Origin of the sequence: Paenibacillus planticolens, assembly GCF_013141725.1 — a bacterium.
Taxonomy (GTDB): Bacteria; Bacillota; Bacilli; order Paenibacillales; family NBRC-103111; genus Paenibacillus_E; species Paenibacillus_E planticolens.
Genome location: NZ_WHNZ01000076.1, coordinates 1 through 56,432, shown reverse-complemented (window position 1 = coordinate 56,432; position 56,432 = coordinate 1). Strand labels below are relative to the sequence as shown.

Sequence of the window (56,432 nt, the reverse complement as noted above, 5' to 3'; positions counted from 1 at the left end):
TAGTGAGAGACTTTGATCTACGATCAAAGATCCCTATATTACCCCATAAAGTGAAGCGAAAGCTCCGAAGAGAATTCCGATTACTTTCCGGGGGCCCCTAAGGGTTGCTGATTTGTGCTCAATTGACTTGCTAGCGAGATTTTACAATCTCATTTATAGTCGATTACTCGACTGTGCTTACTCACTCGTTGTTCAGTTTTCAAAGATCAATTTCTTTCATTCACTGCCGCGTTCCCGAAGCAGCGAGAAGTAATATACCATGTACAAAAATCAATTGCAAGTGTTTTTTTTATCTTTTTTAAAACTTTCAACAACGATCATCTTAACTGCTCGATGTTGTTTATTTAAGATGTCCATCCAAGGAATGCATTCGCGTTAAATGGTGGATTTGCAATATACCATGGATTTAAAAGTATTACAACCTTTCATCAGAAACAATATTAGCCGCATCTACTTCCAGTCTCCAGTCGTTACATTGCATGAAGTTTCCTGGAGGGTACTCAAATTCGCAATTACTCATCAATTGAAAGCCGAGCTTTTGACATACTGCGTTGGACGCCGGGTTGTTAATGGACGGGAATGCGTGAATATACTTATGCTTTCTCTCAACTTTTGCATCTGCAATAGCTTCTGCGACGGCTGCGGTCGCAATTCCCCTGCCTTGAAATGACGGTAAGACACTCCAGCCAATCTCGTACACGCTCTCGCCTTTCCACATGCTATCCCAGTAACCAACACTGCCGACGGTTTCGTTTCCAGGCAGCAGCACAATGCTAAACATGCGGCCGCTCCCTTTTCCGTCGATCTCAAGATACCGTTTGTGCCGATTTACAATTTGCTCTTCCGTTTCCGGACCTCCGAGATGTTCCATCATTTCAGGAGCATTGATCAAACGAAGTAAATCAAGGTTATCATCCGACCAAATCTTTAGCTTTACATGAGGTGCTTTCATTTGTTCCAACATTCCCCTCATCTCAGAATGGCTTCCATGCTGCAAATACTTCTAATCTTTTTAAAATGTTACCAGAACATTTGTTCCCAGTCAAGATTCACCTGACCTGTCAGCAGTCAAATCCGCTCTAGAAGGCGGGTTTTGTTCCAACGATGACGGTAGCATCCAGCTCGTCGAATCTGGCAACCGACGGGATTAGCCCGCTGCGAGCAAAAATCTCGACAGCCTGCGGCGCCTGCCGTTCGCTGACCTCCACCAGCAGGTGGCCTCCCGGCGCCAGCCAGAGTGGTGCGGCCAGCGCCACCCTTCGCTGCACATCAAGCCCATCCGTCCCCCCGTCAAGCGCAATCCGAGCTTCATGAACACGGGCTTCAGCGGAGAGAAGCTCGATAGACTCGGTTGGTACGTAGGGGACGTTTGCGAGCAAGATGTCGATACTGTTAAGCAATGTCGCAGGCAGCGCCTCGAAAAGATCGCCTTCGTACACACGACCGCCGGCGGCTGCAAGATTGCGGCGTGCACACCGAACTGCCACCGGGTCAATGTCCGCTGCATACAGCTCAATCCGTTCCAATGTTGCAGCCAGCGCAGCGCCCAACGCGCCCGAACCGCAGCATAGGTCAACGACGACGGCTCCTGACTTGGCAATTTCAGCAGCCTGACGAACGAGAAACTCCGTACGGTGGCGAGGGATAAAAACTCCCGGGTCCACCGTTATCCGCAGACCGCAGAATTCCGCCCATCCTATGACGTGCTCAAGCGGAAAGCCCTGTGCACGCCGACCAACCATTGCGTCAAGCTCATCCGGCGTTCCGGCTGCTGAAATAAGCATCCGGGCCTCATCTTCGGCAAAAACACACCCGGCAGCCCGAAGTCTGGTGACAATATGATCAAAATTGATATCCTTCATGAATAAGTCCCCACAATCTTATTGTATATCAATCATTTTATCCTCAGTTCAGACGGCCGGACAGTTACTAATTGATTATAAGAAACTATACTACCGAGCGGATGGCGGGGGTGCAGGTGGGGGGCTTGCTGGGCGCCTTTGTGGGTGGCTCGATTGGTGCCTTGGTGGTGGGCAGTGGTATGATGGTTTGAAGATCCTTCTAATCCCATCATGAATTTGTCCTACAATCTAATCAACGTCTACTTTCATTAAACCTCACTAAAGCCTCCACGCCCAAGGCAAGCGCTCCGCACAAGCCGGCATTATTCCCTAAACCTGGAGCTACGATATAGCTGTTAATATCCTCCAGCAAAGCCGTAGTGTTGATGTAACCGTTCAAATTCCTTTGGACATAGGAACGAATCATTGGAAATAATTGCTTTTGGTGCATGACACCACCACCCAAAATGACGATTTTCGGCGACAGCATTAATATCGTCGAACTTATGGATTGCGCAATATAATAAGCTTCTAAATCCCATGCAGGATGATCTGCCGGCAGCTCGTTTCCTTTCAAATGCCACCGCTTCTCAATAGCCGGACCCGCAGCCAGCCCCTCAAAGCAATCACCATGATACGTGCATATTCCCTCGAAAGGGTCTTCCTTATGACGTCTGACCAACACATGACCGCCTTCGGGATGCACGAGTCCATGAACCAAGCGCCCCTCCATATACACGCCTACTCCGATTCCGGTTCCAATCGTGTAATATACGCAGCTGTCAAGCCCTTGGGCAGCTCCCCATTTCGCTTCTCCAAACGCCGCAGCATTGACATCCGTGTCCCATCCGAAGGGTACATCGAAAACTTGCTTCAATGTACCTAGAAAATCATAATTAGCCCATCCCGGTTTAGGCGTCGTAGTAACATAGCCATAGGTAGGGCTGTTAGGGTCGACATTAATAGGTCCAAACGATCCTATTCCAATTGCCGCCACATTTTTATCCGTAAAATAGTTGATCACTTTTTCTAAAGTCTGCTCCGGACGTTCCGTTGGAAAACTAATTTGATCCTCAATAACGCCGGAGTCATTCCCAATCCCGCAAACGAACTTAGTCCCTCCAGCTTCAATGGCTCCAATACGCAGCATCTCAATATACCTCCTTCTTGTTCAAATGAATATTCCTGCGATATTCGTCGGGAGTCACTCCGAATCGACTCTTAAACACTCTATAGAAGTACTTTTCATCCTTAAAACCGACTCTGGGTGCAATTTCGTAAACTTTCAGGGTGCTGTTTTGAAGCAATTCAATCCCTTTCTTAATCCGCATGTCGGTCAAATATTTACTGAATGTCATCCCCAAATGGTTTTTGAATATCAGGCTCAAATAATTCGGGCTAAAAAACAAATGATTCGCTACCCGATCCAGGGACAAGTCCTCCATATAGTGCATCTCCAGATAATGAACGCACGTTTCAATAACGGATTCGTGTTTTTTGGAACGGCTCTTCAGGAGGATGTCCATAAACAGCATGAGCGTTTCCTGAAATCGGCTTTTACAACTTACATAATCACTGCTGGCAGACAGCTGAGTTTCGGCTTTAACCAGAATATCTGTATAATCCTGGTCCGTCACAAAGTCTTTAATGACAGAAGCTGTGCTGGATACCATACGAATGACAGCTTTATTCCATTGATCGGGATAAGGGAATCCATTCTTCAGGATACGCTCAAACCATTCATCGACATGTTTAACGATCTGCTCGCTCTTCGTTTTACGGATAGATTCCTTGAACAGTTCTTCCTCTTTCAAATAATCATAATGCATGGGGCGAATAAGGCCGCTAATATCCGAAAACCGAATCACATCTTGTGCAGGCAAAAAGTAGCGAAAAGAAGCCGCTGTCAGCGCTTCTTTGCAGGAATGTCTCGCTTCCTGGAACAGATGGCTTCGTTCCTCTCCAATCCCGATCGTCAAAGTGATCCCGAATTGCTCGAACGTTTGTGCCGCGAACTCTTTCAACAGCTTCGTCAACGTCTCGCTTTCTTCGGCATACGGCCGATCCATGGTCAGCACCGTGATCAACAGACCCTTGTCCTCACCGGAGAAGAACGAGACGGAAGGACCGATACTGCTGCTCCGGTCTTCCATCCCGCTTAACATAACGCTTTTCATGCGATCCACACTATAGAGCGGTTCCATCAGCAGACTTTCATCGTTCAGTTTAGCGGCAATGACGATCCCCCTGTTTTCCAGGGAAAATTGTTGACGAATCTCTGTGCATTTGGACTCGGCTATCCCTCCCGTTACCCAGTCAGTGAGAAGACGTTCATAATAAACGGATAAGGTCCTGTTCAACTGCTGCTTGATTTCTTCGTTTTCGAGCAGATTCGTTTGTTCTTTTCGAATGCTGCTCTCCACTTTCTCCAAGGTTTGGGCTATGCTTTCCTCTTTCACGGGCTTCACCAAATAGTCAAAGGCCCCTAGTTGAATCGCCTTTTGCGCATATTCAAAATATCGGTATCCGCTGAGTATAATCACCTTGATATCATGCGATGAAGCATTCATCTTCTCAATCAGCTCTAAACCGTCCAGTATAGGCATCTTAATATCCGTGAACACAATATCGATGTCATCACGGTGGATGATCTCTAAGGCTTCTTGACCGTTTTTGGCTTCCAACACTTGACAGTTAGGTCTGGCTTCCCTGATCATTTTGGCGAGTACTCTTCGCTGTATGGCCTCATCATCCACTACCAGAATGTTTTGCATGCAAGCCTCCTAAAAATGTGAGACCTTGATCTCCGATCAAAGATCCCTAGTCCAGTTACTTTGCGGGGACCCCGGTATATGTCCAAATGCTCTTCAGCGGAGATATGTTTAGCGAGATCAATCTAACAGTTCCTTGAAGCGAATAGATCTCCAGACTTTTCTCTTCTTTCCCAGGAAATATTAAATCGGTAATAACGGCTTCCCCTTCGCCTGCAAACACTTCGATCGATGACGTATCCACCCAAATGTGCAGCTTGAGGCGCCGCTCCTGCGCTTCCGCCTTGACCACATGTCTGCCTGAGAAATCCGCATGGAAGGCATCTTCGCCGGAACGAGAACGGTCGACGAAAACCTCTTGCTTTTCTACTTCATAGCCTACCATAGTTTCAGATAAACCGGATGTCCGGACTTTGAATCCAAATTCCGCGGCAGTCTGCAGCTCAAACTCGGCCTCTATCACAAAGCACGAAAGATCAAATACGGGCAGCGCGCTTTGACCGGGCTCCACAATCGTATCCTCCCAGTTAGAAGTGTCTAATTTCAACTGGTTTAGTTCATGGACAGGCTGCTGCACAAAAATGATTTGATCCTTGCGGCTTTTTAAGCCTAGCGTTCTTGGGAGTGTCATTGCGCTGCGCCAGCTTGTCGTTGGCGTCACTTGCGCGTATTTCCAGTTGCTCATCCATCCGATATAGATGCGGCGGCCATCCTTAGCCGGAATATCCGACCAACTGACTCCCGCGTAATTATCTCTCCCGCCATCGAGCCATGCTACCGTTTCGGGAGAGGCATCGTTCTTAAACACCGTACCGTCGAAATCTCCGATAAAGTACTGTGTTCTGGAGCCTTCGGGATATTCCGGGGAATTGCCGATGGAGACCAGCATGACCCATTTCGTTCGCGCAGGATCGCCGTCTATCGCCAGCTCGAATAAATCGGGACATTCCCAGACACCGATATGCGCCCCTTCTCCCTCTCCAAATTGACTGGCAAAGGACCACTCCTTCAAATTCGCCGAATGATAAATGCTTACCGTTTGGCCGGAGGCCAGTATCATGATCCATTGATTTGTTTGTGTATGCCAGAACACCTTAGGGTCGCGGAAATCCGGAAACCTCGCATCGGTCAGCACTGGGTTGCCGCTGTATTTGGTCCAGGTTCTGCCGGAATCCCGGCTGTAAGCCAAGCTTTGGCGTTCCCTTGGAACACCGCTGTCCGGTTCTTGATCATGATGCGTAAAAATAGCGACCAATCCGGCTTCTCCGTCAAAAAAACCGCTCGTATCCTGCCAATCCACAACAGCGCTGCCGGAAAAAATTTGCCCGTGCTCATCGGGTTCCAAAGCAATCGGAGCATGCTCCCAGTGCACAAGGTCCCTGCTGATCGCATGGCCCCAATGCATCGGTCCCCATGTCGTTCCATGAGGATGATATTGATAAAACAAATGATATTCGCCATCAAAATAGACGAGTCCGTTCGGATCGTTCATCCAATTAAGCTGAGGAGAAAAGTGAAATTGCGGCCTGTACAATTCGTTCGTCAAGTCGTTCGTCATACAACTACCTCTATTCCCATAAAATGTTGCCCGGCCCGATTAGCCGAGTCGAATTACCCTTTGATACCGGTGCTGGTGATGCCCTGTACATAGTACTTTTGCAGAAGCAGAAAAATCGCGACGATCGGCAAAGTGGTGAACGTAAGCGTCGCCATGATTTGTCCGTAGAAAATAGGAGGAAGTGTAAAGAACGTTTGAATACCGAGCTGTATATTCCTCAAAGATTCTCCCGTAGTGACCAGAATAGGCCACATGAAATCCCCCCAATGGGAGATAAAATCCAGAATGAAAACCGTCGTAAATACGGGTCCTGAAAGGGGAACGACAATTTTCAGAAATGTTTTCAGAGGAGACGAGCCGTCTATTGCCGCCGATTCCAGAAGTTCGTTCGGAATGTCCATAAAAAACTGGCGGAACATGAAAATGCTGAAGCAGTTCGCAATGAACGGCACGATAAGCGCCAGCCACGTGTTCACCCAGCTCAAGCCGTTGACGACGAAATAGAGCGGCATCACGATACTTTCAAACGGTACGATCATCAGCGCAATAATGGCGGTAAGAATTACGCCTTTCCCTTTAAAATTAAGCTTGGCCAGCGCATACCCGCAGATCGAGTTAACCCCTAAGCCGCTTATGCCGATAATCGAAACATAGAACAAACTGTTAAATAAATATTTCATCATGGGAATCCGGTTGAAAGCTTTTATATAATTATCAAATGTTATAGTCGTAGGAAGTAAAGACTTGATCGAGCCTAGATCTGCGAAAATTTGATTTTCCGGTTTCAGTGATGAAACGACCATCCATACCAGCGGGATCATAAAGAGCACCGACATGATAATATTAGACGCATAGATGAATATTTTAATCTTACGATCAGCCATGAGCACATCTCCTTCCTATTATTATCTGTCTTTAAAAAATTTCTTCATAGAAAACGAGATCGCGACTACGATGAGGAAGAAAATAACGGATACGGCGGAAGCATAACCTGCATTCCTGAATTGGAACCCTTGCTGGTAAATGAGCAGCGCGAGCGTTCTTGTGGAATTCTCCGGCCCGCCGCCCGTCATCACATAAGGTTGAGTGAACAGCTTCACCGCTTGAATCGTAGTAATCGTCAGAACGAATACGATAACATTGTACAAACTTGGAATCGTAATAAATTTGAGCTGTTGGAACTTATTCGCGCCGTCCATCGCCGAGGCTTCGTACAAATCTTTTGGAATGCTTTGAAGGCCCGCCAAAAAAATCATCATTTGATATCCTGCCGCTTGCCATACGGACATGAAGATGATGGAGTTCATCGCCTGATCCGCGCTTCGCAAAAAGGGCTGCTTCGGTATGCCAAACAGATGCAAGGCGGAATTGATCAATCCCTCATTCGGGTTATACAGGGAAATCCACAAAATAGCGATAACCGTCATCGATGTAATAACCGGGCTAAAGTAAGCAATCCGGAATACATTTCTGATTTTAAGCTGATTATTGACTAACAAGGCCAGCAGCAATGCTACCGCCGATTGGACGGGAACAACGATGACTGTGAAATACATTGTGTTATACAAAGATTTATAAAAGAGCTTATCCTTAAACAGGAGCATGTAGTTATCCAAGCCAGTAAATTTAATCTGATCCGGCCGCAATAAATTGAATTTGGTGAAACCGAACACCACCGCCAGCAAAAATGGCAGCAGCAGGAATACAAAGAGCAGGAGCACAGCTGGCAGTATGAATGAATATCCCGTGATGGACTCTCTTCGCTTCTGAAATCCGATTGATGTCACTTTAGACTTCGTGTTTGTATGAACTTGTGTCGTAACGTTCTGCATGGATCGATCATCACTCCCCTCTTCAAAAATCCAAGATCCTCACTTCGGAATGACCGCGGGGAGCGGCATCCGGCTGAAATCGAGCCTGTCTTAATGCCGCTTCTGCGTAATCATTGAAAGTTCTAGTTGCTAAAGTTTCGCTTATATTCTTCATCATAAGAAGCAGCTACGTTATCCAAAGATTTCTTCACGTCGGCTCCCATCATGATGTCCGTTAACGCTTCGGCGAACTTTTGCGTCAGCACCGGATAGGCCGGTGTTACAGGTCTTGCATGCGATACCGTCGTCACCTGTTCCTTAATAACCCGCAATGGAAGATCGTTGTATTCCGGCAGACTGTCATAGGCCGATTTCCTGCTGGCCGGCATGCTGATGGCTTTGGCAAGCTGAGCAGAGCTATCCTTGTTCGTCATCCACTTCACCACTTCCGCCGCTTCCTTCGGATGCTTGCTGTCCGTAGTTACGCCGATAGCCCAACTGCCCGATGGCGAGGTTGAGATGCCGTCAGCTTTCCTAGGGAAATAGGTGATGCCCCATTCCAAATCCGGATAGTTCTTAAAGCCCGGAATGTTCCACGGCCCGCCCAGCTTTGTCGCCGCTTTGCCTTCTTCGAACTCGGTCGGCTTCGGATCAATGTTAAACAATTTTTCCTTGGCCAGCTTTTGCAGAAAGTTGGCAGCCGCAAGTCCCTTGTCGCTGTTCACCCAACCTTTCGCCGATGTGCCTTCTTTATTGACAATGTCCGTTCCCGCCGAAATCCACATTTGCTCGAAAGCGTACGTCATCCACTCGCCTTTGTCATTGATCATGTTCGTACCGAATACGTCGTTCTGCGCTGTCTTCTTCATCACGTCATACCACTGATCCCAAGTCCAGGCGTCCTTCATATTCGTCGGAGGCTCAATGCCGTACTGCTTCATAATCTTCTTGTTGTAGAACAAGACAACAGAGGACTCGGCCAGCCCGGCGGCATAAAATTTATCTTTATAAGTCCCCTGCTGGATAATGGATGGAACGAAGTCGTTCAAATCGTCCTTGGTATAATACTCATCCAGCGGGATGATGATTTTGGATGCTGCATAGTTCGCCACATTCGGACCGTCCATGGAAAGCACGTCTGGGAGCGTATGGGAGGCTACGGCCGCGTTAATTTTATCTTCATAGGCAAAGGAGTTTCCTCTTGTAATGGGCTCCATTTTCAACTTGATTTTCCCTTGGTAAGCCTTATTGAACTCATCCACTCTTCTTACGTAGAAGTCGTCCTCCGGACCGCTTGCTTGCGGTCTCCAGTAGGAGATTTCCACTTCCTTTTGGGCAGCTTGGCTATTGTTTCCGGCAGTGTCGCCTGAGTTCGTTTGTCCGCCTGTGGAACATCCGGCAAGCAGGGATACCGTGAGTAGACTAGTGACCGCGAGCAGCCCTTTCTTTCCTTCTTTCATTTTAACCCCTCCATGTACGTTATCTTGTTTACGCTTTCATCATATCGTGGATGATTCGGCCAATCCTACTCTAAAAAACGTGAAAAGGTGGACTTTTGTACCGAAAACCCTTACATTTTTGATTTTCATAATGAAAAAGAAGCGGTCCCCAGTCATTTCTATGACTTAAGGGACAGCCCTTTGTGCAGGTATGCTTCTATGGTCAGCTTTCTCCGCCTTCTTCGTATAGCTTGGAATTGGAGTCAGGCGGTAGCGGTAAAGTAATTGTTATCTTAGTACCTTTATTCCCTTGGGATTGGATTTCTACACCGTACTGAGAACCATAAATGAGTTTCACGCGCTTATTCACATTGGCGATACCGATCGATTTGCTCATGCTGACAGGATCGTCTATGGTCGCTAGCACGCGCATAAGTGTATCCGGGTCCATGCCTTTCCCGTTGTCTTCAATCGTAAATATCCTTGTTGTACCCGCAATCCTCCCGCTCACCCGAATCCACCCGCCTGTTTCCCTGTCTTCCAAAGCATGAATCAGCGCATTCTCCATGAAAGGCTGCAAGAAAAACTTGGGCACCGTATAGCGGTATAAGGCCGGATCGATTTGATATTCGATTTGAAATTTATCTTCAAACCGCTGCCTCATAATATAATCGTAATTTTGTAGATATTTCACATCTTCGCTGAAAGCCACTTCGCCGGATTTTTTAGCTGTATATTCCAGCATTTCCGAAAGCTCCACAAGCATGTTACTGATAACCGTCTGCTTATTTTCGATGGCCAAATAGTTGATAATATTGAGCGTATTATAAAGAAAATGCGGGTTGAATTGAAAATTCAGAGCTTTTAATTCGGCCTCCATCTCCTTCAGATGCGTCTCGTAATTTTCTTCGATCAATACTTGGATTTTATCGTTCATCTGATTAAATTTATGGATGATCAGGTTGACTTCGCTAGTGCCATAAGTGTCAATCCTCGTATTGAAATTCCCTTCTCCAATCTGTTTAATCCCCCACATCAGCTTTTTAAGAGGCATGGTAATTCGGCTTGAAAAAAAAGAGGCAAGAAAAATGGATAGGACAATGACCAATATAGTGGAATAGAGCGTATAGCTGAACATATTTGGCATCGTTTTCAAAAGATTGTCATACGGAATGAATACCGCAGACAGCCAACCTGTCGTAGCGATCACATCAAAGCAGACGACCATCTTTTTCCCGTCCACTTGCACAAATTCCGTACCGCTCTTCCGCGCGATGGCATTGTTGATCCATTCCTGGCTTACGGGCCGGAGGCCGGCTTGATTGGAAGTTGAAACGACTGCATTGTCGCCTGTCAAAACATAATAATAAGAGTCCTTCACAACAAGACTCTCCTTGAACGCCCTGCTGATCATGGATTCCTGGAAATTAACGAGAAGAATCGGCCTTTCTGCGTCTTTATCCATAGATCTCAACAAGTTGTTAGCGACATGCGATAAGTTAATCAGCCTCGTAGCTGTGAATACGTACTGGTCTTTCGTGCTGGATACCGCGGAGGAGGCGTAAAATTTTTCAAGTAAATTATACGTTGGAACCCACAAAGTGCGGTCTATGGAGTTGATCCCTATCTGGTAAATATCGGAGGCGGAAAAGTCCTTTTTCGGGATCCAGAAATTAGGGTTGCCCCCAAACGTATACTCTTTCGTGGCCAAATTGACCGAGTATACATCTTCCGAAGTAGGAAAATATTTTTGCAGAACCCGGGTTACTTTTCTATCGTTTTCATAATCCAAATATTTCTTTTGCAAGTCGGTTGTATTGAACACATTGAATAAATCTTCATCCAAATGCATGTTGATCGCGCTCTGCTCGACACTCGCAAACTTCGCATCCAAGGATTGATTGCTGCTTTTCACTAACCCCAAATACGTTCCGCTTGCATTCTTCAATATAACTTCCGAACTCTTCACATAGTAACCAACGCCCAGTACGGTCATCGAGACGACGATCAGCGCAATGTACGAAGAAGTCAGCCGTACTCTCAAACTTAAATTCGCATACATCATTCTAGCTGATTTCATTCCAAGCACTCCTTGCTTCGTTAGCCTTCTTCCTATCTTGGACTATAGTCAAAAAAACTCCGTCCCGCAAGGAAAAACAAAAAGGCGGACTACGCCAAGAACTTGGCTGCCGCCTGTAACTTAATGATGTGATACATTATGAATCTGACATCGCCATGGACAGCAAAATAAGCGCCAATCCTTGTCCGTACAAGGTCGGGTAACATGGAATTGTTTGATACGCGGCAATACTTGGCATGACCGGAGTACCTCCGGATACACCGTTTAACGTTCCATCGGACGCTATGAATGGCAGTATACCCTTTAAGGCTTTCTGCGCCGATAGAAGATAGCTATGATCCAGCCAACCGCTGCGGATTCCGGCTAGCCACCCTGCCGCAATGCCTGCGCTTCCGGAAGTTTCCCGATAAAATTCCGGTTCGTCCAAGACTGTAGGCCATAGGCCGTCTTCCCCTTGATACTCCCTTAGCCCTGCAGCAAGCTTCCGGTACCGCTCCGGAATTTCACTCGAGATATCAACTAACGATTCGATTTCTTGAACAATCCACGGGCAAGCCAGCACAACCCAGGCGTTGGCGCGCGTCCAACGGGCCGCTGACATATGGTCGCCATCCGCACAGTTCCATCCGTGAAAAAGCACGCCGGTTTGCGGGTCTTGAAGCAAGCGCAAATGAACAAGAAGCTGGAACGCCGCCTCTTCCGCATATTTGCTCTCCGATGTCAGCCTTGCCAGCCGGGCTAAAAAAAGCACAGCCATAAACAAAGTATCCGCCCATACCTGCTCAGGAAAACTAGCCTTCTCCGTCACCGTATGCTCAAATGCGCCTTCGCGGGTGCGCGGTGCTTCCTCCAGCAGCCAGTCGCCGATCTTTTTCGCCGTCTCCAAATACCATTGATCCCCTGTATGGCGGTAAAGATCCGGAAAGATCGCATAAGGAGCGAACGAGTTGATCACTTTCACCTGCTCGCTCAAATGATGATTGCGTACCGTCCACAGCCGTAAAAATTCGATAACTTCTTGTTTCTGCGTATGCTCGGCATAAGCCAGGATCGATATGACCCCAACCCCCGGCACCCAGTCCCAGCTATCCAAATTCATTCCCCATTCCGTGGAAGGCACTTCGACCATTCTCTGATATACCCTTTCTGCCGCCGCTTTCAGATCGTCCCTATTCATCCTACTCTCACTCCTTGAAGGTTTTTTTCATGCGTTTCTTCCTACCTTCAAAGTACCTGTTTTTTTCACGTATAACTTGGATAAGCGTCCGAATTTTATGGGGAATTTTCCAAAGTTTCCGACTCCCGCTAAACGTGCTGTGATACAATAAGTTTACTGCTAGCATCACATCACAAAACTTTGGAGGTGATCCCATGGTTTCCCTCTCTCATCCTTCCCCATTTGCTTTGGATACCGTAACGAATCAATTCTTGGACGAATTCCCGATCCACTGCCAATTCCGCACGGGTGCAATCGGACAATCGCAGATGCATTCGCATCGCGGTTACGAGTTATACTTTTGTACGGAAGGGCAGGGAAAACTGCTGGTAGGAGATCGGGTGTATGCCCTTGAGCCCGGAACTTTCACCATCATCAAGCCCTTTGTGCTGCACTGGCCGCGTGTCAGCGGAACAAAGCCATTGCATCGTTTCGTTCTTTCTATTCATGAGCGGTTCGTTCAATCATGGTTTGAAAGACTTCCCGTTAGCGACGGCGGCGTTCGCAGCTTCTTGCTGGAATCCGACTCTTCCTCGCTGCATAAAAAAGTTTCCGCCGAGCAAATCACGTTCTTTCATTCCATGCTTGCGCAAATTTCGCAAGAAGCTGCGGGTAGGCAGATTCATTACGAGGCTGCTGCGCTGCATCTGCTTGCCGGATTGTTGATTGTGCTTGACCGGGAGGAAGAACCCGCCATGGATCACACTAAAACGAACCTTACACCGCTGCATTTGGCTGAACGAATCCTTCATTACCTATCAGAGCATTATGCGGATCGTATCGAGTCCAGTCGTTTGCATGAACACTTTAATGTCTCTCGATCCCATATGTACGATCATTTCAAACAATGGACCGGTCTTTCCATCAACCGTTATTTGATCCTTTATCGCATCGATCAGGCAAAACGGCTTCTTATGGACAGCCCTCTCTCTGTTACCGAGATTGCATACACCGTTGGCTTCAATGATCTCTCTCATTTCTTCCATACGTTCAAATCAGAGGAAGGCATAACGCCGAACCTTTTTAGAAAAAAATAAAGGGTCCCCTCCTCAATAAGGTTGGGACCGGCTCATCTTGAAATTCGCCCGATGGGAGGGAACTCTGTTCCCTTATTTCGGCGAAATGGGGATTTTCGGGCGCCCAAGGGGAACTCCAGGGTCTTATTTCACCCCAATACTCTGACTATCTGCTCAGAATGGTGAAATAGCGGACTGTAGTTCCCCCTCTCTTACCTAAGGGGCTGTTTCCAGCAAAATAGCGCCCTGTAGTTCCCCTAACATCCTGCGGGGCATGGAGCTTGGCCGTTTATGCTGCAAAAGAACCTGAGGGTGCACCCTCAGGTTCTTTGTGCTTTCTTCTTTTGCCTGCTCGACTCGACTGAGCCTGAGTGAACGGGAGAGTTTCCATCTAGTTCGACGAGGTTTTCCATCTACTTCGGCGATTTCTGCCATCCCAACCGACTAACTCTGGCGGTTTGGTAAGAAAAGTGGCATAGGGCGCATACTCGCTCCAATTTCCGGCCGCATCTTGGGCTTGAACGATGAAGGTGTAAGACGTGTTCGCCGACAAGCCTGTAATGACCTTGGCTGCAGATGTGGCGTATTCGCTGTGATAGACACTGCCGATAACACTGCTCACCTCACGGCTCTGCACGAAACCGTAGACGTTAGCCGTCACGCTTTCCCCCCACAGGATTCGGTATCCTGTTACTGCTCTATTATCCTGCGCATCTGTCCAATTCAGCGTGATACGATCACTTCCCAGATTTGAAGCGATCACTCTGGCATCAGATGGCCAAGTTGGCGCCGAGATATCCGCAGACGGCGTGTAATCAATAAAAACAAAAGAGTCATACAAAGCTGTGTTCTTCGAATCCGCGGTCCCTTGGGTCCACTGAATAAAATCGTCCCGTCCGTTCTGCAGGTCAGCATCGTTAACCGCAACGTTTAACCCTATTTTCCCGAAAAGCTCCGGTTTCAGATCTTTGACATAGGAGCCTGGGATCTGAAACTCATAGAGGGTTCGGCCTGCCGCCTCATCGCGCACCGCTCGGAACGGTGTCTGCCCGCTCACGTCTCCGTTCGGATTCGGCGATGTCGAATTGAAAATATTCACAAGCAGTGTCCCATCATCCGCCAGGGCGAAACCCCACTCCGTATCGTCCGGCCCGTAAGGCGACTCCCGATTGTTCAGCGGGTCCAAGCTGATTTGAACGGAATCATTTTTCCACATGTTCGCGGCATTCTCAGATTGCTTATGGATATCGTCGCGAACGGATACGGCAAAGTAAATGCCATCGGACGCCCATTTGGCATACGCGGTCGCCTCCAAATTGGCAGGGTCACGATAGCCGCTCGAATGCTGGGCTTTGCTGCGAAGATGGAATGGAAAGGCGTCCTGCCAGTCGCTCAGGTCACCATCGATCGTCAAGCCTTTCGCCTTCTGGACAAGGTTAAACTCAATAGGAAGATCGGGATCGTGGTATATGATCTTGTTTCTGACTGTTTCTTCAACTTGCATATCAACTGTGTATTCATTGAATGCCGCCGGCTCATGGTACGTCCATATGAAGTCCAATTGCACACGATCGCCTTTCTTCAAATCCTGGAAGGCATCCGAAGCAACCGGCTGCAGCAAGGCGCCGTCCGGACCTTGGACTCTCACCTTGCCCGTCTTGGCAAAGGATGAAGTGCCTGTCAATTGTACGGATAAAATATCGAGCTGTTCAATCGTTTTCTTCACGGGAACAAGCTTAACATCAAGACCGTCCTCCACCGTCAATTGGACCTTCTTCGTGTCAAAAGCGGCTCCGTTATACAAAACGTCAAAGCCAACCTCATAACGGCCTTTCAGCGTATTTTCGGGCACCAGCACAGAATAAGGCAGATCGACCGAACTCTGTGCCGGAATTTCAACACTCACCGCCGCCTGTGCCGTTTGGAAGGACTCCCATCCGCTTGGCACCTGCAAATATACCTGCACCTGCTGCGGAACTTCAGTGTTGTTCACGAGCGAAAGCGTAAGCGCACTCGCATATCCGGCTTCTCCGTTCACCTGAGTAGGCACCGCATTAGCCAGCACGCCGATGAATTTGGCCGGCTCCGACTGGACGATCGCAGACGCCGCGCGCGCAAACTCCCGCGCCAGCAAGTTATAGGCGTAGCTTTCCGCGTAGCTGCCTCTTGTGCGGGCTGCCTCCGCCAGCCTCCCGTATCGGTTCGTGCGAAGCACTGCCGCTGTCGAGATCGGCATGACGCTGTTATCGCCTTTTTTGGCTTGATAAGAAGACGTCAAAGCTTGCACAGATGAAGCATAGTCGGGTGAATTGGCGCTCATACCGTCGAGCGCGTAGGCAAGCGCCACCGATGCACTCTCCGCCATGTTGTACAAAGCCTCCAGCGCCACATAGCCTGAAGCTCGCTCCACATCGCCGTTCTTCAATTGATCGGCTATCTGCACCATTAACGTGTAGATGTCTTTGATTCCCTGCTCCAAGCCCGCAGCCTGGCTCCCGCTTCCCGCTGCTGCTTCCAGCTGTGTTTCGATGCGGTCCAGCTCTGCCAAATCGGTATCAACCAGCGCCGCATTTTGCGTAGTTTTCACAGCAAGCAGCTTGCCAGCCGCCTCCTGCTGTTTATTTTGCAGAAGCTTCGCTGCCGTTTGAAACACAAATGACTTAGATGCCCCGGTGAGATAAACGGGAGAGCCCGAAACGACAAGCTGCACGCCGCCGCTATCGGTCGTTACCGGCACATTCACACCGTTAATGTCCTTCACGGTCATCCCTGATGCGCCAAAGGGCAGCGTAATCGTGCTGGTAGGAGGCTTAACAGCCGGATTGTCCTTATGGTCCACTTTTTTCCAAGCAACAAGAATCGGTACTCCTCCATTCAGGAATACCTGAACAGCCACATCTGGGTCAGCGGTATCCCAAGTTCCGAGATATTTCGCTTTATTCAGCGTTGTCATCAATTGGTTAACGGCTGCGTAGGCCAGCTTCGGCCTGCCGTCATTGTCGGTGATTCCCCAGAAAATATCGTAATACCGATCATCTGTCCCGTCGTTTTTGTAATTGTAATATTCATAAGCTTTGACTTGATCGGTGACCATGTAGTTAAGAAAAGCACGAACGATATAGTCCCGCTGCACCTCCTCGGATACGGATGGATACCCCGCTTTGGCCGTCGGCCAGCCTCCCTCGGTCAAGTAATAATCCTTCCAGCCGCCGTAAGCGTTGACAAGATCTTTGACACCGGCGATGACACTCGGCAGGTTACCATCCGGCATGGAGTTGTAAACGTACGGATGATACGAATACGCGTCGGCATAATCGAACGATCCGGCCTCCAGCTCCTTAGGCAGCACGCTGCGCACGCTCGATGTGTGATCGCCCGCCAGCAGCATCGCATTCGGGTCCGCCTTCTTCATGTTCAAATAGGCCACTTTTTGCAGCTGGACGAACTCACTAGGCACATAAGGCTTAGAGAAAATTTCCGGCTCGTTGGGCATTTCCCACTGCCTTATTTGTCCCTTGTAACGATTAACCGTGGCAGCGACGAAGTCGCCCATTGCTTTGAGAGCGGATGTGGTCGTCGCCGTCCCCTCTTGGTAGCTGGCATTTCGATCAATGCCCAGCACCGTAATTTGATTAAATCCGTAAGTAAATAATTTATTTAATTGTGGCTCCACCCTGCTGTAATCATAAACGGTCTTACCTGATCCATCCTGCACGTGTTTATCCACATCGTCCCACGAAATGCCTGAGCGATGGTGACGAGCTCCCAGCTTGCGCGCTCCGTCAATGATATCGTCATTCCAATTCAGCGCATAATGCGTATTCAGGCCAAATTTGCTTTCATTATCCAAATCAGGCTCCTTGACCGGGGCTGCTTGCTCTACGACAGCTAACCGAATCTTTTTGGCTGGCTGGGCTGCACCGTCAACCGAGAATGCAGCCGATACCTCATAGGTGCCGATTGCATTCAAGCTTGGCGTAAAAGCGACGACTTCGGTATCCGTCACATAAGCCTCCAAGCTGTACGACTTCGTTCCGGCAGCGACTACACCTTGGTCGCCATCCGCGCGGCGTACCGTATAATCAAGCTGAAACGCATGCGCCTCCGCGCCCGCTTCCAAGGCCAGCTTGAAGCCAGGCGACTCCGCCTGCGTATAAATCCCCGCATAATTGCCAGCGGGCTGGAGATCGATGACATACGGCATCGGCATCGGCTCGATCACAAAGTCATCGATCATCAGGTTGATGCCGCCGACGACATTCCACTGAAAATAGCCTTTTGTCAGCGCCAATGCATCGGAATCGTCCCCACTGGCCGTTTCCACCCCGTCAATAAACAGCTTGTGGGTGATGCCGCTTACGCGAAGCTCATAATCGTGCCAATCATCCAGCAGGGATTGAACATAGTTGGCCAAATAATAGTTGCCGCCAAGGGTTGTTTTCCGCATCAGAAAATATTTGGAGTTATGCGTCGCCCACTCCAGCGCATTGTTGTTCATATCATCAACAGCCCGGTAGCGAAAGCGCCAAGTATTTTGCACCGCCATGCTTGTGCGTTCATATTTCACCTTAAATTTAACGATAAAATTATCTGCGTTTTGGTACATCGGAAGATTCAGCTTGGCACTGCCCGATCCATTCAAGTTAAATACCTTGTTGCCGTCCGGCAGTTGAATGATCCTGGTGTTTCCGCCTGTTTTCCAACCCGCAGGCGCTGCGCCAACCGTTTCTCCCTCGAAATTATTGCGATACGGCACAATCGTTTGGATCGGAACGATGATCTCCCCGGATTCCGGGTAGCGCATGGACCTGCCCTCGGCATCTTGCGCCGTCAAATAATAACGGATTTGCCTATAGCGGTTCGATCCGGGAATCGTGCCCGAATACGGGCCGCTTCCGCTTCCTGCCGCCGGAACGATCTGCCCCTGGATTTCGTCCCCATACGTATAATGAATCTGAGCGTTAGTCGCCGAGCTCGTACCTACAAGGGTGAACGTTAATGGCAAATCCGTATTATACGGAACCTCTGCCGCCGGCGTGTGAATGAAAGTGTCCTGCGTATTATTGGGCGACACCACAACCTGCTTCACGGCCAGATTAACAGCGGGGCCGACGCTTTTCAAAGAGAACCCGATTCCCCCTGCCGTAAGCGACGTATCGATGAATGTCGCTGCTAACGTTTCATCCAGGTAGAGCTTAAACTCGCTCCCTTTGACTCTCAGCCGATACGCATGAGAATCCGACAAATTAAATCCCGGAATGACAGCCCCGATATCCACAGGTGCCCCTACCTGCACATTAGTCGAGGAATTTGGATATTTCCAAAGTTCCACCGACTTCGTATTTTTAAACTCCAGAAAATAGTAGCTCGTTCCCGAAGAATACCGGAACATGAGCCGGAAGCGATCTCCTGCCGCCATAAAGCCAATATCGTAATCCGTGGAGCTGTAAGGAAGCTTGGCGGTTTTGACGACCGCACGCTGCGGAGATGTCGCCGTTGTCGTGCCTTTGAGTTGGGCTTGCGAACCGCTACCGTCAATGGTAAAAGCTGTGGTGCCGAACAAATCCCAGTTCCCTAGCCCTCCCGTGAAGCTGTCCGTAAACAGCGGAGAGGGCTCCGCTGCCACGGCATTCAGCGAAAACCATGGCAGCAGAACAATGGCCAGCAGCAGGCATAAGCTTCTGATCAGCTGTTTCATACATCAATTACCCCCGGGCAGTGAATTGACGATAGGCTTAACGACCACATTCTTCACATTCATAGATACGGGGGCTCCCACACTTTTTAAAGAAAATCCAATCCCCCCTGCCGTCAAAGATGCATCTGTAAATGAAGCAGCTTCTATCCCATCAATGATTAGCTTGTAGGTTGATTCGTTCACTTCCACTTGGTATTGATGCCAATCCGCCAGGTTGAAGCCCGGCAGCGCAGCTCCGATATCTACCTGGGCGCCCACCTGCTCATTGACAGATGAATTCGGATACTTCCACAATTCAACAACTTTCGTATTTTTAAATTCCAGAAAATAATAGCCGGTGCTAGACGCATAACGGAACATCGTCCGGAAGCGGTCCCCTTTTGCCAAGAATGTCAAATTGTAATTAGAGGTGCTGTAAGGAAGCAAAGCTGGCTTCACCACCACACGTTGAGGAAATGTGGCCGTTGTAGTGCCCGCCAGCTGCGCATCGGTACCGCTGCCCTGTACCTGCCAGTCCGTGCTGCCGAATACATCCCACTTGCCAATCCCTGCCGCAAAGCTGTCCTCAAACAACGGTTCCAGCGTTACCGGACGATCGGCTTGTTTCAGCAGCTCAACATCATCAAACCAAGCTGTTCCTGTTCCTTTTAGCCTCAAATCAAGCCTGATTTTCGCCGCATCGGCCGGTGCCGTCGCCGTTACTTCGCTCGGGGTCCAATTGTTTGTACCTCTCACATTAGGAGACAAATACGTACTGCCCGTAACCGTCGTTCCATCGCTCTTATAAAACGTTATGCCAACGTGAGCTCCGTCGGCTGCGTTGACATTGTCGCTCTTTACCCATGCTTTGAGCGTATAAGCAGTTCCAGGACTGACCGCGATCAGGCTGCTGTCTGCCAAGCTCCATCCGCCGTAATCGCCAGAAGCTGCGTTAACAATTTTCACAGAATGACCGTACGTCCTCGACGTAACTGAATCCCATGTTCGTACAGGACTGCCTGCCCAAGCTCTGTCCGTCCAGTAATCAGGACTTGCCGCTCCATTCTCAAAGCTGCTGTTTGGCACAGTAACGGAATTAGTTTGTTTCGTTATCGTCCAGTTGGCGAAATCGTAAGTCAGTACTTCACCGCCCTGCGCAGCCGTAAAAAGATTCCCATTCTGATCCTGCTGAAGCCAAGGCGTATCAAAAAGCTTAAAAGCTCCATAATTGATAGCATTGCCATTGATTTTGTGCGTGTTGTTATAAGCGTTTGCGGCGTCATCGAAGGTAATATCCAGCGAATCTCCGCTTAAGCTGCGGTAAATCAGGCGCGGATTAGCTTCGTCAATATGCGAGCTGTCGACCGTCGTTTTCGTCAGAATCGCGTTCTTGAAGCTGGCGAAGTCCGCATATTCCGAGGCATCCGCCGTTTCCAGCACCCACCCGTTTTTGTCAGCCTGACTGCGCAAAATATTGTAGCTGTACGAAAGCTGACTGGTCGGATGCAGCTTCGCCGTAGTCTTCACTTTATTCGAAGGATCCGTAGGCGTCTGGTAGTACCAAGAGTAAGGTTTTATCATTTTAAAGGCAAAATACATTGGACCGGCATTGTTAAAGACCCATCCGGACTGTTCCTCTCGGGAAATAATAGAACCCGTGTCGGGAAACATAGCATTCAGATAATTCGAGGTAGGACTATTCAACAATTTATATACGCCGACGGCTGCTTTGCCATCCTGCATGATGCGATGATTGGCCGGTTGATCATAATTGCCGATCGGGCTGTCGCCTTGGTCGGCATTCACCCGGAAGAGCGGATTGGCCTTGGCCGAATGCCAGCGCAGGACAACCGGAATATCTTCGATCCAGTTATCGACCCGATTATAGGTAACTTCCGTTGCCAGGCCCCAAGTCGGCTTCACATACGCCTGACGGTATGTTTTCAAATTGCGGCCGCTCGAATTTTGCAGATTCGTCTTGCGCGAAGCGTAGCTTTTATCGCCGGATTGCCCGATTCGGACAGCCATTTCGGGCGGCGTATAACTCATGCCGCGATAGAGAACCATGCCCAAGTATTCCAGATAAGGGCGGTACGCGGAAGGAACCAAAGCATCCGTTTCGCCGATCCCTTCTTGCGCGCGATTGCCGCCGAAATACATCCAGGACAGCGCCGTATGATCGGCCCCTCTCCATGTCAGATCGCTCGCCGAGACAGAATCGCCTTTGGCCCTGTTCGAGGTGGAGATGAAGGTGCCGTCGATCCAGTCATTGGCCCATTCGAACCACATGACATCCATCGCCATTTTTAACTTCTGCTTAAAATCGGGCTCATCTGTATACTGGTATAACGCATTCAGACAAAAGTAGGTCATGAACGTATATTCCGGGCTTTCATATTCCGCCCACCCGTAACGAACCCCGGCACTCAGCATCTCTTCAATATTCGCTCTGTTCTCGCTCTTCAGAACAGCTCCGGATTTGCCATTCAAATCCTGAAGATCAGGGAAAGACTGGCCTACCAAATAGCCTGCCGTATAATTGCTCATTCGGAGATTTTCCGTTTGCGGCAGCTTTGCATACGCATATTGCGCGAAATACGCTTTGACATGATCGATCATCGTACTGTTGAATTGATTGCCAACCATCAAGTAGGCATACATTTTGGACACCGTTTTATACTGCTCGGCATCGTAGGCTTGAAACATCTTATCGATTTTTTGCAGGTTTCCAGCTACGTTCTGCCCATCAACAATTTGCGCGACATACTGGACGATATTCAGCTGCAGACCCATCTCCGACATCGTTTTTGTTTTGTCCCACAGCCATTGTCTCCTGCTTTCCACTGTACCGGGAAAAGGGGAGTTCGTGCTTTCCGCCGGCGGGACTTCACCGATGCTCACTTGGTCGAATTCCGCTGCAGCCAGCTTGCCGGTATTGTGGCTCGTCACCGCCAGCCCGAAGTACACCGTCTCCGGCAGACTCATCGTCTCTTTCTTGATCAGCGTCCAGTTGATGCCGTCGCTGGAATCATACGCGCTGATTACGTTGTCTTTACGAACCAGCTTCACCCAATAAGGCGGACTGACTTGTGTTCCCGACGTTGAGGTGGAGGCTCCGCCCGCTTGAAGCCGATCCTGGAAATAGGTCCCGCCAGCAGGCGTCAGCGCCATCATCACATTAGGCGACTGCTCCGACATGCTCGCACGGATCATAACGCCCGCTTTCGTCCAGGTTACGCCGTTCTCTATGCCATAGACGCGCGCCACAACCTGCCCATTCCCTGTCCAAGGGCGATAGACATAATGGAACGCATCCTCCGTGCCAAAAATGTCGCTGCCGGAACCCTGCACTTTGATCCTGCCCATAACCGGGTTGTAGCTTGCGCTGCCCGCAGGCTTCACATTCCCGATATCGCGATCTCCAAGCGGTTCAGGCAAACCGCCGATAGACGGATCTGTCGTAACTGTCACCTCATTACTGGCTGCTGACAAGTTTCCAGCTGCATCTCTGGCCTTCACCAAATAGCGATAGGTCGTGTTCGGCGACAAACCGACTACAGTGTACGCCGTGGTGGAACCGCTTACATAATCAACTGGAAAACCATCGCGATAAATGTCATATCTCGTAACTCCCACATTGTCGCTCGAAGCTGTCCAACTCAAGTTAACACTCGTATCTGACTTCCCAGCAAGCGTTAACTGGGTTGGGACTGTCGGGGCTTCCGTATCCAGCTCCTGCGGGCTCTTCACTTCGGAAATCGCCAAATCGTCGACCAGGTAGGCTTCGTCCGTCCCGCCTGTATCCACACGAACCGAGAACGTTAGTTTCACACTTGTAATGTTTTTCTGTCCGCCATTGGGGTATACCTTGAATCGATAGCTGGCCAGATCGCTGTCGTTCACAGTTTTCAACTCATCGGGCACATTGTTCAGGTAGGCTGCCGTCCCCGAAATACTAGGCATATCTGCCGGAAAACGAGGAATCAGCACATTATCGTAAGGAGCCAATTGAATCTGCGCGTAAATATCTTTGGCTACAGGCTTATTGCTTGCTGCGCTGCGCATCAGCTTGTAGGAAAAAACAAACTCGACAGGGGGACTGCCTACCGGCATATTATAGATTTCATTCATCCGATTCTTGAGTCTGCCGCTGTTCAACTGATAATAAAAAGAACTGCTTAAATTCGTCCCCAGTGAAGCATCGCGAAACTCAAGGGCATTGTTGCCATTAACCGATACGATCCTTTGCGATCCTCCGGATGTGTCGCTTGCTGGCGTAAAGGGACTTACCCCTCCGTCAAAGTGTGTATCCATATCGGCCGCCAGCAAGTTATCCAGCGTGTAGGGGCCGCCCTCCGCTGCGATATACACGGGCAGGTTGCAGAGCGCAAGCACCCCTATTAGCAACCAACAGATCCATCTTTTGCTTTTTTCCATCATCATTAAACCCTCCTCCATGAAGAAATTTTGAATGATTTCGAATGATTAGTCGTTGTTTTGCTCCCTGTACTGATTAGGCGTTAAGCCCGTGTACTTTTTAAATGAGGTAAAAAACGTCGTTTTCGACTGGAATCCCGAGCGTTCCGCGATATGAAGCACCGGCAAATCCGTCGATACGAGCAGCTTTTTGGCTTGCTCCAGACGCTCCTGATGAATGAAATCAGACAGTGTGATGAGATACGTTTCTTTGAAAACAAGCCGTACATAGCTGACGGAAAGCACCAAATAATCGGCAATGCTTTCCAGAGTAAGCATCGGGTCATGGAAATGCTGCTTGACATAGTCAAACATCTCCGAAGCCAGTTCCTCCTTCCGGTTGGAAGCGGAACTCTTGAGCGCAACGCTGTCGATAATGGTAACGAATTGGCTGTACACCCACTCCTTCACATCCAGCAAAGTATCGAACTTCTGAAGAAGCAAATCGACCCCGCCGGGCTCTTGGTCAGACATAACTTTATTGAACGCTTTGAAAATGTAAAACAGCAGCAGCTTCAACTGGAACTGGCACTCCGTATACGACAGAGTCTGCAGCTTCGCGAATAATTCGTCCAACTGCTCGCGCACTTTCTCCTTCTGCGCTTTGCGCACAGATTGAATCAGCTCTTGCACCAGATTTTCATCGAAATCGGACTGCTGTTCGGACCAATAATCACCCAAATCATCTTCCACGTACACTTTATCCTGCTCATTAAAAAATCTCAGCAAGGTGAGGTCATACGTGCGGTCATATACGCTTCGCATATTGCTATGCACCGCTGTCCGTCCGCTTAGCGCTACGGTAACATGGAATTGCAGCCAATGGCCGATCTCTTCTCTAGCTTGATAGACAGCCTCTGTAAGATTCACCCTATGCAAGTCGCCGCTAATCATCACAGCCACATGATCGCTTCCCAGATCGACGGTTTCGGATACAAAGCCATGCTTCTCCAACACTTCTCCGGCGATATTGCCCATCGCATAAATGAGCAGCTTCCTCGATGCGTACGAATAACGATCCGAGAACGCTTGAAACCGATTAATACGCATGACCGCCAAATAAATGTCCGAGCTCAGCAGCGTCTGCAGACGTGTACTCCCCGTTTTGAGAAAAGCCTCATTGTACGTACCTTGCAGCAGCCACTGCCTCAAAAACTCATTCTTGATCACTTCGTGATGATTGCGAATGACGCTGTTCATCTCCTCCATCGTTTTGACCATATGATCCAAGCCTGATTTAATAATCGAAAACTCTGTATTATGCTTGTTTTCTGCTCCCGGTAAAGTTGAAGCGACCGTTTCCTTCATTTGGGTGGCCAACTGGCTGAATGGCTTGAAATGACGCCGCGAGTTCCAGAAGGTCAGAGCGGACAGCAGGATAAGCAGAAACAAACACATGCCGAGAATTTCCAGTTCGATCTTGTCAATATTCTTGCTGATATCCTTCAGTTTTACGATCGAGTAGAGCGTCCAATCCTCCACCTGAAACGCGTGAGCATGAATCAAATACACATTATGGTCCAGATAGACTTGATGATTTTTCAAATCCGGCTGGAGCAGTTGCTTGGCATCGAAGGCGTTGGAGCCTCCGAGAATGACATGCTGATTGCCGTCCAAAATCAAAATATTGGCCGTCGCATCATTCAAATTTTGCAGCAAATACTTCTCCAGCAGACTCTTGTTCAGCAAAATAACGACATACCCCTGGCTAGCGATTTTGGAACGGTTGGATGGCACCGTCAACGCCAAGTAAGATTCGTTAGCCAGTGTATGATCGAAAAATCGGAGCATCGTCGGCGGCTGATTGCGGACACGCGCCAGCATCGCCTGATCTTCAAAATTAGCAAAAGTATGAATGCCATCTTTCGAATTAATGACTTGCTCCGTCTTCATGTTCACCAAGTACGTCGAGGCGATGAACGATTGCAAACTCATATATTTGGAGACGGATCTGAACGCCGCCGCCGTAGATAAAGGCTCGCTCTGATCGGACAGCAGCCAATTCGTAATCTCGGGGTCCTGGTAAATATTCAATGCATATGAACGAAGGTGGTCCAGCTGATACTCGAAACCTTGACTCAAACTGTCGGTCTTCGTTGCCATCAATTGATTGATATCCTCATAAGCCTGTTTGGAATATTGCTGCCTTAATAAATAGGAGAACAACAGGATGATTACTGTAAACAGCAGTCCCATATTCAAAAAATTGCGAAGGTACGTTTTTTCTGGCAGAAATCTCAGCATCTGAACTCCCCTTCATCGTTTCATGTCCCTATTTATTAAAGCACATTTAGGAAGAGCTGTGAGGTTCCAATATTGATTCTGAGGTTTGATTTTTACTTTTTGGTCAGGAAGGCGTCAATTTGCTTCTGTTCTTCGAGTTGAATTTTCTTCGCTAAAGGTGCCGCTTCTGCTTTAAATTTGGCCCAATAAGCATCGGAATCGACAACCCCGTTGAACAAAGCGGAATAGTATTTCGCCTCAATACTGGTGTATTGGGAAATCTCATTGCTGACCGGCGCGTTGTTGAACGTAAACCCTGACAGCTTGTCAATCGTGAAATTGCTGGCATCTGCCGTCCACTTGTTCAGCTTCTTGGTCTCCTCGTTTTGGCTGGCATCCTGCCGGTCTGTCGTCGGATTCCAAATCCATACATAAGGGAACCAGGTGTAACCGTCGCCTTTGAACGTATACTGGTCATCTCCGATCGCTTCCCAGTTCTTATCCTTGATTCCATACACTAACAGATCGTAATTGTCCTTCTGATTGGCCCAATCCAGGAACTGAATGGCCCGCTCCTTATGCTTGCTCACGACGGGAACGGAAATGAAATTATACTGCAGGGAGTTCGTCAGGACAGCTCCTTTGTTCAGATTCATAAATGTGACAGCTTCAAATTCCGCTTTGGGATTGCCGCTTTTTAAAGCTTTCTGGATATCGTCCTTCACGCCGAAATCATTGCTGGCAATGATCGCCGCTTTGCCTTGTTTGGCCGGCTCCATAACATCTTTGATAGCTAGCACATCCGGACTGATAATCTTATCCTGATACAGTTTGCGGGCATTTTGAATCCATGACCACACCATCGGATCCATCTCGTCAAACAGATTGTATATTTTGCTATCATTGTTCTTGGTGTACAACGTGAGGGATTCGGATAGCGCAGGACTTGGTTGAATATTCGCCTTATTATCCGCCCAATAATGCCGGAATGCGCCTTCCGAGAGGCCTTTGTTCACATCTTGACCGGCCGGCACCAGCGGTGTGATGTTCGGCACCTTCTCTTTCACCGCATAGGCAAATTTGATCAAATCGTCATAGGTTTTGATAGGGGCGATGCCAAGCTGTTCGCGAAGATCCTTCCTCACGTAGTAAACACGTCCCTGAACAAACGAGTTGCCGTTGGGGATGCCCATGATTTTTCCGTCGAATTTGTTAGCGTCCCACATTTGCTGCGGTCGGTTCTTGAGAATGTTCGGCCCGTACTGCTTGAGCAGATCATCGAGCGGTTCATAGCTGCCGGCGGCGATTTGCTGCGTCAGATGCAGCCATGGCGCATCGAAGATCAAGTCGATGTTTTCGCCGGATGAAAGCGTAACCTGGGTTTTCTGAGCCAGATCGGCCCATGGCACGAAGACAACGTCCAATTTCACGTTTAGGGAACCCGCCATCCTTTTCTCCGCTTCCTGAATCACGCCGTCGAAATCTTTGGGCCTGTCTCCGGGCACCATAATTTTGAGCGTGACGGGGTCCAGCTTCTTCGCTCCCACGGCATCTGCCGTACTACCAGGCGCATTCGTCGCAGCAGGCTCTGCATTTTTACTCGTACAAGCCACTAGCACACTTGCCAGCATCACCATCGTTAGAGCGGTACCTGTCCATTTTGTTCTATTCATTGTTGCGACCTCCTGTAGAAATATGTTAAACCGAGAGACTCGGGTGAAACCGTCTTAAACTTAACCTTTTACAGCGCCAATCGTAATGCCTTTCACGAAATACTTTTGCAGAAAAGGATAGAGGAACACAATCGGACCGATTGTTAGACAAACGGTTGCCAACTGAATGGCGCTCGTCGGAGCCGATACTTGATAGCTGGCGCCGCCGCCGACATAAGAGGAAACATTGAGATTCGATATTAATTGGCGGATCATCAGCTGCAAGGGATGCAGTTTATAATTGTCGATGAACAGCAAGGATAAATACCAATCGTTCCAATACTGAATGGCATAAAAAAGCGAAACCGTCGCAATGACCGGTGTGGAGATCGGCACAATAATTTTATAGAAAAGACGAATATCCCCTGCTCCGTCAATCGTTGCGGCCTCGTTAATTTCATAAGGCAGCGATTTATAGAAGGCAACGAGAATGAACGCATAGAAAGGATTCAGCAAATAGGGAAGAATGAGCGCCCACAAAGAGTCTTTCAGGTGAAGCCAATTGGTCACCATGATATAAAAGCCAACTAAGCCGCCGCCGAGAACCATCGCCAAGTAGGTTAAGAAGGAAAGGACATGGCGGTATTTCACCTTGGGATGCGCCAGCACATAGGCGAACATAGAGGTCATGACGACGGCCAGCGCGGTTCCTACAATGGTGACGATGAGAGAATTTTTGTAGCTGGTGAGGAACTGTCCCCCTTGCAGCAAAAACTTGTAAGCGTCCAGACTCCACTCGCTAGGAAGGATTTGATACCCATATTGGAGGAAACTCGCCTCGGAAGCGAAAGAATCCGCCAAGACGATCCAGAAGGGAATCACACAAACGAGGCTGAAGGCTGCAATGAATACATAGATGAAACCTAGAAACAGTTTCTCACGCCAGGATGTATCCGATTGGATTCGCGTTCGAGCCGTTTTATCGGGTGCTGCCATAACTGTGACTTCCATAAGCTCCTCCTAAAAGAGACTGGAATCGGAATCAATTTTCTTCGCGATTCGGTTAAAAATGAGGATGGTGATAAGGCCCATCATCGATTGATACAGCACAACGGCCGAAGACATACCGAAGTTGCCCAGCTGGCGGAGTGCCCGGAACGAATACGTATCAATGACATCGGTGGTCGGATACAGAATCGAATTGTCCCCGATAATTCCGTAGATCATGCCGAAGTCCCCGAAGAAAATACGTCCGACACCGAGCAGCATCAGCACAACGATCACCGAGCGGATCGAAGGAATCGTGATATGCAGAATTTGTTGGAACCGGGTCGCCCCGTCGATCTTCGCCGATTCGTAGTATTCGTTGGAAATGCCCACAATCGCGGCCAAAAAAATGATGGAGTAGTAGCCAGAAAACTTCCATATGTACACCAATGTTAAAAGAAACGGCCACAGATGCACACTTTGATACCAATTTATCGTATCCATCCCCAAGCTCTTGAGCAAGCCGTTCATCAAGCCTTCCGTGCTCATAAAAGCGAGCATCATCAGACTGACCACCAACCAGGAAATAAAATAGGGAAGGAAAATGAGCGACTGGCTCAATTTCTTGAAGAGCGTCGACCTGACTTCATTCACGATAATGGCCAGAACGATGGCCATCCCTATACCGAAGATGAGAAAGAGCAGGTTCAGATACAGTGTATTGAACGTGACTCGCACCCAATCGTGCCCTCCGAAAAAAAACTTGAAATTGTCAAAGCCCACCCATTTGCTTCCCCAAATCCCTTTGACCGGTTGAAAGCGTTGGAACGCAATCAAATGTCCCATCATCGGAATGTAGGAGAAGATCGCCAAAAAGATAATGCCCGGAACAGCCAATACATACAGCTGACGGTTCCTTGAAATCTCCCTAATGAAGCTCATAAGCCTGATACTCCTTCCTGTCTGTTGAAGTTGCTGCTGTCTGTCTGCACCCTTACCTTAATGAATCCGGAACAATCTGCATAGTTCGAATACTGCTTCTTCCGGTCGAAAAGTCAGATTTCAAACTTAGGCGCGGAAACGGAACTTGCGGAACAGAGAAAAGACCTAGCCTGCGGCTAGGTCCTGTTGGAGAGTGGGGAGCTTTCTCGTACCCCGATTCGGTTGAGGGAGCCCTATGTCTCATCACGCTTCGGACACAGCGGCCGTTATCTTCGCGAGAAGCGTCTTGTCTCTCTGCTAGTGGACACCAGAGTCCTTATTTGCCAATTTCGCGGGGAAATCAGTCGCCAAGTGAGCAAGTAAAAGCGCTGATGTCTGTTGCATGTTCGAAGAAGTTCTATTCCATCGAATAAGGGCATCTCCGTCCGTTAGCGAGGGCGAGGGGATCAGGCCCAGAGATCAGGGGCCTGTTCCCCAACTTTTAGCTTGTTTTACAGCGTTAACTTCAACCTGCTGCCCTCTCCGCTTACTTTAACGCTGAAAAGTGACGTCTCAGCTGACACATCGGGCCCCCTCCAGCGAGGCATGGAGACTCCCCGTCCCTGCGTTCGCATTAAGAACAAAAAAAAGAAACCTCTCTTTTGGCGAAATGGGGATACCATCCAACCTATAGAGAGATTTCTTTCTTGCCTAAAATCAAGAGCCTATCAGGATATCTACAGAAGCTTCCTGTAAAACAGCGCTTAGCGCCTCATCAGGCGGGCTGTCCGTAATAATACGATGAACGCCGTGCAGGGGCGCGAATGAAAACAAATCCTGTCTGCCGAACTTCGTATTGTCCGCCACAACGTTCACTTCCGCAGCCTTCGCGATCGCAAGCTGCTTGATTTCCGCCTCGTGCATGTTCGAGTTACTGAAGCCGTGCTGGGCGGTGATGCCTGTCGTTCCGATGAACACACTTTTGAACGCCATCTTAGCGATGGCCGCAGCGGCAACGGGTCCTACCAGCGTCGCCGTGTCATCCATCATCATGCCTCCGACGACGATCGTCGGAATCCGCTTGCCTTGGAGCTCGGCAGCAATGTTAAGCGCGTTGGTGACCACGGTGATACTGCGGTCCGGCGGCAAAAACTTGGCGATCTGCAGCGTCGTCGAGCCCCCATCCAGGAAAATAGAGTCTCCAGCCCCCACCAAGCTCGCCGCCCGCTTGCCGATCCGCATCTTCTCCTCGATGTGGACATTCGTCCGTTCATGCAGGGCGATATCTTTGCCCTGCAAAATAGCCCCGCCAAAAGTACGGCGGATATACCCCCATTGCTCCAGCTTCTCCATGTCCCTGCGGAGGGTCATTTCCGTCACTTCGAACATTTCTTTCAACTCGGCAAGTTTCACCTCACCGGCTTGTCCCATCCGCTCGAGGATGATTTGCTGGCGTTGGTTCAGTTGCTGCTGCGTCATGAGCACCCTCATTTCCTTCATTTCGATGTCTCTATTATCCCAACATCTCACGCAAGGTTCAACCTTATTTCATAGTTAACGGTTTCCCCCGGTTCAAGGAAGACGAGCGATCCGCGCTCACGCTCTGCACTTCTGCCTTCGACGTAACAATTGGCAGGCTCAATACCCAACACATGCGTGCCGGCCCCGGGCATTTTCCATTGGACCAGATTTGGCAGCGTATTGGCCGACCATTGCAGCGAAACCCGAACGTGCGTCCCTCCAGAATGGAGAGGGAAATTCGGGTTGTCGATCTGCACCAGTGGTTTGCTGCTTGTATGGTGGTAATACACACGCTCTTGATAATCCTTATCCGGGGCATGCCATGCCCGGTAGCCATCCGTCGGTGTCCCCTGCTCACGCGCTTGCACCGATGCCGAATGGAAGTTTATCGTCGTCTCTTCGCTTAACAAAGGAAAACCGAAATTAAAGTGATACAGAATCATATGAGGACAACGTTCAAAGCCTGTATTCCTCACCTCGTCCTGAATGAGAAGGGAATTCTCTCCGAGTCGACTGCGAATTTGCCTCGTTAAGCGTAGGCGGCCTCCGAAGATCGATGTCTCTTCCACACATCCGGCTATTCGCATTTCCATTTCATCCTCGTTCCAGCTGCTTTCGGCAGAAACCTGGCTTGCAGGCGTGTGATGCATGCGACCATGCAGTCCAAGCCTCTCGCCTTGATCTTCGCAAGATGACCCGACTTGCATGAGTCCGCAAGTCATCAGCAAACCGCCTGATGCCGTTCGCAACCAGCCGTTGCCTTCCGGTTCATAATACATGGGATGCGCATCGCCGTTGCAGGATTGCCAACTGATCGGCACCCCATGGAACTCCGCCAATGAAATGTCCAGCCCCTTCGTTGGCGTGACATAATAACTCAATCCCGCTCCAGTCCGGACTTGAATCTGCTCAACGCCCGCTTCTTTCCCTTCCGTGCCCATAAAACGCCGTATGCCTGCAATTTGCTCGATCCGGCCTACACGGGCTTCCAATTCCCGTCTCGTCCACTCTTTTCCGTACAGTCTCATGCAAGCCTACTCATCTTCCTGAATCACAGGCATGCGCTGAATTCGCGGATCGGTGAAAATGTCGTACTCATCCCGACTCGTGCTGGAAAACTCAGAAATGACGGCTCCCTCGTCGCCTGCCTGAAACCAATGCTTGACGCCAGGCTGAATGGTATATTGTTCTCCCGGTGACAGCGCCACTTCATGGAACACCGTGTAATAGGCCTCGCTGCCTACCGGTATTTTCGCTTGAATGACAGGCGCTGCCTCTCCTTCTACATATAAATACACGTTTCCTGACCGGCAGCGGAATGTTTCCATTTTGCCTTGTTCGCCTTGCACCTGCGGATGCAAATGTTCAGGACACGTTTGATTGGAAAAAAGCACTAATTCCTTGGCGCAATATCGTTCCGTATTTACATACGTAACCAACTGCAAGCCCTGCAGATCAAGCTGACCGAGGCCAAATCCGGCTACTTCAATCTGCTCCTTTTCATGCTCTGTTAGTGCTATACCGCTGCCCTCTAACATCGCCGTTGCTTGCTTTTGCGCACATACAACCTCGCTTCTTTTCATTCGGCATCCCTTCCTGTCCGGTACCATTTATCATGCGGTCCAATCCACAGCTGCTGCTCATTGATCGACCATTCGGTCAAGTCAAGATTCATCTTGCGCTTGGCCCATCCCCGTTCGATTCGGCTGACAACATCCGACCAAGGAGGAATGCCGCTTGTTGCATCGGGTTGCTCCACATTGCATGCGCCTACGCCTACAGCCGTATGAATGGCTTCTTCGATCGACGTTCCTTTTAATAAGCTAAAAAGAAATCCTGCTATCGTACAATCTCCCGCTCCTGTTGTCCCTTTCACTTCTGCTTCAAAGCAGGAGGTTATGAATTCGCAGCCTAGCCACTCCTTGAGCGTGCTTGGGGACGGATTACAGCGCCCCATTGCCGATAGTCGGCCCTCATCCCAAGTCGTACGGACATATAGACCGTGTTCACCAAGCTTGATCACTACAATCGCAGCGCCCATATCCAATAATTGCGTCGATAGCTCAGATAACAGCGCTCCGGTCGCTAGTGACAGCAAGTCGCCTGAAGGGGCTTCCTTCTCTAACTGATGAAAGCGTTCACGATTCAGCATATAGAGAACTTCTTCGAAGCTGGGCATGAAGATATCGACATAAGGCAGCGCATCGGCCAAAATGGCGATCCAATCCGCCTTGCCGGCGTCCGATTCAGGGTCGGGCTTGGCCATATCCAAGGAAACTGTTAAACCGCAGGCTTTAACCTGCTTCAACATACGGGTCAATTCAGAGCCGTTATGTTCATACATGCTGCGCATGAGGGGGGGATAACCAAAATGAAATAATCGCGCCCCTTCAAGCTGCTCGGTTGTTACATCTGCAGCGGAATACGTATCATTAGCGCCTGTAGCATGCAAAAAAGCACGGTCCGTATGAGGGGGACTGATTACGATAGAATAAGAGCTATGTTCCCCAGGCGTTAGGATCATCCCTTCTACCAAGGATTCATCCTGCTGCCGCAAATGTGCAAGAATAGCTTCGCCGAACGGATCCTTGCCGATTTTCCCCATCAGTTTGACTTGGCTGCCAAGCCGATGAAGGGCAATCCCCGTATTCGAAACAGCGCCTCCCGTTGAAATGACAGCGGGACCTATATTCACTAACTTACCCGGAACGAGTAAATCGCTCATCCCGGACTGTTTCTCATCCATCGCCGGTATAATATCCAAACAAATATGCCCCGCGACGATTACTTCCGCAACCTGACGACTCAAAGCTAACCTCTCCAATCTATTGAAATGGTTTGCCCCTTCTTATTTGATTCCAATGCTGCTGTGAAAATACGGTGGCTGTATGCGGTCTCTTCCGGCGTTGCGCAGTAGAAAGGCTGCTGCGTTTGCTTGCCGTGCGCCAGCTCATCGCAAAACGCGGCCCACATTTGCAAAATGGAATCCGAGAAGCCGAACTCGAAAATACCTCCGGTAATCGTTCCATAAGCCGATTTGTAAGGAGCATCTACGAGATGCCAAGCCTGAACGCCACCTGGCGAATATGGCAGTGAAGCGACCTGTTTCGGATTTTTCGTCGTAAATTCGGCTGACCATTCAGTTCCTGTGATGCGTATAAACCACGTATTGGCATGCCCTGGAGCAATCCGCTTCGTGGATAAAACCATTGGGAACTGTTGATCTTCGCTGTCCACCTCGCACGCAAGAATAGCGTTGTCCCACGTTTCGCAAGGAACCAGGTTCCCCTGTCCGTCCGGTCGTTCTGGCACTATTTTGGACAATAAAGCACGAACGGATTTGGGTTTCCAGCCAAAACGCATCGGAAGATGCAAAACATGCATGCCCAGATCGCCCATACATCCATATTCGCCGTTCGTCGCTATTCGCCTTTTCCAATTGATGACTTTGGTTGGGTCCAAATCGCTGGAGTGCCAGAAACCGGCTTCAACTTCAATGATTTTACCGAATTTGCGTTCTTGTACCCATTGATAAATCTGCTGCGCTCCTGGGAAGAAAGGAAACTCCGAGGAACAGCGAACAATGACCTGCGGATGCCTGGCAATGGCCTCCAGGATAAGCTGATTAGCCGCTTGATCGATGCCGAATGGCTTTTCGCCCAGCAAATGCTTGCCTGACGTAATAATATCCACATAAATTTGCGCATGAAGATTATGCGGGACTGCGCAATAAACAGCATCGACCGAAGGATCTGCAAGCAGTTCCTTATAGTCCGTGTAGACAGCTTCCACACTGGACACGTTCTCTTTGAACCATTGCGCAGCAGCTTCGTTCGCGTCACAGACCGCCGTAATTTTCGGCACGAAATCAATCCCCGTAAGATGACACCAACGTGCTGCCGCGCTGGCAAACTCTTTGCCCATTAAACCGCAGCCGATTACGCCAAAGCGTATGATTGTTTTAGACATAGCCAGGTGCTCTCCTTTTATTTAAAAATACCGCTAGGCGCAGCCAAGTAAGCCAATGCCTGCTCCTTCGTGGCTCCCTCGTGGACGATGGACATCAGCGCCTTTGTCATACCGGAAGGATTCTCGTGCTGGATCACGTTGCGTCCATACACAATGCCAGATGCGCCTTGCTTCATCAATTCGATCGTGCGGCTTACGATTTCCTCGTCGCTGGCTCTTCCGCCTCCGCGCACAAGCACGGGGACCCCCGAAGCAATCTCGATCACGCGGTGATATTGCTGAACATCATCGCAAGGGTCCGCTTTAATGACATCCGCCCCCAATTCTACCGCTTGGCGAACTAGCGGCATGATCTTCTGGATATCGCCGTCTACCATATACCCGCCTTTCGTCTCATTGGCCAACATAACCAGCGGCTCTACCATGAGCGGCATGCCGTATTTCTCGCATTCCGTTTTGAGCTTAGCCACGTTCTTGACACACTGGTAATGGAGTTCAGGCTGATTGGGCAGCAGCAGCAGATTGACGCATACGGACACTGCATCCAAGCGGACAGCCTGCTCAATCGCCTTATCGATAAGCTCGCTAAACAAATAGCTGGGCAGCGTATGGCCGTAAATGTTCGCTACGTCTGTTCGCAAAACGAGTCCGATTTTCTGACTGCCGGGAATCGATGGCAGATGCGCTGCCTGACCGACGCTTAACTGAATGCAATTCGGCCCTGCTTCCACAATGGTCGAAATGGCTTGCTTCATATTTTCAATACCAGATAGAAATGAGGCCTCGTTAAAAAATCCGTGGTCGATGGCAACATCGAAACATTTGCCTTGTTCGCTGAACATACGATTTAGTCTTGGTTTTCGCGACAATGAAATCGCCTCCTTCAAGAAATGTTTGTTTATAACATTATATTATGTTATAAACAAACATTTGTCTATATCTTTGCAGTAAAAAACCTAGCCTTGGCTAGGTCCTTGTCATTACAAAGGGAACTCCATTCCCTTATTTCGGCGAAAAGTGGAATTTCGCGCGCCTAAGGGGAACTACAGGGTCTTATTTCGCCTCAGTGCTCTAACTAGCTGCTCGGAATGGCGAAATAGCGGATCCTAGTTCCCATTCCCTTGCCAAAAGGACTTTTTCTAGCAAAATAACGCCCTGTAGTTCCCCCTCTCTTCCAGCGAGGCATGGAGACGACCGGGGACTAGCTAGGCATAGGTGCGGTGGTAAGCCTCAGCCAACTCTCACTTAAGTAACAAACTTACTTACTTCTCATCCAATCAGGAAATGGATGGAAATTCCTTCGCCATTTCATTGACAGCGATTTCTTTCGGTGGTATCTTCAGAGGAATACGCAAGACATTCCACATGACGTGAGGAATGTCTTGTTGTATTTTCGCTCTTTTTTTTACATTTAATGTATTTTTCATGGAGGGGGGTTTAGAAGGTGATTCAAGTAAAAGAATTTTTGGACACGGATTCATCCTACGCGGAGTCGAGAGCTAATCAATTTTTGGCTGAGTTAACGGATGATCAGGTTATTAATGTATGCTACGGCTCCGTCATGAAGACAGGAAAACATGATGTCGGACTCCAACGAAGTTCCATCCTTGTTGTTTATAAAACAAAAGAATAAACGCCAATTTTCCTGCGTTGTTTATCAACTATTAAAGAGGTACCGACATGAAATCAAGAGTTGAAACTTTCTTTAAGCTAATCTCATTGATCTCAACACTTTTTCTCGCAGGAATTTTGCTGTATGTTATCTTACGCAATTGAATTTCCATTTGAAGGATATAGCGAAGAGGTTTTTAGCGAATAGAAGCTCGACTTTTTTAAAAAAGCGTGGAGGTTTTATACAATGATCATGCATGGGTATAGTCGTCTAATCATTTTTGGTGGAATATACGATGAACCATAGTTTTATGTGATGAGGTAAGGCCGCCTACTACTAAGTAAAAGAGAACGCAACTGTTTTTCAGTTTCGTTCTCTTTTTGGATTCTGAAATCTATAGAACCTTATTAACCGCAGGAATTTTCCTCAGCACGTAAGAGACGGCGAACGATATCATTACACTGGCAGTACCGACCGCCATCCATTTCACGAGAGCAGGAAGAGGAAGTGTAGATGCCCCCTTGGATACCGCAACAAGTATAAACGCATGGATGACATACACGCCAAAAGCCGCACTGCCTAACTCTTGAAAAAAGGCCCCGCTTCGGTTCCATTTTTCACGGAACAACACAAGCAATCCCAAACACAGGCCAACGGCGACGAATGGCTCCCAAAATGCATACACTAGCGATTGCAGATTCATTCCTCCGTTAACTTGCATAGGCTTGCCGCTAAGAACCCCTTGCGTCACCAAAAAAATCGGAAGTATCCAAATCACAATACCCGAGATACTGGCCCAGCGTTTAGCTTGAGACGTCGTAATTCGTTCGAGCCATCCGTTCCGGTAGGCATGAATGCCGCCAATGAACATCACAATATACGAAGCAAAATAACCGAACTGCATGCCGAGTATAGATTCTCCAACCGGAAATAGGAGCCGAATCATAAAGGCAATCATTCCGATTAATAGGGCAATAGCGATAAGGAAGCGAGATGACGGAAACTTAGTGATACTCTCTGCGCTGCTTGCCGCCGTTTCCTGTTGAACAAGTGAAGGTTTCTTGCGCTGCCCTAGCCATTTTTGTATAAATCGATAGCCGCAGTAGACTATTGAGAAATAAAGGAGTGCTTCGGCAAACCACAGCGGCCCCCAAGTAATAACTTTGAAAGTCGCGATATTGTGCATATAAAATTGGCCGAATGTTTCATTCTGTTCATTTGCCATATAGATGACGGCTGGCCCTATCCCAAAGACATAGACAAGGGTTGGTATGCCCAATCGGACGAATCGATCCAACAAAAATCGCGCAGGTCCTTTACGTTCATAGGAAGACGGAGTGAAATACCCGGCCAGGAAAAAGAACAAGCCTAAGAAAAATGCTTGATTAACAGCAGTAAACAGTGTCAGCACGATCGGTGCAATTCCGGTAACTCCCAGCTCTACGTAATACCAACTCCCCGACGCTCCGTAGGTAATCGCTGCATGATGAAAGACTAGCAGCATGGTCAAGCATACTCTTAAATGATCCAAATAATAGTATCGCTTCTTCATGAATATCCTCCAAAAAACGGGATTCTTTTCTCCTTGATTTTACCATAGGCCGTTGAATGTTTTGAATAAACTTGCAAAAATAAAAAAAAGAGCTGCCGCGAAGCAAGCCCTCAACTATAATTCTCCATACGTTCAATGATATCGATCTAATAGGTACTTAATACCCGATATAACAGCAACTAGAAAGCCAATGCCTGCAAATGCCAGGCAAATAAAAAATGGAGCCGGGTTATAAGGTTTAAGTGTTTCTTCGAATGTTGGCTGTAAAGGTGTAGAGGTTAATTGAATGTATAAACCTAATATGCCACTAAATATCCAAACTACAGTCCCAATCGCAGCTATAATAAGTGATTTTTTCATCCTGCACCTCACTCTCACTATAATTGGAATAATAAGTAAATCCCACACTGTGAATTCTACTTCTATTTGCTGCGAAGTTCAAGATTGACACAATGCGTCGGGAGCGAATTGGGTATCGTGATTCCAACCGTTTCTTGAAATCGCAATCAGCAGTGGAACTTCCGGGTCTCCATCGTCCATCCTAACAGAGGAAGGGAACTCCGTTCCCTTATTTCGGCGAAAAGTGGAAGCTCGGGTGCCCAAGGGGAACTGCAGGGGCTTATTTCTCCTCAATGTTCTAATTGTCTGCTCGGAATGGTGAAATAGCGGACTCTAGTTCCCTTTCCTTTGCCAAAAGAGCTGTTTCCAGCAAAATAGCGCCCTATTGTTCCCCCTCCCCAAAACAAAAAAAGAACAAGCCATCTAGCAAATTACTTCGCTAAATGAATTGCTCCCTATTTTATCGTTATTGTGTACACGTTGAAATGCCTTTTATGTACCAAGCGTATGCTCATGCTCCCTCCTCTTCCCTTGCCAATCGGATACGACTACACCGAGCAGAACAAGCGCCGCACCGATGTAGCCTCTTAGGGGCAATATTTCATGGGCGAACAAGAATCCAAACAGAGCGGCAAACACCGGTTCGAGCGCGAAGATTAAGCCCGTTCGGGTGGGTGTCGTATACTTTTGAGCCAATGGTTGAACGACAAAGCCAAAGGCGCTGCATACGAGGCTAAGCACCAGGATGGAGATCCATCCGTTTAAAGTGGCCGGAAGCGAAGGCGTTTCAAAAATAAACGAAAAGAGCAATCCGAATGCACCTGCAAAACCTAATTGCAAAATGCCAAGATTTAATGAATCCGAGTTTTTAACTACGGTTCCGGTAATGATGATATAAACAGCGTAGAATAACGCTGACAGAATGCATAAGAAATCACCCGGATATATATGCAATTGGCTGTTCAGCGTAAGGAGTCCCATCCCGATAAAAGCGAGGCAGATGCCAATGATAAGGCTGGGATGCAGCTTTTTTTTAAACACAAAAACATAAATTAAGGGTACGAAGATGACCGTTAGACTGACCAAAAAACCGGCATTGGATGTCGTTGTCGTTTTCAAGCCAAAGGTAATGCATGTAAAAATACAGAACAACAGGAACCCAAGTAAAGCTCCATATTTAATAGTAGGCAAATCCGTTTTCCGTAAATGTTTAAAGAAAAGAGCTGCTGTGACAAGAAAAGCCAACCCGAAACGCAATGCGATTAAATTAAACTCAGCGATGGTATTCAGTCCATACTGCATGAACAGGTACGAGGATCCCCAGCATAATGTCACTGCGATCATCAACCATTCTGCTTTTTGACGTTTCAATTCCGATCCTCCTGCTTTCTATCTTAGATGAAATGGCAACCGTTATTATCACAGTATACTAAACCTCCATATACAAGAATACTGAATGTTTATTATACTATACATGAGAATTACTCATGTAAATTAGAAGGGGCGGATTTCATTGAGTATAGCCAAATACGAGGTTTTCATGAAAGTCGTCGAGGTGGGGAGCCTGACTAAGGCTGCCGAACTGCTCGGATTCACCCAATCGGGCGTAAGCCATACCATTAGCAGTCTGGAATCAGAGTTTGGATTCACGCTTTTGCTCCGTGGCCGCTCCGGCGTCAAATTAACGGCGAACGGCGAGCAGCTGTTAAAGCCGATCCGGGAAATCCTCAATTGGAACGAACAATTGAAGCAGGTTGTTACCTCAATCCACGGCTTGGAAACAGGAACGATCCGCATTGGCACCTTTACCAGTGTGTCTGTTCACTGGCTTCCGGGCATGATGAAGCAGTATCAGAATGACTATCCAAATATTGAATTTAAGCTGATGGAAGGCGACTATGAAGAGATAGAGCAATGGATCGCAGCAGGGGAAGTCGATTGCGGGTTTATTACAATTCCCGCCCGGGGAAGCTTTGATGTAGTCCCACTGAAGAAAGACCGCATGTTGGCCATTTTGCCTATGGGGCATCCCTTGAGTCACCTCCCCTTCTTTCCTTTATCGCAAATTGAAATAGAGTCGTTCATCATTCAGCGTGAAGGATCGGATTACGATGTCAGACGCATCTTGGATCAATCGTCGCTCAAACCCCGCATAAAGTTCTCGTCAGGGGACGATTATGCCATTATCGCTATGGTGGAGAACGGGCTGGGCATTTCCATACTTCCTGAACTGGTTCTTCAGGGAAGAGATCACAACGTCCATTCGCTGGAGTTGGAAGATCATCATTACCGCTTCCTGGGCATTGCCGTTCATTCCATGAAAGATGCGTCACCCGCCACCAAACGGTTCGTCAATTATGTGCAGCAATGGTTGACGTAATTCGTTTACGATGTCCTTTTGTGCAGTTATGCTTCTGTGACCAAAATAAGGGGAAAATTCCCTCTAATTTGATTGCAGAAGCTTGTCAGAGGTTATCTCTCGAGCCATTTAGAGGGAGATTTTCCAGTGAACGTCCCTGAGTGAATAACCAGTCCAATAAAAAGGGAATCTTATACAAGACCAGACTTAAAAGGACAGGGAGTGAGCAAGAGATGGGAACAATGACAGCAGTGGGCAGCTCCAACCCGCAAGCTGGAACAGCGCAAAAAACGCTTGGCCAGTATTTGTTTGATTGCCTGAAGCTTGAGGGCATTACCGAAATTTTTGGCGTTGCCGGGGACTATAATTTTACACTATTGGATGCGCTGGAGCAGTATAACGGCATCCGGTTTGTTAGCGGAAGGAACGAATTGAACTCAGGTTATGCGGCTGACGGCTATGCAAGGATCAAAGGTCTGTCCGCTCTTATTACGACTTTCGGGGTCGGTGAGCTCAGTGCCTGCAATGCGATAGCGGGAGCTAACAGCGAGCATGTTCCACTGATTCACATCGTAGGTGCGCCTCCTGAGAAGGATCAAAAAGAACACAAGATGATGCACCACACTCTAATGAATGGAAATTTCGACCTCTTTCATAAAGTATATGAGCTGATTACGGCTTATACCGCTGTGCTGACGCCGGAAAACGCCGAGATTGAAATTCCTGCCGCCATTCGCATGGCGAAAGAAAAGAAAAAGCCGGTATACCTGGTTGTGGCTAATGATTTAGTGAGCAAGCCGATCATGGCCCGGAGCGAGCCGGCAGCACCGCGCCCAACGTCCAATCTGAAAACCCTTCAGGCAGCAACGGAACATGTCCGCCGGCTGTTGGAGCGAGCCCACCGGCCGGTCATTCTGGTTGATGTCAAAACCATGCGCTTCGGCCTGGAGACAGCGGTTCGGCATTTGGCCGACGCCATGAACGTACCTGTTGCGACGATGATGTTCGGTAAGGGGGCATTCGACGAAACCCATCGGAATTATATCGGGATGTACGAAGGCTCTTTCGGAAGCACTGACGTCCAAACCACGGTAGAACAGGCAGACTGCGTCATAGCGATAGGCATGGTGTCGGCGGACAATAACACTGCGAACTTCACCGCGAAGCTGAACCCACTGGTGACAGTCGATATTCAACCGGACATGGTCAAGGTCGCAGAAGCGGAATATCCGAATGTGCTCGCAGCCAATATGCTGCTTGCGGTGCAGAAGATTGGGTACAAAGGCCAAGGCGTGGCGGAAAAACCGACATTCCCGTACGACCAAATAACCGGCAGTGCCGATGAGCCCCTAACTGCGGCCGTTTATTATCCCCGTTTTCAGCAGATGCTGCAAGAAGGGGATATTGTGATCGCCGAGACCGGTACGTTTTACAACGGGATGGCTGAGGTGAGACTTCCGCGTAATGTAACGTATATCGCTCAGGGAGGCTGGGAATCCATCGGTTATGCCACACCCTCGGCATACGGTGCCAGCATCGCTGCGCCCAACCGTCGGGTGCTGTTATTTACAGGTGACGGCTCCTTGCAGTTGACAGCCCAAGAGATCAGTTCCATGCTTTATTATGAATGCAAGCCCATTATTTTCATCTTGAACAACGATGGTTATACGATCGAGAAATATTTAAATGTCAAAACAGAGAATCAGCCATATAACCAAATTCCGCGCTGGTCTTACACCAAGTTGGCCGAGGCTTTCGGAGGCGATGCGTTTGCTTTGACTGTCCGGACCTATGGAGAGCTGGACCAGGCTATAATTCAAGCTGATAAGGAACGTGCCGGGAGGCTTTGTATCATTGAAATGATCGCTGCGGATCCTATGGACGCACCCGAGAATATGCGCCGGATGCGAAACTATTTGGAGAAGCAGGAGAAGCGGCGAAGCCAGAATTAGAAGCAGCTGCCGCCTACCTATTAAATGACGGATGCCTCATAGTTACATAAGCACAATCAAATGCTACTAACCCAACGTATGATTATATTGTATTACAAATCCACGGAGGGGAATGAGTACACATGGGAGCAGTAGGTTATGGTGAAGGTATTGGCTTTGGTCGTTCAAGCGCAGCTATCTTAGTTCTCTTTATTCTTTTGGTCATCATCACATCAGCTTTTGTATGGTAATTTCTTGATCCAAAAAGAAAAGGCCTCGAGCGCGAAGCTCGTAGGTCTTTTCTTCCTATATAGCTAAAATCATGAGTACCGGATCAAACCTCCATTTACATGAATCACTTGACCTGTGACGTACATGGATTCATTAGCTGCAAGGTATACGAAGGCCGGTGCTACCTCGAAAGGTTGTGCTGCACGGCCAAACGGGCTGTCAGTACCCAGAGTAGCTACATGTTCCTTGGAGTAGGTACTGACATTTAGCGGCGTCCATGACGGACCCGGAGCGACCGCATTGACCCTGATCCATTTGTCAGCCAAAGAAAGTGCCATACTGCGAGTAAAACTTACTATTGCACCTTTCGTTGCGGAGTAATCAATGACATCCTTGTCTCCTTCATAGGCGACCCTCGAAGTCGTATTGATGATGGCGCTGCCTTTATCCAAATAAGGTAGAGCCGCTTTAGTCAAATAAAACAAGGGGAATATATTGGTTCGAAAAGTGTTTTCAAGCTGTTCATTTGAAATATCCAGTATACTGCTTGTAAAAGGTTGAACGGCAGCATTATTGATTAAGATGTCCAGTCTATGATAATGACTGAGCGTTTCAGCTATTATATCTGGCGAACTGGCTGGATCGCGAAGATCCCGGGCCAGAAGCAGGCAGCGAGCGCCGAGCTGCTCAACATACTTTTTGGTTTCTTCTGCATCAATATGTTCATTGAGATATACAATAACTAGATCGGCTCCTTCTTTAGCATAAGCCGCTGCAATTGCACGTCCGAATCCGCTATCGCCTCCAGTAATAATTGCAACCTTTCCTTTCAGCTTGCAGCTGCCGACATATCCAGGGTAATCAAAAATAGGACGAGGAACCATGAGGTACTCCAGACCAGGGACATGATCCTGGTGCTGTGGTGGAAATGCTATTGGCTCCTGTACAATCTTGGTTTGATAACCAAGGAAGGGATACACAGGATAAGAGAATTTCATGTTTTACCCCCTCTTTTAAAATTCTAAAAACACTAGTCATTATTATATATAAGTTAGAAATATGCATTTTATCCCTAATGCCAACCTTCTCCCGCTTCCTTTACATGAAATCATTTTTCATCCATAATGAGGAGACGCACACTGTAGATACATTTCGTTTGTTCATTTACACCTAGAATGCGGGAGAGAGAGCGCCTTCATGTCAAAATCATCCTTCAAGTCGTCCGTCGTGTCCAGCTTCCGAATGTCTTGGAACAGCTTCAAATCGAAGCTGCTTCTTAAATATGTGTTATCCTACATCTTGATGTTCCTCGTTCCCTTAACAGGAGTTACAGTAATCATCTATGAAAACGCAATCAACGATTTGCGCAGAGAGATCGAACAGACCAACGTCAACCAGCTGAGTCAAGTTAAATCAACGATAGACGAACGAATGAACGAGCTGCAGCAAATTACGAGCCGTATCGCATACGACAAGCAGCTCAGCTCCTACATGGTGCATCGTCCGTACTATGAGATGGAAGCGATCGACGCCTTGGGCAATTACAAGGCAAACAGCAGCATTCTTGAAGACTTGTTTCTGTACTTCCATCAGGATGAAAATATTTACTCGTATCGCGGATTAACGAATGTGCATATAGCTTTCGGCAATTTTTACCAATACGGCAACTGGAACAGCGAACAAATATATCGCGATCTGAACGAGATTAAACAGCCGATGATCCGCCCGGCCGAGAATGTAAACGTTAACTCGCGAAAAGATTCCATGCTGACGCTCCTTTTCCCGATCAAGCCGAACGATCTCTACCCCACGGCCACTGTCGTTTATCTCGTGGATGAGACGAAACTGACCGGCGTGATGGACTCCATGCTCAGCAACTTCTCCGGAAACAGCTACATTTTCACCCAGGACGGACAGCTGCTTACCTCCAATAACCATGGGAACGCACTTCCACAGCAGGTATTGGAATCCTTGTCCTCTCTGGAGCCTGGCATACACAGCATGAAGCTCGACGGCGTCCAGCACTCCGTAGTTTCGGTAAGGTCGACAGAGAACAACTGGAACTATGTAGCCGCCATTCCAAGTTATCAATTCTTTAGCAAAGTAGTACATATCCAGACATTGTTCCTACTCGTATTCTTTATTACGGTCTTATTTGGTATCATAGTAGCCATCCTATTAGCTAAGCGGCAATATCACCCGATTCGGGATTTGATCGAGTTCACCAAGCGGAAGAGCCCCGATTACGATACGACCCGGAACGAATGGGACTGGATTAAGCAAACGATTCATGATTACAGCGCCCGCATCGACACCCAGGAGCCATTCGTCCGCAATCAGTGTCTCCTGCTGCTGTTCAAGCACGGCAAGCCGGATGATCCGGAAATCGAGCGCATGGTAGCTGGCGCAGGGCTGGAACACCCGCATGGACAAGGATTATACGTATCCCTGATTCTAGCGTGGGACGACAATCTCGAAGGCGAGGAGTCCTCGAACATTCGGCAGCGTCTGCAGGAGATGCTGAGCGAGCTTGAGTTTCCGGATCTGCAAGCCCGCGTGTACGGCGTAGAATTTTCGACGAAGGACCAACTGGCTCTCCTCGTCTCCATCCCTGCCCAAGCTCAGGAGCCGGTTCGGACGCGGATTGAGAAGGTCGTCGAAGCGATCAAAGACATGATCATCGGCCATGCTCCGATTGTGCCTTATCTCGGAGTCGGGATGCCCTATCCGGACCTCGCCAGCATCAACCAATCATTTATCGAGGCAGCTACGGCCATAGACAACCGCATTCTGGGGTCTAACGGGCGGGTGACCTACTTCGAGCAATTGCAGGATATGATTGCGTCGCCGACGGAAGCTTACTGGATTCCGAAGAAGCTCATGCTCAAGCTGGAGCAAAGCTTGAAGCAGGGCAACGAAACGGTAGCCACTCAGGTTATTGCCGATCTGATCGCCGAGATCAAGGAGGCCGCCGTACCCGCCCCCTTACTGCGCTGCATCTGCTTCGATCTATTGAACTCTCTGCTGCGGACAGCTCATGAACTGGGGGTCAGCGAAGTATTCGCCGGCATACAGAACTTCTCTGTCTTCGAAACGCTGGAGGAGCTTGAAGTCCGGTCAACCTCCTTGGCGGTCAGCATCTGCCAGCAGGTCGAACGCAACACGGAAACCGATCAGCCTTCCTTAATTGAAGATATCGTCGCCTATGTCGATCAGAAGTTCGCCGACTACACGCTCAGTCTGGAGCATGTCGCTTTGAAATATTCCGTATCGATTTCCTACCTGAGCCGCAGCTTCAAAGAGAAAGTGGGCCATAACTTTACCCAGTATATCTGGCAGAGAAGAATGGACCAAGTCACTCGGCTGCTTGTCAATACCACCGCTCCGTTGAAGGAAATCATCGAACAGGTCGGCTATCTGGACGCTCCGAACTTTATCCGCAAATTCAAAAAAGAAACAGGCTATACGCCGGGACAATACCGCAAATTATTCACCGCTGCCAAGAAGGAGCCGGAATAACCCGCACCCGCTTCCAGCACAAAAAAGCTTGAATCCTCGATGATGAGGACTCAAGCTTTTTGGCATGACTCAGATTTATTGAGGCTCGTTAAGGATGTAATCCACCAACTCGTCCAGCGGCACCGTGGCCAAGGCGATAGCCGTGTCCGTCACGCCGTAGTAAATGTAGAGCAATCCGTCCTTCACGACATTGCCCGTAGGGAAGATAACGTTCGGAATTTGGTAGCCGAATTTCTCATAGTAGGTTTCCGGCTCCATGATGAAGTTTTTCGTACGGGCAATGACCTTCTCAGGGTTATTCAGATCCAGCAGCAGCGCTCCCATACGATATACAATCTCGTCATCCACGCCGTGGTAGAGCACCAGCCAGCCCTTATCGGTTTTGATTGGTGGCGTGGAGCCTCCGATTTTACGTGATTCCCAAGCCGGATTCTCGCCCTTGGCCAGCAGCTTCGGCTCTTCCCAGTGAATCAAATCTTCCGAATACGTAATCCACATTGCCGCCTTTTCCGTGCCGTATTCTTCCCCGATATATTCCTCCGGACGACGCAGCAGGACGAACTTGCCGTTAATTTTCTCTGGGAACAAAATGTTATCGCGATCATTGATCTCCAGTGGAGTCGTGTCCGCCACAAATTCCCAGTCGATCAGATTGGTCGACTTGACGATCGAAGAGCGCGTCCGCCAATGGACTTCCTGCTCGCCCCAACCGTCTGGATACGACGGGAAGGATCTCTCCGGAACGCCACGATTGGTCGGATAGTAATTCATCGCACACGGACGGAGCGCGTAGTTCATGTAGAAGGTGCCGTCGATTTTAACCACACGCGGGTCCTGTACGCTTCCGTACGGGAATCCGAGCTCGTCGGGCGTCAGAACAGGCTCATCCTTCACATGAGTGAAGTTCACGCCATCCTCGCTCTCCAGCAAGCCCAAGAAGTTTTTACACGGGGTCAGAGAGCCCGCCGTGCGCTCGATCATGTAGAATTTGTCATTGTCGATGATAACAGCAGGATTGAACACTGTCACTTTGCGCCATTCGTAGTCTCCCGGAACGACAATCGGGTTATTGGGATGTCTTGTGATTTTCATGCGTATTGCCTCCTAGGTTATGTTGGTAAAGAGCTGCTAGCCTTTGACGGAACCGATCATGACGCCTTGTACGAAATAGCGCTGCAGGAACGGATACACCACGACGATCGGCAAGGTGGACACGATGATGACCACATACTTCACGAGTGCGGCAATCTCGGCCTTATTATTCATCGCGATGGCCATGTCGCCGCTGACCGCAGCACCGGTGGTCTCAGCCGTCATTTCTTGCAGGACGAGAATTTGGCGCAGCACCATTTGCAGCGGATATTTGGTCTCGTCATTCAGGTAAATCAATGCTGGGAAATAACTGTTCCAATGACTTACGCCATAAAATAGTGCCATCACCGCAATAATCGGGGCGGATAACGGAATAATGATAAGGCCGAACAGTTTGAAGTTCGTGCAGCCATCCATATAGGCAGCCTCATGAAGCTCCTTGGGAATGCTGGACTCGAAAAACGTACGGGCAACGATAATATTCCACACCGAAGCCGCTACCGGCAGAATTAATGCTCCGATGGAGTTCATCAATCCAAGGTTTTTCACCAGCAAGTAGGTTGGAATGAGACCGCCGTTAAAGAACATCGTGACCAGAAACATGCCCATGAAAAACTTGCGGCCTACGAAGTCCGATCGACTGAGCGCATAAGCGGCCGGCAGCGTCACGACGAGGTTCAGCAAAGTACCGATAACGGTGTACAGAACCGTATTCCCATAGCCGTTCCAAATTTTAATATTGTCGAACACAAGCCCGTACCCTTTAAAATTAAGTCCCTTGGGAAACAGCCACATCTCACCGGAGCTTACGTATTGGGGATCGCTCATCGAGGCGCTGATTATATACAAGACGGGGTATAACACCACGATCAAAGCCAAAGTCAAAAACGCATAGTTCATCATCAAAAAAATCCGGTCTCTCTTAGTCTCCTTCACTGCAGTGGCAACAGCCATAGATTACTCCTCCTTTCTTCCTCTCTACCATAAGCTTGTTTCGCTTGTGCGCTTGGCAATTTTGTTAACGGTAATTAGCAAGACAGCATTGACCAGCGAGTTGAACAGGCCTACGGCTGTCGAGAAACTGTACTGCGCGCTGACAAGCCCCGTTCGATAGACAAATGTGGAAATCACGTCGGACGAATTTATGTTAAGCGGGTTTTGTAAAAGCAATACTTTTTCATAGCCCACGCCCAAAATATTGCCCACATTCAGAATCAATAAAATGGTAATTGTCGGTACGATCGTCGGAAGATTAATATGGATAACTCGTTTGAAACGGCTTGCTCCATCGACGATGGCCGCCTCATGCAGCTGCGGGTCTACGCCTGACAATGCCGCCAGATAAATAATCGTCCCCCAGCCTGTATTCTGCCAGACGCCCGAAAAGACGTACACGGTCTTGAACCAGCCCGGATCCGTCAAGAAGGCCGGTGACTGGATACCGAACAGCTCTATCAACTTCACGATGATTCCCGACGACGGAGACAAGAAGGTAATGACCATCCCCGCCATAACGACTACAGAAATAAAATGCGGTGCATACGTAATTGTTTGCACGCTTTTCTTGAAGAAACCATTCCTCACTTCATTGAAAGCAAGAGCCAATATAATGGGAAGCGGGAACCCGATCAAAAGCTCATAAAGGCTTAGGCTGAGTGTATTCCACAATAAATCCCAGAAATAGTAGGAATGAAAAAAGCGTTCAAAATGTGCGAACCCTACCCAGTCACTCCCGAAGATGCCCTTGGACGGGATGAAATTTTTGAAGGCAATCTGAATCCCGTACATCGGTCCGTATTGGAAGATCAGGAAATACAAAAAGGCCGGGGCGATAAATACATACAGCTCCCAGTTTTTCATAATTCTCGTGCGCAGTGCACCGCTGCTTGATGCTCTCGTGCTTCTTGCTGTCTGTTGACTCCCTGTACTCATTTTCTCCATCCTCTCCTTTCTCTGCTTTTTTCGGTTGCTGCTAACGCTTACAATCGTCATCTAGAGTGTAGAGAAAACCGGGGGCTTCCGTAAATATGTCAAATCTGCATTGTCATTCTCGAGCTTTTCGGCAGGCTCAGACTGCGCATTACGCTTGGTCCTATTGTTAAAATTCCGGGGGCGCTATGTCGTTTTTACTTGCGATTATCCGCGTGCAAATCATACATATTGTCAACCGCTGCAAGATGTGTGAATCTGTCTACGAAGTTATAAGGCTCGGTCTGCGAATCCGAGCCTTATGCGTATGAACGCGAAGACCAAAGGAGGCTTTAATTCGATGACAAGGAAAGCGGCTCATCTGATCTCACACAGCCATTGGGATCGAGAGTGGTACATGCCGTATGAGCGCCATCATTATCTGCTGACAGAGCTGATGAACGATCTGCTGGACATGCTGGAGCAAGACCCCCGGTACCGTTATTTCCATTTGGACGGACAAACAATTATTATCGAGGACTATTTGCAGGTTCATCCTGAAAAAAGAGAGCAGTTGGAAGCCTACATCAAGGCAGGCCGTATCATTATCGGACCATGGTATGTTCTGCAGGATGAATTCCTGACCAGCTCGGAAGCGAATGTCCGCAATCTGTTGATCGGGCATCAGGATGCCGCCAAGTACGGCGTCATCTCCAAGCTGGGCTACTTCCCCGATTCCTTCGGGAACATGGGGCAAGCGCCACAGCTGCTAAAGCAAGCGGATATCGATACGGCCGTGTTCGGACGCGGCGTAAAGCCTACCGGCTTCGACAATGTGGTCATTGACACGAACGGCTCTGGCTATGAGTCGCCATACTCGGAGATGTACTGGTCGGCTACGGACGGCTCCACGGTGCTTGGGATTTTGTTCGCCAATTGGTACAGCAATGGGAACGAAGTTCCGGTCGAGGCCGAAGCGGCCAAGGCATTCTGGGACAAGCGTCTCGGAGATGCCCAGAAATACGCATCCACATCGGAACTGCTGTTCATGAACGGCTGCGACCATCAGCCGATTCAGCGCGATCTTGGCGATGCTATCGATACCGCCAAAGCGCTGTACCCGGATGTGGAGTTCATACACTCCAGCTTCGAGCAGTATATAGACGCGCTCAAGAAGGAGCTGCCTGATAACATGGTGACCATCCAAGGCGAGCTGCGCAGCCAGCATACGGATGGCTGGGGCACGCTGGTCAATACTGCGTCCGCCCGCGTCTATCTGAAACAGCTGAACCAGCTCGGACAGACGCTGCTGGAGAAAGGCGCGGAACCGCTTGCTGCGCTGGCCCGTCTGGCGAGCGGCAAAGCCTATCCGCATCAGCTTCTCACCCATGCTTGGAAAACGTTGATGCAGAACCACCCGCATGACAGCATCTGCGGCTGCAGCGTGGACGAGGTTCACCGCGAGATGGTCACGCGCTTCGACAAGAGCCGGCACTTGACCGAGACGATCATCGACGAGAGCTTGCAGGCTATTGCCGGACAAATCAACACCGCTGGCGTAGCAGCCTGGCCGGAAGGCAGTCTGCCTGTCACCATCTACAACATGACCGGCTGGGAGCGTACGGGCACTGTCCGTATCGAGCTGATCGTCGCCAAGTCCTACTTCAAAGAGGGGCCGAACCCGCCGGCAATCGCGGAGCGGCTGGCTCAAGTGCCTTTGAACCTGGACAAGGGCGTGCTTCTGGACGACAAAGGACAATCCATCTCAGTCAAGGCGGAGGATCTGGGCGTACACTTCGGCTACGAATTGCCGAAAGACAAATTCCGGCAGCCTTACATGGCACGCAGGATCGCGCTAACCTTCGAGGCGCAGCAAGTTCCGGCGCTTGGCTTCAAGACATGGGCTTGGATAAGCGAGCCTACTTCGCAAGTCGAGACCCCGCACAGCCCGCTTGTCGTGACAGACTCCGGTATGGCCAACGCGCATATTGCAGTCCGCATCCATGCAGACGGCTCCTACGATATTCTCGATAAGGCGACAGGCCATACCTACGAAGGTCTGGGCGTGTATGAGGACTGTGGCGATCTGGGCAACGAATACGTCTTCCGCCAGCCCGACGGGGATGTCGGGTTGACGACCAGAGGTCTCAAGGCTCGAGTGACGCTAGTGGAATCCGAGCCTTATCGCGTTACCTATGAGATCAAGCATGCCTGGTCCATTCCGGCTTCTGCATCCGAGCTGTTCGAGGAAGAGAAGCGGAAAATGGTTCCATTCCGCAAGCGTACCGCTTCGCGGTCAAATGACGTGGTGTCGTTTGAGTTAATCACCCGCATCAGCCTGGAACAGTCCGGCAAAGGCGTGCAAGTATCCGTGTCCTATCATAACCAAGCCAAGGACCACCGTCTCCGGGTGCTGTTCCCTACAGGCTTGACGGCGGCGACACATCTGGCCGACTCGATCTTCGAGGCTGCCGAGCGCGATACGACGCCAGCCGAGGAGTGGATCAACCCGAGCAACGCGCAGCACCAGCAAGCCTTCGTCAGCGTATCGGATGGCGCGATTGGACTTACTGTCGCCAATAAAGGGCTGAACGAATATGAGATCCTGCGCAACGGCAAGAACACGATCGCCGTCACCCTGCTCCGCAGCGTGTCTGAGCTGGGAGATTGGGGCGTATTCCCGACGCCGGAAGCGCAATGTCTTGGCGATCACTCGGTCGAGTTTGCGATCTATCCGCACGCAGGCACCGCGATTCAGTCCGGCGCCTTCGCCGCAGCGTATCAATTTCAGTCGCCATGGTTCCATACGCTTACGCCGAGTCGGCAGCAGGGCTCGCTTCCGGCTGCGCATCAAGCGCTGGCTTGGAGCGGCTCGTCCCTTGCGCTGTCAGCGTTCAAGATGTCCTTGGACCATGACGACATCATCGTCCGCATGTACAATCTCGCTCACGAAGCTGAGCCGGTGACGCTTAATCCTTCCTTCCCGGTCGCTTCAGCTTACCGGAGCGACATTCTGGAACGCCGTCACGAGCCAGCCGAGATCACGGACGGGTTTATCCGTTCCACGGCAGGCAAGTGTGAGATTGTGACCTATGCCCTTCAGCCCAAGCAATCCTAAATCTATTGCCATAGGAGGAATACATCTATTATGAATTTACCTGCATCCATTACCGAATTCCTGAACGAAGCCGACCTTAAGCTCGCCCACAACCCGAAGCTGCAGAAGCTGTTCAGAAACTGCTTCCCGAACACGCTGGAAACGACGACCAAGCTGCTTGACGACGGCACCACGTTCATATTTACCGGCGATATTCCTTCCATGTGGCTGCGCGATTCGACCGAACAGGTTCGCCATTACATTCCGTTCGCCAAACATGACATGGACCTGCAGCGCATCTTAGGCGGTCTGATCGCACGTCAGATGTTCTATATCAACATCGACCCTTACACCAATGCTTTTAATGAAACTGCAAGCGACAAGCACTACCGTGACACGGACGACTGCGACCTGAACCCATGGATGTGGGAGCGGAAGTACGAACTGGACTCACTCTGCTTCCCGGTGCAGCTTCTGTATGCTTACTGGAAAGAAACCGGGATCACCGATATCTTCACCACTTCCGTTTACCAAGCGCTGACTTCCATCGTGAACGTGCTGATCACCGAGCAGCATCATGACCAGAAGTCCCTGTATCACTTTACGCGCCAGACGAAGATGCATACGGAAACGCTGCAAAACAACGGGCGCGGTCTTCGGTCCAACTACACCGGCATGACTTGGTCCGGCTTCCGTCCGAGCGACGACGCGAACCTGTACGGCTACAACATTCCGGGCAACATGTTTGCCGTCGTCATCCTCGGCCACATCATCGAGATCGCAATGGATATTTACAACGATGTGCGCCTGGCTGCACGCGCCGAGAAGCTGCGCGCAGAGATCGACTTCGGCATCCAAACCTACGGCATCGTCGACCATCCAAAATACGGGAAAATTTACGCCTACGAAACCGACGGCTACGGCAACTACTGCCTGATGGACGATGCCGGCACGCCGGGCTTGATCACGATCCCTTACATCGGCTACACCGGCATCGACGATCCGATCTACCAGAATACGCGCCGGTTTGCCCTTAGCTTCGATAATCCGTATTATTTCGAGGGCAAATACGCCAAAGGCATTGGCAGCCCGCATACGCCGGGCGGCTATGTCTGGCACATGGCCTTGTCCGTGCAAGCGCTGACCTCCAACAATGTCGACGAGATCAAAGAGCTTATCCAGACGCTAATCGCTACGGATGCGGATACCGGCTACATGCACGAAGGGTTCCATCCGGATGACCCTTCCAACTTCTCGAGACCTTGGTTCGCCTGGTCCAACAGTTTGTTCGCCGCCTTGATCTGCAAGGCTATGGACGAGGGGCTCGTTTAATCGCGAGCTGCCCGGCATCGTCTGATCATTCATCGCATCATCCAAGACAAGCTCCCCGCAAGCCTTGACCGGCGGCGGGGAGTTTTTTTGATTTATGCCGCCGAAACACCGAACTCAAGACGCCGCAGCTTTACTGGATCGCACCAAAAAACGGGCGTAAAGGCCAAATTCACCTTTACACCCGCTTCTATTGAGTTTAATCCCTTATTGTTTATGCTTAATTTAGTTCTTTTTCCAACGTTCATAAGCTTTTTGGTAAATCTCTTGGAATCGGTCCGAGCCCATTTTCTTCAGCGTTTGCACATATTTATCCCAACCGTCCAGCGACTCCTGTCCGGTGATAAACTTCGCTTCCATCTGCGCGACGTACGTAGTGAGATCGGAACGTAATGCCGCCACTTCGCCTGATTCCGCATCCGTCAAGAACAACGCCGGGAACGGCACGCGTGCGCCACGGTCAAGCAGCTTGGTCTTGGACTCGTTTTCCACCCATTTCGCGAACTCGTCCTTCACAGGCTCATCCGGTACAACCATTGGAGATGCGATACCGAAGTTAGGCGTGATCTTGGAACGGTACGTCTCCCTGTCTTCTCCATTCGGCACAGGCAGATACTCAATTTGGGATTTGGCGCTGTCCGTATATTTCCACAGAATGCCCTCTGGTCCCTTGTTGAACAGCATCTCGCCTTCCGGAGAGTACATGTAATCTACCCAGCGGATCGACGCTTCCGGAGAAGGATTGGACTTGGAAATCGCGAACGTACCTGTTGAGAAGCCTTTATTTCTAGCGATAACGGGAGCACTCACCTTGTCGCTGCGAACCGGGCTGAACATCACGTCCTCAGTATTAGGCTTCCCGCCATGCGACATGTAGGCATGCCAGTCGGAGAACAGGAGTACCTGATCGTTTTTAATCTTAGCCTTCTTCTGATCATCCGTCTGCGAGAAGGATTCGTGATCCAAAAGGTTTTCCGCCCACAGCTTGTTCAAGTAAGTCACGTAGCCTTTATAGGCCTCTTCAGACGGTGTGTAGTGAACCTTATCTTTGTCGTCCACATACAATTCTTCCTCATACGCTCCGAATGCGCCAAGAATCCACGTGCGGATATCTCTCAGCTTGATGCCTGAGGAAGATGACAACGGAATCTCATCCTTCTTGCCGTTCTTGTTCGGGTCTTCGTCTCTGGCACGCTTCAGCAGGTCGTACAACTCATCCGTCGTCTCCGGCAGTTTCGTCACATTGAGCTCCTTCAGCATTTTGCCGTTATACCACATCGGATTCCGGTACCATGGCTGATAAGGCTCGATGCGTGGGAGAGAATAAATATGTCCGTCCGGCGCTGTGATCGACTTGCGAATATCCGGTTTATCGGCCAGCACTTTCTTGATGTTCGGTGCGTATTCATCGATCAGCTTCTCCAAAGGAATCAGGATACCTTGGCTGCCGTAGTTTTGCTCTTCAGCCTGCGTAAGCTTAGATGCGAAGAAAATGTCCGGATAGTCGCCGCTGGCGAAGACGAGATTCTTCTTTGTATCGAAGCTGTCCCGAGGAGCATTCCGGTACTCGATCTTGATCCCCGTGAGCTTCTCCATCTCCTGCATAACCGGCATGTCCTTCCAGTTCTGAATCCCCATATCCGGAGCCATGATGGATAAGGTTAACGGCTTCTTCACAATCGGGAACCCTTCCTTATTTAAGGAGCTCTCCTTCGAGCTTCCGCTGGCGCTTGCAGCGTTCTCGTTCTCTTTTTTACTCGCGCAACCGCTCAGTACGGTCATTGCCATAACTGCGACGAGTGCGGACGCCATGACTTTCTTCTTTCTGTTCGACAATTGCGTGTCCTCCCTTATTATCTTCTATGAAAACCGTCATAATCAACGAAGGCCCTAACCACCCGGCCCTATTCGCTGTTATGATCACGCTTGCAACATGCTTTCCTGTGAGGCATCGCTGTCTCGACACGAAACAAGCTGCTAGCGCTTACAAAATGAAGCTTAAACTTTGCAGTCCTTCTAGTAAATATGTCGTTTTTGTGCTGTCAAAGACCCTGTGCTCCCCCAGTTCCAGAGCATGATGGTTTCTAAATATCCGGGCGCCTTTCCGTTAGGCTAGCCGGCACGAATATGTCATTTTTGAGAACCTTATTGTTAGAGCAAAACATACACATTATACATTTTTCATGACAACGGAAGCAGGTATGGACATTTCTACGACTTGTGAGGAAGCCTTTTGTGCAATTATGCTTCTGTGGTCAAATTAAGGGAAAAGTTCCCTCTAATTTGACTGCAGAAGCTTGTCAGA

38 protein-coding genes are annotated in these 56,432 nt (G+C 49.2%); 8 read left to right on the top strand and 30 right to left on the bottom strand.

Annotated features, from left to right (window positions below):
- Positions 1–415 precede the first annotated feature (415 nt).
- The 10 genes from GC097_RS29405 to GC097_RS29360 all read right to left on the bottom strand — a co-directional run bounded on the left by GC097_RS29405 (position 416) and on the right by GC097_RS29360 (position 12,677).
- Positions 416–964 carry a GNAT family N-acetyltransferase gene (locus GC097_RS29405; RefSeq protein ID WP_171686832.1) on the bottom strand — a complete coding sequence of 183 codons (549 nt, stop codon included), beginning with the start codon at positions 962–964 and terminating at the stop codon, positions 416–418.
- A gap of 115 nt (positions 965–1,079) precedes the next feature.
- Positions 1,080–1,862 carry a putative protein N(5)-glutamine methyltransferase gene (locus GC097_RS29400; protein WP_171686831.1) on the bottom strand — a complete coding sequence of 261 codons (783 nt, stop codon included), beginning with the start codon at positions 1,860–1,862 and terminating at the stop codon, positions 1,080–1,082.
- Positions 1,863–2,094: 232 nt separating this feature from the next.
- The gene (locus GC097_RS29395; RefSeq protein WP_281364395.1) at positions 2,095–2,988 is read right to left on the bottom strand and encodes an ROK family protein; all 894 of its coding nucleotides are present in this window, start codon (positions 2,986–2,988) and stop codon (positions 2,095–2,097) included.
- A gap of 4 nt (positions 2,989–2,992) precedes the next feature.
- Positions 2,993–4,615 carry a response regulator transcription factor gene (locus GC097_RS29390; RefSeq protein ID WP_171686829.1) on the bottom strand — a complete coding sequence of 541 codons (1,623 nt, stop codon included), beginning with the start codon at positions 4,613–4,615 and terminating at the stop codon, positions 2,993–2,995.
- Positions 4,616–4,670: 55 nt separating this feature from the next.
- Complete coding sequence (locus tag GC097_RS29385) at positions 4,671–6,170, bottom strand: glycoside hydrolase family 32 protein (RefSeq protein ID WP_171686828.1); 1,500 nt, start codon at positions 6,168–6,170, stop codon at positions 4,671–4,673.
- 53 nt (positions 6,171–6,223) lie between these two features.
- On the bottom strand, positions 6,224–7,054 hold the full coding sequence (locus GC097_RS29380) for a carbohydrate ABC transporter permease (protein ID WP_171686827.1): 831 nt from the start codon (positions 7,052–7,054) through the stop codon (positions 6,224–6,226).
- 21 nt (positions 7,055–7,075) lie between these two features.
- Positions 7,076–8,002 (bottom strand): carbohydrate ABC transporter permease, encoded by a 927-nt coding sequence (locus GC097_RS29375; protein ID WP_171686826.1) that lies wholly within the window; start codon positions 8,000–8,002, stop codon positions 7,076–7,078.
- Between the two features lie 122 nt (positions 8,003–8,124).
- Positions 8,125–9,441, bottom strand: a complete 1,317-nt coding sequence (locus GC097_RS29370) for an extracellular solute-binding protein (protein ID WP_171686825.1) — start codon at positions 9,439–9,441, stop codon at positions 8,125–8,127.
- A gap of 202 nt (positions 9,442–9,643) precedes the next feature.
- Positions 9,644–11,500 (bottom strand): cache domain-containing sensor histidine kinase, encoded by a 1,857-nt coding sequence (locus tag GC097_RS29365; protein ID WP_171686824.1) that lies wholly within the window; start codon positions 11,498–11,500, stop codon positions 9,644–9,646.
- Between the two features lie 136 nt (positions 11,501–11,636).
- On the bottom strand, positions 11,637–12,677 hold the full coding sequence (locus GC097_RS29360) for a glycoside hydrolase family 88/105 protein (RefSeq protein WP_171686823.1): 1,041 nt from the start codon (positions 12,675–12,677) through the stop codon (positions 11,637–11,639).
- Between the two features lie 194 nt (positions 12,678–12,871).
- Here GC097_RS29360 and GC097_RS29355 point away from each other — a divergent pair, with 194 nt between their 5' ends.
- Positions 12,872–13,753: an AraC family transcriptional regulator gene (locus GC097_RS29355; RefSeq protein ID WP_171686822.1), complete on the top strand. Its 882-nt coding sequence runs from the start codon at positions 12,872–12,874 to the stop codon at positions 13,751–13,753.
- 370 nt (positions 13,754–14,123) lie between these two features.
- On the opposite strand, the gene GC097_RS29350 is transcribed toward GC097_RS29355, so the two are convergent.
- The 12 genes from GC097_RS29350 to GC097_RS29295 form a co-directional block, all read right to left on the bottom strand.
- Positions 14,124–19,430: a sugar-binding protein gene (locus tag GC097_RS29350; protein WP_171686821.1), complete on the bottom strand. Its 5,307-nt coding sequence runs from the start codon at positions 19,428–19,430 to the stop codon at positions 14,124–14,126.
- Positions 19,431–19,433: 3 nt separating this feature from the next.
- Positions 19,434–23,849, bottom strand: a complete 4,416-nt coding sequence (locus GC097_RS29345; protein ID WP_246294535.1) for a fibronectin type III domain-containing protein — start codon at positions 23,847–23,849, stop codon at positions 19,434–19,436.
- Between the two features lie 45 nt (positions 23,850–23,894).
- Positions 23,895–26,129: an AraC family transcriptional regulator gene (locus GC097_RS29340; protein ID WP_171686820.1), complete on the bottom strand. Its 2,235-nt coding sequence runs from the start codon at positions 26,127–26,129 to the stop codon at positions 23,895–23,897.
- Between the two features lie 92 nt (positions 26,130–26,221).
- Positions 26,222–27,781: an ABC transporter substrate-binding protein gene (locus GC097_RS29335; protein WP_171686819.1), complete on the bottom strand. Its 1,560-nt coding sequence runs from the start codon at positions 27,779–27,781 to the stop codon at positions 26,222–26,224.
- A gap of 60 nt (positions 27,782–27,841) precedes the next feature.
- Positions 27,842–28,771, bottom strand: coding sequence for a carbohydrate ABC transporter permease (locus GC097_RS29330; RefSeq protein ID WP_246294534.1), 930 nt, complete (start codon positions 28,769–28,771; stop codon positions 27,842–27,844).
- 9 nt (positions 28,772–28,780) lie between these two features.
- Positions 28,781–29,689 carry an ABC transporter permease gene (locus GC097_RS29325; RefSeq protein ID WP_171686818.1) on the bottom strand — a complete coding sequence of 303 codons (909 nt, stop codon included), beginning with the start codon at positions 29,687–29,689 and terminating at the stop codon, positions 28,781–28,783.
- A 696-nt stretch (positions 29,690–30,385) separates the two neighbouring features.
- Entirely contained in the window at positions 30,386–31,168 is a 783-nt protein-coding gene (locus GC097_RS29320) for a DeoR/GlpR family DNA-binding transcription regulator (protein ID WP_246294533.1), read from the bottom strand.
- Positions 31,169–31,194: 26 nt separating this feature from the next.
- Positions 31,195–32,217, bottom strand: coding sequence for an aldose 1-epimerase family protein (locus GC097_RS29315; protein WP_171686817.1), 1,023 nt, complete (start codon positions 32,215–32,217; stop codon positions 31,195–31,197).
- Positions 32,218–32,223: 6 nt separating this feature from the next.
- Positions 32,224–32,772, bottom strand: a complete 549-nt coding sequence (locus tag GC097_RS29310) for a D-lyxose/D-mannose family sugar isomerase (RefSeq protein WP_171686816.1) — start codon at positions 32,770–32,772, stop codon at positions 32,224–32,226.
- Positions 32,769–33,998 carry a carbohydrate kinase family protein gene (locus GC097_RS29305; protein WP_171686815.1) on the bottom strand — a complete coding sequence of 410 codons (1,230 nt, stop codon included), beginning with the start codon at positions 33,996–33,998 and terminating at the stop codon, positions 32,769–32,771. The genes GC097_RS29310 and GC097_RS29305 overlap by 4 nt, the downstream gene beginning before the upstream one ends.
- Positions 33,999–34,000: 2 nt before the next feature.
- Positions 34,001–35,158, bottom strand: a complete 1,158-nt coding sequence (locus GC097_RS29300; RefSeq protein WP_171686814.1) for a Gfo/Idh/MocA family protein — start codon at positions 35,156–35,158, stop codon at positions 34,001–34,003.
- Between the two features lie 17 nt (positions 35,159–35,175).
- Entirely contained in the window at positions 35,176–36,027 is an 852-nt protein-coding gene (locus GC097_RS29295; protein ID WP_216625935.1) for a class I fructose-bisphosphate aldolase, read from the bottom strand.
- A gap of 575 nt (positions 36,028–36,602) precedes the next feature.
- On the opposite strand from GC097_RS29295, the gene GC097_RS29290 reads away from it, so the two are divergent.
- Positions 36,603–36,791 carry a sporulation protein Cse60 gene (locus GC097_RS29290; protein ID WP_171686813.1) on the top strand — a complete coding sequence of 63 codons (189 nt, stop codon included), beginning with the start codon at positions 36,603–36,605 and terminating at the stop codon, positions 36,789–36,791.
- A 373-nt stretch (positions 36,792–37,164) separates the two neighbouring features.
- Here GC097_RS29290 and GC097_RS29285 read toward each other — a convergent pair whose 3' ends face one another.
- The 3 genes from GC097_RS29285 to GC097_RS29275 all read right to left on the bottom strand — a co-directional run bounded on the left by GC097_RS29285 (position 37,165) and on the right by GC097_RS29275 (position 40,032).
- Complete coding sequence (locus GC097_RS29285; RefSeq protein ID WP_171686812.1) at positions 37,165–38,322, bottom strand: acyltransferase family protein; 1,158 nt, start codon at positions 38,320–38,322, stop codon at positions 37,165–37,167.
- 132 nt (positions 38,323–38,454) lie between these two features.
- Positions 38,455–38,682 (bottom strand): hypothetical protein, encoded by a 228-nt coding sequence (locus GC097_RS29280; RefSeq protein ID WP_171686811.1) that lies wholly within the window; start codon positions 38,680–38,682, stop codon positions 38,455–38,457.
- A 471-nt stretch (positions 38,683–39,153) separates the two neighbouring features.
- Positions 39,154–40,032, bottom strand: coding sequence for a DMT family transporter (locus GC097_RS29275; RefSeq protein ID WP_171686810.1), 879 nt, complete (start codon positions 40,030–40,032; stop codon positions 39,154–39,156).
- A 142-nt stretch (positions 40,033–40,174) separates the two neighbouring features.
- On the opposite strand from GC097_RS29275, the gene GC097_RS29270 reads away from it, so the two are divergent.
- The 3 genes from GC097_RS29270 (at position 40,175) to GC097_RS29260 (ending at position 43,202) form a co-directional block, all read left to right on the top strand.
- On the top strand, positions 40,175–41,041 hold the full coding sequence (locus GC097_RS29270; RefSeq protein ID WP_171686809.1) for a LysR family transcriptional regulator: 867 nt from the start codon (positions 40,175–40,177) through the stop codon (positions 41,039–41,041).
- A gap of 212 nt (positions 41,042–41,253) precedes the next feature.
- On the top strand, positions 41,254–42,972 hold the full coding sequence (locus tag GC097_RS29265) for an alpha-keto acid decarboxylase family protein (RefSeq protein ID WP_171686808.1): 1,719 nt from the start codon (positions 41,254–41,256) through the stop codon (positions 42,970–42,972).
- A 122-nt stretch (positions 42,973–43,094) separates the two neighbouring features.
- Positions 43,095–43,202 carry a YjcZ family sporulation protein gene (locus GC097_RS29260; protein WP_171686807.1) on the top strand — a complete coding sequence of 36 codons (108 nt, stop codon included), beginning with the start codon at positions 43,095–43,097 and terminating at the stop codon, positions 43,200–43,202.
- 69 nt (positions 43,203–43,271) lie between these two features.
- On the opposite strand, the gene GC097_RS29255 is transcribed toward GC097_RS29260, so the two are convergent.
- Complete coding sequence (locus GC097_RS29255) at positions 43,272–44,180, bottom strand: SDR family oxidoreductase (RefSeq protein WP_171686806.1); 909 nt, start codon at positions 44,178–44,180, stop codon at positions 43,272–43,274.
- Positions 44,181–44,379: 199 nt separating this feature from the next.
- Between GC097_RS29255 and GC097_RS29250 the strand changes: the two genes are divergently transcribed.
- Positions 44,380–46,701, top strand: a complete 2,322-nt coding sequence (locus GC097_RS29250; RefSeq protein ID WP_171686805.1) for a helix-turn-helix domain-containing protein — start codon at positions 44,380–44,382, stop codon at positions 46,699–46,701.
- A gap of 75 nt (positions 46,702–46,776) precedes the next feature.
- Here GC097_RS29250 and GC097_RS29245 read toward each other — a convergent pair whose 3' ends face one another.
- From GC097_RS29245 to GC097_RS29235, 3 genes are read right to left on the bottom strand one after another with little or no spacing between them, the layout of a single operon-like run.
- Complete coding sequence (locus tag GC097_RS29245) at positions 46,777–47,793, bottom strand: glycoside hydrolase family 130 protein (protein WP_171686804.1); 1,017 nt, start codon at positions 47,791–47,793, stop codon at positions 46,777–46,779.
- A gap of 36 nt (positions 47,794–47,829) precedes the next feature.
- Positions 47,830–48,747 (bottom strand): carbohydrate ABC transporter permease, encoded by a 918-nt coding sequence (locus GC097_RS29240; RefSeq protein ID WP_171686803.1) that lies wholly within the window; start codon positions 48,745–48,747, stop codon positions 47,830–47,832.
- A gap of 24 nt (positions 48,748–48,771) precedes the next feature.
- Positions 48,772–49,725 (bottom strand): ABC transporter permease, encoded by a 954-nt coding sequence (locus GC097_RS29235; protein ID WP_171686802.1) that lies wholly within the window; start codon positions 49,723–49,725, stop codon positions 48,772–48,774.
- Positions 49,726–50,062: 337 nt separating this feature from the next.
- Here GC097_RS29235 and GC097_RS29230 point away from each other — a divergent pair, with 337 nt between their 5' ends.
- Together GC097_RS29230 and GC097_RS29225 are read left to right on the top strand one after the other, a co-directional pair.
- Positions 50,063–52,819, top strand: a complete 2,757-nt coding sequence (locus GC097_RS29230) for an alpha-mannosidase (RefSeq protein WP_171686801.1) — start codon at positions 50,063–50,065, stop codon at positions 52,817–52,819.
- 30 nt (positions 52,820–52,849) lie between these two features.
- Entirely contained in the window at positions 52,850–54,130 is a 1,281-nt protein-coding gene (locus tag GC097_RS29225; protein ID WP_171686800.1) for a glycoside hydrolase family 125 protein, read from the top strand.
- 222 nt (positions 54,131–54,352) lie between these two features.
- On the opposite strand, the gene GC097_RS29220 is transcribed toward GC097_RS29225, so the two are convergent.
- Entirely contained in the window at positions 54,353–55,939 is a 1,587-nt protein-coding gene (locus tag GC097_RS29220; RefSeq protein WP_171686833.1) for an extracellular solute-binding protein, read from the bottom strand.
- Between the last annotated feature and the right edge of the window lie 493 nt (positions 55,940–56,432).

Bases quoted from the DNA above. Each gene is read 5' to 3' on its own strand.
- GC097_RS29255 (WP_171686806.1), bottom strand. From the start codon at position 44,180: ATGAAATTCTCTTATCCTGTGTATCCCTTCCTTGGTTATCAAACCAAG.
- GC097_RS29315 (WP_171686817.1), bottom strand. From the start codon at position 32,217: ATGAGACTGTACGGAAAAGAGTGGACGAGACGGGAATTGGAAGCCCGT.
- GC097_RS29240 (WP_171686803.1), bottom strand. From the start codon at position 48,747: ATGGCTGTTGCCACTGCAGTGAAGGAGACTAAGAGAGACCGGATTTTT.
- GC097_RS29300 (WP_171686814.1), bottom strand. From the start codon at position 35,158: ATGTCTAAAACAATCATACGCTTTGGCGTAATCGGCTGCGGTTTAATG.
- GC097_RS29245 (WP_171686804.1), bottom strand. From the start codon at position 47,793: ATGAAAATCACAAGACATCCCAATAACCCGATTGTCGTTCCGGGAGAC.
- GC097_RS29385 (WP_171686828.1), bottom strand. From the start codon at position 6,170: ATGACGAACGACTTGACGAACGAATTGTACAGGCCGCAATTTCACTTT.
- GC097_RS29400 (WP_171686831.1), bottom strand. From the start codon at position 1,862: ATGAAGGATATCAATTTTGATCATATTGTCACCAGACTTCGGGCTGCC.
- GC097_RS29235 (WP_171686802.1), bottom strand. From the start codon at position 49,725: ATGAGTACAGGGAGTCAACAGACAGCAAGAAGCACGAGAGCATCAAGC.
- GC097_RS29405 (WP_171686832.1), bottom strand. From the start codon at position 964: ATGTTGGAACAAATGAAAGCACCTCATGTAAAGCTAAAGATTTGGTCG.
- GC097_RS29230 (WP_171686801.1), top strand. From the start codon at position 50,063: ATGACAAGGAAAGCGGCTCATCTGATCTCACACAGCCATTGGGATCGA.
- GC097_RS29250 (WP_171686805.1), top strand. From the start codon at position 44,380: ATGTCAAAATCATCCTTCAAGTCGTCCGTCGTGTCCAGCTTCCGAATG.
- GC097_RS29285 (WP_171686812.1), bottom strand. From the start codon at position 38,322: ATGAAGAAGCGATACTATTATTTGGATCATTTAAGAGTATGCTTGACC.
- GC097_RS29355 (WP_171686822.1), top strand. From the start codon at position 12,872: ATGGTTTCCCTCTCTCATCCTTCCCCATTTGCTTTGGATACCGTAACG.
- GC097_RS29375 (WP_171686826.1), bottom strand. From the start codon at position 8,002: ATGCAGAACGTTACGACACAAGTTCATACAAACACGAAGTCTAAAGTG.
- GC097_RS29335 (WP_171686819.1), bottom strand. From the start codon at position 27,781: ATGAATAGAACAAAATGGACAGGTACCGCTCTAACGATGGTGATGCTG.
- GC097_RS29340 (WP_171686820.1), bottom strand. From the start codon at position 26,129: ATGCTGAGATTTCTGCCAGAAAAAACGTACCTTCGCAATTTTTTGAAT.
- GC097_RS29345 (WP_246294535.1), bottom strand. From the start codon at position 23,849: ATGATGGAAAAAAGCAAAAGATGGATCTGTTGGTTGCTAATAGGGGTG.
- GC097_RS29365 (WP_171686824.1), bottom strand. From the start codon at position 11,500: ATGAAATCAGCTAGAATGATGTATGCGAATTTAAGTTTGAGAGTACGG.
- GC097_RS29380 (WP_171686827.1), bottom strand. From the start codon at position 7,054: ATGGCTGATCGTAAGATTAAAATATTCATCTATGCGTCTAATATTATC.
- GC097_RS29265 (WP_171686808.1), top strand. From the start codon at position 41,254: ATGGGAACAATGACAGCAGTGGGCAGCTCCAACCCGCAAGCTGGAACA.
- GC097_RS29370 (WP_171686825.1), bottom strand. From the start codon at position 9,441: ATGAAAGAAGGAAAGAAAGGGCTGCTCGCGGTCACTAGTCTACTCACG.
- GC097_RS29360 (WP_171686823.1), bottom strand. From the start codon at position 12,677: ATGAATAGGGACGATCTGAAAGCGGCGGCAGAAAGGGTATATCAGAGA.
- GC097_RS29350 (WP_171686821.1), bottom strand. From the start codon at position 19,430: ATGAAACAGCTGATCAGAAGCTTATGCCTGCTGCTGGCCATTGTTCTG.
- GC097_RS29310 (WP_171686816.1), bottom strand. From the start codon at position 32,772: ATGAAAAGAAGCGAGGTTGTATGTGCGCAAAAGCAAGCAACGGCGATG.
- GC097_RS29325 (WP_171686818.1), bottom strand. From the start codon at position 29,689: ATGAGCTTCATTAGGGAGATTTCAAGGAACCGTCAGCTGTATGTATTG.
- GC097_RS29320 (WP_246294533.1), bottom strand. From the start codon at position 31,168: ATGAAGGAAATGAGGGTGCTCATGACGCAGCAGCAACTGAACCAACGC.
- GC097_RS29330 (WP_246294534.1), bottom strand. From the start codon at position 28,771: ATGGAAGTCACAGTTATGGCAGCACCCGATAAAACGGCTCGAACGCGA.
- GC097_RS29390 (WP_171686829.1), bottom strand. From the start codon at position 4,615: ATGCAAAACATTCTGGTAGTGGATGATGAGGCCATACAGCGAAGAGTA.
- GC097_RS29280 (WP_171686811.1), bottom strand. From the start codon at position 38,682: ATGAAAAAATCACTTATTATAGCTGCGATTGGGACTGTAGTTTGGATA.
- GC097_RS29220 (WP_171686833.1), bottom strand. From the start codon at position 55,939: ATGGCGTCCGCACTCGTCGCAGTTATGGCAATGACCGTACTGAGCGGT.
- GC097_RS29225 (WP_171686800.1), top strand. From the start codon at position 52,850: ATGAATTTACCTGCATCCATTACCGAATTCCTGAACGAAGCCGACCTT.
- GC097_RS29260 (WP_171686807.1), top strand. From the start codon at position 43,095: ATGGGAGCAGTAGGTTATGGTGAAGGTATTGGCTTTGGTCGTTCAAGC.